Source organism: Bradyrhizobium sp. USDA 4449 (assembly GCF_054056275.1).
Map to the genome: position 1 here is coordinate 4,550,948 of NZ_JBSRYD010000001.1, position 57,671 is coordinate 4,608,618.

48 protein-coding genes and 1 pseudogene (2 of these 49 running past the window's edge) are annotated in these 57,671 nt (G+C 64.2%); 33 read left to right on the plus strand and 16 right to left on the minus strand.

The window, feature by feature from the left end:
• Together ACVIIW_RS21220 and ACVIIW_RS21225 are read right to left on the minus strand one after the other, a co-directional pair.
• Positions 1-267: the 5' portion of a VOC family protein gene (locus tag ACVIIW_RS21220; RefSeq protein WP_456702502.1), read on the minus strand. The gene continues 114 nt to the left of window position 1, outside the view; the window shows 267 of its 381 coding nt (coding positions 1-267); the start codon lies at positions 265-267; the stop codon falls past the left edge of the window.
• A gap of 32 nt (positions 268-299) precedes the next feature.
• On the minus strand, positions 300-1,079 hold the full coding sequence (locus ACVIIW_RS21225; RefSeq protein WP_456702503.1) for an SDR family NAD(P)-dependent oxidoreductase: 780 nt from the start codon (positions 1,077-1,079) through the stop codon (positions 300-302).
• Between the two features lie 180 nt (positions 1,080-1,259).
• Here ACVIIW_RS21225 and ACVIIW_RS21230 point away from each other — a divergent pair, with 180 nt between their 5' ends.
• Genes ACVIIW_RS21230 through ACVIIW_RS21240 form a run of 3 tightly spaced genes read left to right on the plus strand, consistent with a single transcriptional unit; the run spans position 1,260 to position 3,411 of the window.
• Positions 1,260-2,048, plus strand: coding sequence for an enoyl-CoA hydratase/isomerase (locus ACVIIW_RS21230; RefSeq protein WP_456702504.1), 789 nt, complete (start codon positions 1,260-1,262; stop codon positions 2,046-2,048).
• A complete protein-coding gene (locus tag ACVIIW_RS21235) occupies positions 2,045-3,031 on the plus strand; it encodes a phosphotransferase family protein (protein WP_456702505.1) in 987 nt (328 codons plus the stop codon). The genes ACVIIW_RS21230 and ACVIIW_RS21235 overlap by 4 nt, the downstream gene beginning before the upstream one ends.
• 2 nt (positions 3,032-3,033) lie before the next feature.
• The gene (locus ACVIIW_RS21240; RefSeq protein ID WP_456702506.1) at positions 3,034-3,411 is read left to right on the plus strand and encodes a DUF6285 domain-containing protein; all 378 of its coding nucleotides are present in this window, start codon (positions 3,034-3,036) and stop codon (positions 3,409-3,411) included.
• A 108-nt stretch (positions 3,412-3,519) separates the two neighbouring features.
• On the opposite strand, the gene ACVIIW_RS21245 is transcribed toward ACVIIW_RS21240, so the two are convergent.
• A complete protein-coding gene (locus tag ACVIIW_RS21245; RefSeq protein ID WP_456702507.1) occupies positions 3,520-4,299 on the minus strand; it encodes an enoyl-CoA hydratase-related protein in 780 nt (259 codons plus the stop codon).
• A 212-nt stretch (positions 4,300-4,511) separates the two neighbouring features.
• Here ACVIIW_RS21245 and ACVIIW_RS21250 point away from each other — a divergent pair, with 212 nt between their 5' ends.
• Positions 4,512-5,786 carry an acyl-CoA dehydrogenase family protein gene (locus ACVIIW_RS21250; RefSeq protein ID WP_456702508.1) on the plus strand — a complete coding sequence of 425 codons (1,275 nt, stop codon included), beginning with the start codon at positions 4,512-4,514 and terminating at the stop codon, positions 5,784-5,786.
• A gap of 119 nt (positions 5,787-5,905) precedes the next feature.
• Here the strand turns inward: ACVIIW_RS21250 and ACVIIW_RS21255 are convergent, their stop codons facing one another.
• Together ACVIIW_RS21255 and ACVIIW_RS21260 are read right to left on the minus strand one after the other, a co-directional pair.
• A complete protein-coding gene (locus ACVIIW_RS21255; protein WP_456702509.1) occupies positions 5,906-7,486 on the minus strand; it encodes a fatty acid--CoA ligase in 1,581 nt (526 codons plus the stop codon).
• A 114-nt stretch (positions 7,487-7,600) separates the two neighbouring features.
• A complete protein-coding gene (locus ACVIIW_RS21260; protein WP_456702510.1) occupies positions 7,601-8,473 on the minus strand; it encodes an SDR family oxidoreductase in 873 nt (290 codons plus the stop codon).
• Positions 8,474-8,577: 104 nt separating this feature from the next.
• Between ACVIIW_RS21260 and ACVIIW_RS21265 the strand changes: the two genes are divergently transcribed.
• The 3 genes from ACVIIW_RS21265 (at position 8,578) to ACVIIW_RS21275 (ending at position 11,560) form a co-directional block, all read left to right on the plus strand.
• Entirely contained in the window at positions 8,578-9,387 is an 810-nt protein-coding gene (locus tag ACVIIW_RS21265) for a crotonase/enoyl-CoA hydratase family protein (protein ID WP_456702511.1), read from the plus strand.
• A gap of 152 nt (positions 9,388-9,539) precedes the next feature.
• Complete coding sequence (locus ACVIIW_RS21270; protein WP_456702512.1) at positions 9,540-11,084, plus strand: acyl-CoA synthetase; 1,545 nt, start codon at positions 9,540-9,542, stop codon at positions 11,082-11,084.
• A 71-nt stretch (positions 11,085-11,155) separates the two neighbouring features.
• The gene (locus ACVIIW_RS21275; RefSeq protein ID WP_456702513.1) at positions 11,156-11,560 is read left to right on the plus strand and encodes a YccF domain-containing protein; all 405 of its coding nucleotides are present in this window, start codon (positions 11,156-11,158) and stop codon (positions 11,558-11,560) included.
• A 163-nt stretch (positions 11,561-11,723) separates the two neighbouring features.
• Here ACVIIW_RS21275 and ACVIIW_RS21280 read toward each other — a convergent pair whose 3' ends face one another.
• Complete coding sequence (locus ACVIIW_RS21280) at positions 11,724-12,248, minus strand: Spy/CpxP family protein refolding chaperone (RefSeq protein WP_456702514.1); 525 nt, start codon at positions 12,246-12,248, stop codon at positions 11,724-11,726.
• A gap of 805 nt (positions 12,249-13,053) precedes the next feature.
• Here ACVIIW_RS21280 and ppc point away from each other — a divergent pair.
• A complete protein-coding gene (ppc, locus tag ACVIIW_RS21285; RefSeq protein WP_456702515.1) occupies positions 13,054-15,846 on the plus strand; it encodes a phosphoenolpyruvate carboxylase in 2,793 nt (930 codons plus the stop codon).
• 71 nt (positions 15,847-15,917) lie between these two features.
• On the opposite strand, the gene ACVIIW_RS21290 is transcribed toward ppc, so the two are convergent.
• From ACVIIW_RS21290 to ACVIIW_RS21300, 3 genes are read right to left on the minus strand one after another with little or no spacing between them, the layout of a single operon-like run.
• Complete coding sequence (locus ACVIIW_RS21290) at positions 15,918-16,832, minus strand: SDR family oxidoreductase (RefSeq protein WP_456702516.1); 915 nt, start codon at positions 16,830-16,832, stop codon at positions 15,918-15,920.
• A gap of 6 nt (positions 16,833-16,838) precedes the next feature.
• The gene (locus tag ACVIIW_RS21295; RefSeq protein WP_456702517.1) at positions 16,839-17,978 is read right to left on the minus strand and encodes a thiolase C-terminal domain-containing protein; all 1,140 of its coding nucleotides are present in this window, start codon (positions 17,976-17,978) and stop codon (positions 16,839-16,841) included.
• A gap of 3 nt (positions 17,979-17,981) precedes the next feature.
• Positions 17,982-18,395, minus strand: coding sequence for a Zn-ribbon domain-containing OB-fold protein (locus ACVIIW_RS21300; protein WP_456702518.1), 414 nt, complete (start codon positions 18,393-18,395; stop codon positions 17,982-17,984).
• A gap of 207 nt (positions 18,396-18,602) precedes the next feature.
• Between ACVIIW_RS21300 and ACVIIW_RS21305 the strand changes: the two genes are divergently transcribed.
• The 9 genes from ACVIIW_RS21305 to alkB all read left to right on the plus strand — a co-directional run bounded on the left by ACVIIW_RS21305 (position 18,603) and on the right by alkB (position 26,817).
• A complete protein-coding gene (locus tag ACVIIW_RS21305) occupies positions 18,603-19,850 on the plus strand; it encodes an amino acid ABC transporter substrate-binding protein (RefSeq protein WP_456702519.1) in 1,248 nt (415 codons plus the stop codon).
• 40 nt (positions 19,851-19,890) lie between these two features.
• Positions 19,891-20,817 carry a branched-chain amino acid ABC transporter permease gene (locus ACVIIW_RS21310; protein ID WP_456702520.1) on the plus strand — a complete coding sequence of 309 codons (927 nt, stop codon included), beginning with the start codon at positions 19,891-19,893 and terminating at the stop codon, positions 20,815-20,817.
• A complete protein-coding gene (locus tag ACVIIW_RS21315) occupies positions 20,810-21,730 on the plus strand; it encodes a branched-chain amino acid ABC transporter permease (RefSeq protein WP_456702521.1) in 921 nt (306 codons plus the stop codon). The genes ACVIIW_RS21310 and ACVIIW_RS21315 overlap by 8 nt, the downstream gene beginning before the upstream one ends.
• A complete protein-coding gene (locus ACVIIW_RS21320) occupies positions 21,720-22,451 on the plus strand; it encodes an ABC transporter ATP-binding protein (protein WP_456702522.1) in 732 nt (243 codons plus the stop codon). The genes ACVIIW_RS21315 and ACVIIW_RS21320 overlap by 11 nt, the downstream gene beginning before the upstream one ends.
• On the plus strand, positions 22,441-23,160 hold the full coding sequence (locus ACVIIW_RS21325) for an ABC transporter ATP-binding protein (protein WP_456702523.1): 720 nt from the start codon (positions 22,441-22,443) through the stop codon (positions 23,158-23,160). Before ACVIIW_RS21320 ends, ACVIIW_RS21325 begins: the two co-directional genes overlap by 11 nt.
• Positions 23,161-23,202: 42 nt before the next feature.
• A complete protein-coding gene (locus ACVIIW_RS21330) occupies positions 23,203-24,552 on the plus strand; it encodes an amidase (RefSeq protein ID WP_456702524.1) in 1,350 nt (449 codons plus the stop codon).
• The gene (locus tag ACVIIW_RS21335) at positions 24,545-25,231 is read left to right on the plus strand and encodes a DUF2848 domain-containing protein (protein ID WP_456702525.1); all 687 of its coding nucleotides are present in this window, start codon (positions 24,545-24,547) and stop codon (positions 25,229-25,231) included. Before ACVIIW_RS21330 ends, ACVIIW_RS21335 begins: the two co-directional genes overlap by 8 nt.
• Before the next feature lie 176 nt (positions 25,232-25,407).
• Positions 25,408-26,154, plus strand: a complete 747-nt coding sequence (locus ACVIIW_RS21340) for a 2OG-Fe(II) oxygenase (RefSeq protein ID WP_456702526.1) — start codon at positions 25,408-25,410, stop codon at positions 26,152-26,154.
• 9 nt (positions 26,155-26,163) lie between these two features.
• Complete coding sequence (alkB, locus tag ACVIIW_RS21345; protein ID WP_456702527.1) at positions 26,164-26,817, plus strand: DNA oxidative demethylase AlkB; 654 nt, start codon at positions 26,164-26,166, stop codon at positions 26,815-26,817.
• A 55-nt stretch (positions 26,818-26,872) separates the two neighbouring features.
• Here the strand turns inward: alkB and ACVIIW_RS21350 are convergent, their stop codons facing one another.
• The 6 genes from ACVIIW_RS21350 to hpaH are packed head-to-tail and all read right to left on the minus strand — an operon-like array spanning position 26,873 to position 33,172.
• Positions 26,873-28,498 (minus strand): thiamine pyrophosphate-dependent enzyme, encoded by a 1,626-nt coding sequence (locus ACVIIW_RS21350; protein ID WP_456702528.1) that lies wholly within the window; start codon positions 28,496-28,498, stop codon positions 26,873-26,875.
• 19 nt (positions 28,499-28,517) lie between these two features.
• On the minus strand, positions 28,518-29,387 hold the full coding sequence (locus ACVIIW_RS21355; RefSeq protein WP_456702529.1) for a fumarylacetoacetate hydrolase family protein: 870 nt from the start codon (positions 29,385-29,387) through the stop codon (positions 28,518-28,520).
• A gap of 3 nt (positions 29,388-29,390) precedes the next feature.
• Complete coding sequence (gene hpaD, locus ACVIIW_RS21360; RefSeq protein WP_456702530.1) at positions 29,391-30,374, minus strand: 3,4-dihydroxyphenylacetate 2,3-dioxygenase; 984 nt, start codon at positions 30,372-30,374, stop codon at positions 29,391-29,393.
• A 27-nt stretch (positions 30,375-30,401) separates the two neighbouring features.
• Positions 30,402-31,940 (minus strand): 5-carboxymethyl-2-hydroxymuconate semialdehyde dehydrogenase, encoded by a 1,539-nt coding sequence (gene hpaE, locus ACVIIW_RS21365; protein ID WP_456702531.1) that lies wholly within the window; start codon positions 31,938-31,940, stop codon positions 30,402-30,404.
• On the minus strand, positions 31,933-32,331 hold the full coding sequence (locus ACVIIW_RS21370; protein WP_456702532.1) for a 5-carboxymethyl-2-hydroxymuconate isomerase: 399 nt from the start codon (positions 32,329-32,331) through the stop codon (positions 31,933-31,935). Before ACVIIW_RS21370 ends, hpaE begins: the two co-directional genes overlap by 8 nt.
• A gap of 34 nt (positions 32,332-32,365) precedes the next feature.
• Complete coding sequence (gene hpaH, locus ACVIIW_RS21375) at positions 32,366-33,172, minus strand: 2-oxo-hept-4-ene-1,7-dioate hydratase (protein ID WP_456702533.1); 807 nt, start codon at positions 33,170-33,172, stop codon at positions 32,366-32,368.
• Positions 33,173-33,285: 113 nt separating this feature from the next.
• Here hpaH and hpaR point away from each other — a divergent pair, with 113 nt between their 5' ends.
• From hpaR to ACVIIW_RS21445, 14 genes are all read left to right on the plus strand, one after another.
• The gene (gene hpaR, locus ACVIIW_RS21380; protein WP_456702534.1) at positions 33,286-33,801 is read left to right on the plus strand and encodes a homoprotocatechuate degradation operon regulator HpaR; all 516 of its coding nucleotides are present in this window, start codon (positions 33,286-33,288) and stop codon (positions 33,799-33,801) included.
• A 340-nt stretch (positions 33,802-34,141) separates the two neighbouring features.
• Positions 34,142-34,918 (plus strand): HpcH/HpaI aldolase family protein, encoded by a 777-nt coding sequence (locus ACVIIW_RS21385; protein ID WP_456702535.1) that lies wholly within the window; start codon positions 34,142-34,144, stop codon positions 34,916-34,918.
• A 94-nt stretch (positions 34,919-35,012) separates the two neighbouring features.
• Positions 35,013-36,536, plus strand: coding sequence for a UxaA family hydrolase (locus ACVIIW_RS21390; RefSeq protein ID WP_456702536.1), 1,524 nt, complete (start codon positions 35,013-35,015; stop codon positions 36,534-36,536).
• Positions 36,537-36,704: 168 nt separating this feature from the next.
• The gene (locus ACVIIW_RS21395; RefSeq protein ID WP_456702537.1) at positions 36,705-39,974 is read left to right on the plus strand and encodes a transglutaminase family protein; all 3,270 of its coding nucleotides are present in this window, start codon (positions 36,705-36,707) and stop codon (positions 39,972-39,974) included.
• A gap of 27 nt (positions 39,975-40,001) precedes the next feature.
• A complete protein-coding gene (locus tag ACVIIW_RS21400) occupies positions 40,002-42,524 on the plus strand; it encodes a circularly permuted type 2 ATP-grasp protein (protein ID WP_456702538.1) in 2,523 nt (840 codons plus the stop codon).
• Positions 42,521-43,399 carry a transglutaminase family protein gene (locus ACVIIW_RS21405; RefSeq protein ID WP_456702539.1) on the plus strand — a complete coding sequence of 293 codons (879 nt, stop codon included), beginning with the start codon at positions 42,521-42,523 and terminating at the stop codon, positions 43,397-43,399. The genes ACVIIW_RS21400 and ACVIIW_RS21405 overlap by 4 nt, the downstream gene beginning before the upstream one ends.
• A 160-nt stretch (positions 43,400-43,559) precedes the next feature.
• Positions 43,560-44,234, plus strand: a complete 675-nt coding sequence (locus ACVIIW_RS21410; protein ID WP_456702540.1) for a formyltransferase family protein — start codon at positions 43,560-43,562, stop codon at positions 44,232-44,234.
• Positions 44,231-45,865: a tetratricopeptide repeat protein gene (locus tag ACVIIW_RS21415; RefSeq protein ID WP_456702541.1), complete on the plus strand. Its 1,635-nt coding sequence runs from the start codon at positions 44,231-44,233 to the stop codon at positions 45,863-45,865. The genes ACVIIW_RS21410 and ACVIIW_RS21415 overlap by 4 nt, the downstream gene beginning before the upstream one ends.
• Before the next feature lie 308 nt (positions 45,866-46,173).
• The gene (locus tag ACVIIW_RS21420) at positions 46,174-47,001 is read left to right on the plus strand and encodes an HD domain-containing protein (RefSeq protein WP_456702542.1); all 828 of its coding nucleotides are present in this window, start codon (positions 46,174-46,176) and stop codon (positions 46,999-47,001) included.
• 39 nt (positions 47,002-47,040) lie between these two features.
• A complete protein-coding gene (locus ACVIIW_RS21425; RefSeq protein WP_456702543.1) occupies positions 47,041-47,937 on the plus strand; it encodes an alpha/beta fold hydrolase in 897 nt (298 codons plus the stop codon).
• 79 nt (positions 47,938-48,016) lie between these two features.
• Positions 48,017-49,534 carry an FAD-dependent oxidoreductase gene (locus ACVIIW_RS21430; RefSeq protein ID WP_456702544.1) on the plus strand — a complete coding sequence of 506 codons (1,518 nt, stop codon included), beginning with the start codon at positions 48,017-48,019 and terminating at the stop codon, positions 49,532-49,534.
• Between the two features lie 105 nt (positions 49,535-49,639).
• Positions 49,640-50,215: an HdeD family acid-resistance protein gene (locus tag ACVIIW_RS21435; RefSeq protein WP_456702545.1), complete on the plus strand. Its 576-nt coding sequence runs from the start codon at positions 49,640-49,642 to the stop codon at positions 50,213-50,215.
• 331 nt (positions 50,216-50,546) lie between these two features.
• Complete coding sequence (locus tag ACVIIW_RS21440) at positions 50,547-51,035, plus strand: septal ring lytic transglycosylase RlpA family protein (RefSeq protein WP_456702546.1); 489 nt, start codon at positions 50,547-50,549, stop codon at positions 51,033-51,035.
• Between the two features lie 920 nt (positions 51,036-51,955).
• Positions 51,956-53,389 (plus strand): hypothetical protein, encoded by a 1,434-nt coding sequence (locus ACVIIW_RS21445; protein WP_456702547.1) that lies wholly within the window; start codon positions 51,956-51,958, stop codon positions 53,387-53,389.
• 59 nt (positions 53,390-53,448) lie between these two features.
• Here the strand turns inward: ACVIIW_RS21445 and ACVIIW_RS21450 are convergent, their stop codons facing one another.
• On the minus strand, positions 53,449-55,179 hold the full coding sequence (locus ACVIIW_RS21450; protein ID WP_456702548.1) for a methyl-accepting chemotaxis protein: 1,731 nt from the start codon (positions 55,177-55,179) through the stop codon (positions 53,449-53,451).
• A gap of 219 nt (positions 55,180-55,398) precedes the next feature.
• Here ACVIIW_RS21450 and ACVIIW_RS21455 point away from each other — a divergent pair.
• Positions 55,399-56,782 (plus strand): annotated as a pseudogene (locus ACVIIW_RS21455) (ethanolamine ammonia-lyase subunit EutB).
• Positions 56,783-56,952: 170 nt separating this feature from the next.
• On the plus strand, positions 56,953-57,671 hold the beginning of the coding sequence (locus ACVIIW_RS21460) for a B12-binding domain-containing radical SAM protein (protein WP_456702549.1). Its footprint extends 868 nt past the window's final position; the window shows 719 of its 1,587 coding nt (coding positions 1-719); the start codon lies at positions 56,953-56,955; the stop codon falls past the right edge of the window.

Genomic DNA, 57,671 nt, shown 5'->3' on the forward strand with positions numbered 1-57,671 from the left:
CGTTCCGCCGGCTGCCACGCCGGCGGCGTGCCACCTGTCGACCTGCTCAGGCGAGTTGGCGGCAAAGCCGATCGTGCCGCCATTCGCGCATGTCGCCGGCTCGCCGTTGATCGGCTTGGTCACCGAGAATGTGCCGGTCTTGGTGAAGTAGAAGATGCGGTGGCCGTCAACCCGCGCCGGCCGCACTTCGAGCGTGCTGAGCAGGCTGTCGTAGAATGACTTGGCCTTGTCGAGGTCGTTGGTGCCGATCATGATGTGCGAGAACATGGTTCTTCCTCCCTCAATTCAGCTTTTGTGGTTCAAAACGCCGTATAGCCGCCGTCGATCACGAACGTATCCGCGGTGTGATACGATGACGCCTTGCTCATGAGATACACCGCGATGCCGCCGAAATCGCTGGCCTCGCCGAAACGGCGCATCGGGATCCGCGGCATCACATTGGCTACGAATTTTTCGTTGGCCATGATGCCGGCGGTCATGTCGCTCTTGATCCAGCCGGGCAGGATCGCGTTTGCGGTGACGCCGTGACGCGCCAGCTCGACGCCGAGCGCGCGAACCAACGCATTGATGGCGGCTTTGGTCGCGGCATAATGCTCGTTGCGCGCAGTGCCGAAGATCGAGGCGAGGCTCGATGTCGCGACCAGCCGGCCGAAGGGGTCGCCCGCATTGGCGCGGTCGGTCATGTGTTTTGCGGCGGCCTGGAACGCGTGGAACACGCCGTCGAGATTGGTCGCAAACATCGTGCGCCATTCTTCCTCTGTGCGCTCGATGAAGGAGCGCCTGCCACCACCACCGATACCGGCATTGGCGAAGCACCCGTCGACCCGACCGAAAATGTCGAGGGTCGCCTTCATCGCGGCATTGACCGACGCAGGATCGGTGACGTCGCAGATGCGGCTGTCGACCTTGCCCGATAGTCCTGCGAGGCTCGCGGCAGCAGCCTTGTTCTTGTCGGCATTGCGGCCCCAGATCGAGACGTTGCAGCCCTGGCCCGCCAGCGCCTGTGCGATGCCGAGCCCGATCCCGCCATTGCCGCCGGTGATCACGGCGACGCGTCCGGTAAGGTCGAAAAGGTTCATGGCGCGTTTCCTGTATTTGGCAAGACAACTGGGCATGCGGAGCATCAGCCGCTGCGCGCAAGATTGCTTGCCATGCTCCGATCACCATGGACAAGACCGCGCCAAAAATCAAATATGCACTCCGGCAAAACCAAATTCCGGTCTGCGAAACACGGCGCGGCCGCAACCGACGAGGAAACGATGCAGTTCAAACACGTCACGCTCGAATTCGATGGTTCGGTCGCGATCCTGAAGCTCGACCATCAGGAGGTGATGAACGCGGTCTCCATGGACATGCTGGGCGGTCTCGCCGAGGCGCTCGATACGATTGAAGAGAAGAAGGACGATGTGCGCTGCGTCGTGCTCACGGGCGCCGGCCGTGCGTTCTGCACCGGCGCGAATCTGCAAGGGCGCAACAACCAGTCGAAAAAGACCAAGGCCGGCCTGACGCTCGAGACCGGCTTTCATCCATTCCTGCGTCGCGTCCGCAACCTGCATTGCCCGATCGTGACGGCTGTCAACGGCCCGGCCGCCGGCGCCGGCATGAGCTTCGCGCTGCTCGGCGACATGGTCTTGTGCGCACGCTCGTCCTATTTCCTGCAGGCCTTCCGCCGCATCGGCCTCGTGCCGGATTGCGGTTCGACCTGGCTCTTGCCGCGCCTGATCGGCAGGGCGCGCTCGGTCGAGCTGTCGCTGATGGGCGAGCGCCTGCCGGCCGAGAAGGCGCTGGAATGGGGCCTCGTCAACCGCGTCTACGATGACGGTGTGCTGATGGAGGAGGCGATCAAGCTTGCGCGTGATCTCGCCAGTGGACCCACGGTGGCGCTGTCGCTGATCCGCAAGCTCTATTGGGACAGCCCGGAAAATTCCTTCGAGGACCAGCTCAATCTCGAATTCCAGTGCCAGCTGCGCGCCGGCGATACGCAGGACTTTCGCGAGGGCGTCGGCGCGTTCCTGGAAAAGCGGCCCGCGCAGTTCAAGGGCAAATGATCGAGGCGGAGCTTACCCGCAGCGTGCAGCGCTGGTGTCCCGGTGCGACCGGCGTCACCGACGCCGCAAGGCTGTCGGGCGGCGCCAGTCAGGAGACATGGCGCTTCGATATCGTGCATCCCGGCGGACCTATCGGCGCGATCCTGCGCCGCTCGCCCAAGGGATATGGCGCGGCGCCGACGCGCGCGGCTGGGCTCGCCGCCGAGGCCCAGTTGATGCAGCTGGCCTTCGAGGCGGGCGTGCCGTCGCCGCGCGTGATGCATGTGCTGGCGCCGGAGGAGGATCTCGGCACGGGTTTCATCATGCAGCGGGTCGAGGGTGAGACCATCGCACGCAAGATTCTTCGCGACGATGCGTTCGCGGCGGCGAGGCCGCTGCTGGCGCGGCAGATCGGTGGTGTGCTCGCTTGCCTGCACAAACTGCCACAGGACAAATTGCCCGAACTGCGCAGCCGGTCTGCGACCCAGGAAATCTCCGAGTTCGATCGCGACTATCGCAGCCTGAATTGGCCAAAGCCCGTGTTTGAGCTGGCGTTGCGCTGGCTGCGCGTCCACGATCCCGGCCCCTCGGCCGATACGACTTTGGTGCATGGCGATTTCCGCAACGGCAATCTCATCATCGGCGCCGAGGGGTTGCGCGCCGTGCTCGACTGGGAGCTTGCCCATCTCGGCGATCCCATGGAGGATCTCGGCTGGGTCTGCGTCAACTCCTGGCGTTTCGGCGAGATCGACAAGCCGGTTGGCGGCTTTGGCTCCCGCGAAGAGCTGTTCGCCGGCTACGAGGCGGCGGGCGGCAAGGTCGATCCGTCGCGTGTGAAATTCTGGGAAGTGATGGGCACGCTGCGCTGGGGCATCATGTGCGGCGGCATGATGCAGCGGTTTCGCGAAGGGCCCGACCATTCCATGGAGCGCGCCATGATCGGCCGCCGCGCGTCGGAGACCGAGATCGATCTGCTGCGGCTGCTCGCGCCGCGGGGAGGGTAGGGATGCAGGACGAACCGACACCGATCGAGCTGACCAAGGCGGTCGCCGATTTCCTCCGCAACGACATCACGCCGCTGATCTCGGGCCATCAGGCCTTCAAGCTGCGTGTTGCCATCAACATCCTCGACCTCGTGACGCGGCAGTTGACGCTGGAGGCGCAGAGCGACGCGAGGGAAGTGGAGCGCCTGCTCGCGCTGCTCGGCACAGAGGGTGCGGTGACAGAGCTCAATCGCACGCTTGCGGAGCGCATCGCCAAGGGCGAGCTTGATCTCGCGACGCCCGGACTCGCTGAGCATCTATGGGCAACGACGATGGACAAGCTCGCGGTCGACCAGCCGAACTACGCGTCGTACAAGCGGGAGCTGGGGCGAGGTGGATAGCTTTCCCCGTCATTGCGAGCGCAGCAACGCAATCCAGAGTCGTGTCCATGGAGGTGGTCTGGATTGCTTCGTCGCAAGGGCTCCTCGCAATGACGGTGGCGAGACCTTCTACTTCCCCACCCATTTCGGCGGCCGCTTTTCGGAGAACGCCTTCGGGCCTTCGATGTAGTCCTGCGAGGCCACCATCGCCTTCACTGCGGGATATTCCCGCTGCTCCTCGATCGCCTGCTCCAGCGACACGCCGAGCCCCTTCTGGATCGCCTGCTTGGATGCCCGGATCGACATGGGCGAGTTCCTGGTGATCATCTCGGCCCAGCGCATTGCGCCTGCGAGCGCCTCGCCCTGCGGCACCACCTCGTTGACGAAACCGAGCTCTTTTCCCTCCGCCGCGCTGACGTGGCGCGCGGTGAGGATCATGCCCATGGCGCGTTTCAGTCCGATCTGCCGCGGCAGCCGGTGCAGGCCGCCGGCGAGCGCGGCAAGGCCGACGCGCGGCTCGGGCAGCGCGAAGGTCGCATTCTCCGAGGCGATGATCAGGTCGCAGGCGAGCGCGATCTCGAAACCGCCGCCCATGGCGACGCCGTTCACCGCGGCGATGATCGGCTTGTCGCAGTCGAAGCGCGCAGTGAGGCCGGCGAAGCCGCCTTTGTCCCAGCCGCGCTTGCCGCCCGCCGCCTGCCACTTCAGATCGTTGCCGGCGCAGAACGCCTTGTCGCCGGCGCCGGTGACGACCGCGACCCATTGCGCAGGGTCCGCGGCGAAATCGTCGAACACCTTGTTGAGCTCGAAATGTGCGTCGATGTGCAGCGCGTTGTAGACCTCGGGTCGCGACAGCGTGACGATCGTGATCGGTCCCTTGCGTTCCACCTTCGAGAATTTCAGATCCATCGCGCGCTCCCGCAGCTTCTCGTGAAGGAATATCGGCGTGATACTAACGCCCGTCACCGCGGCAACACCATCGAATTGCGCGGGTGCGCCTTGCACCTGCTTCAGGCCTCGGCTTGCTTGACTTGAACGTGCTCTTCTCACCTTAATCGTGCGAAGCAAAATCGCGCCAGCGCCTTAACGCAAAACGACAAAATCAATCCGGGAGAGAACCTGTGGATTTCTCATTGCCTGCCGATCTCGTCGCCTATCTGGGAGAACTCGACCGTTTCATCGAACGCGAGATCAAGCCGCTGGAAGAGGCGGACGACAACATCCGCTTCTTCGACCATCGCCGCGAGTGGGCGCGCACCGATTTCGAGAATGGCGGTCTGCCGCGACATGAATGGGAAGCGCTGCTGCGCAAGGCCAAGGATCTTGCGGATACGGCCGGCCATCTTCGCTTTCCGGTGCCGAAGCAATATGGTGGCAGGGACGGCTCCAACCTCTGGATGGCGGTGATCCGCGAGCACTTTGCCGCGAAGGGCCTCGGCCTGCACAACGACCTCCAGAACGAGCACTCCATCGTCGGCAACTTCCCCGTCGTCACCATGCTGGACCGCTATGGAAGCGACGACCAGAAGGCGATGATCGACGGCTCGATCAAGGGCAAGTACCGCATCACCTTCGGCCTCACCGAGCCGCATCACGGCTCCGATGCCACCCACATGGAAACGCGCGCGGTGCCGGCTGTCAGAGACAACGTCAAGGGCTGGATCATCAACGGCGAGAAGATGTGGACGACAGGCATGCATGTCGCCACGCATTGCGCGCTGTTCGCACGCACGTCAGGCAATGACGGCGATGCCCGCGGCATCACCTGCTTCCTGGTGCCGGCCAAAAGCCACGGGGTGAAGGTCGAAGAGTATATGTGGACCTTCAACATGCCGACCGACCATCCGCGCGTGAGCTTTACGGATGTGTTCGTGCCCGAGGATGCGCAGTTCGGCGAAGTCGGCCGGGGCCTGTCACTGGCACAGTGTTTCGTCCACCAGAACCGCATCCGCCAGGCCGCGAGCTCGCTGGGCGCAGCGGTCTACTGCATCAACGAGAGCGTCAAGCACGCGCGCGAACGAAAGCCGTTCGGCAAAGCGCTCGCCGAGAACCAGGCAATCCAGTTCCCGCTGGTCGAACTCGCCACGCAAGCGGAGATGCTGCGCTTGTTGATCCGCAAGACCGCCTGGGAGATGGACCAGCTCAACGAGGAGCAGATCGAGCGCACGCTCTCCGACCGCGTCTCGATGTGCAATTACTGGGCAAACCGCCTCTGCTGCGAATCCGCCGACCGCGCCATGCAGGTTCACGGCGGCATGGGCTACTCACGCCACAAGCCGTTCGAGCACATTTATCGGCACCACCGCCGCTACCGGATCACGGAAGGCAGCGAAGAGATCCAGATGCGCAAGGTGGCGGGGTTCCTGTTCGGGTATATGGGGCCGGGGAAGCATTGAGGCGCGCACCGCTCTCGGAGGGTGGCATTAGCCGAAGGCGTAGTCCACCACTTCCGCGACCATCGAAAGAAAAGAGGTGGGTTACGCCTACGGCTAACCCACCCTACGGCACCGGCGTCTCAATTCACTCGTCGATCCTTCCCCGCCCAATACGGCTCACGCAACTGCCGCCGCAAGATCTTGCCTGACGGATTGCGCGGCAATGCCGGCAAGAACTCCACGCTCTTCGGCGTCTTGAACCCTGCAATACGTTCGCGGGTGAAGTTGATGATGTCGCTGGCGGCCGCCTCTTTGCCCGGCTTCATCACCACGACTGCCTTCACGGCTTCGCCCCATTTCTCGTCGGGGACGCCGATCACGGCGGCTTCGGCGATATCAGGGTGATCGCACAGCGCGCTCTCGACCTCGGCGGGATAGATGTTCTCGCCGCCGGAGATGATCATATCCTTGATGCGGTCGTGGATGTAGAGATAGCCGTCTTCGTCCATGTAACCGGCATCGCCCGTGCGCAGCCAGCCGTCGCTGCGGAGCGTCGAAGCGGTCGCCTCCGGCAGGTTCCAGTAGCCGGCCATGTTCGAGCCCGAGCGCGTCGCGATCTCGCCGACCTGGCGAGGCGGCAACGGCTTGCCGTCGGCATCGAGGATGGCGATCTCGACGCCCAGTAGCGCCTTGCCGGCCGAGCGCATCCGCTCCAGCCCCTCAACGTGATCCTCCGGCGGCAGCGCGACGATGGTGCCGGTGGTCTCGGTCATGCCGTACATCTGCACGAAGCCGCATTTGAAGACCTCGATGCATTCCTTCAGCAGCGCCGCCGGAATCGGTGAGGCGCCATACAGCATGTATTTCAGCCTGGAGAAATCGACGGTCTTGGCGCGCGGTTGCCGCACCACGAACTGCATCGCTGCCGGCACCATGAACAGTTTTGTGATGCCCGACTGCTCGAAGAAATCCAGTACCTTGGAGGGATCGAACTCGCGCGCGATCACGCCGCGGGCGCCGTGATAGAGTCCCATCACGCCCCAGCCGGAGCCGCCGATATGGAAGATCGGCATCGCCACCAGCGACACGTCGTCGGTCGACCACCGGTTCCACTCCGGCTTGTCCTCCGCATTGCCCGTCTGCACCAGGTTGAGGAAGTTCGCATGGCTCAGCATCGCGCCCTTCGGCTTGCCCGTCGTGCCCGACGTGTAGAGCTGGATCGCGATGTCCTTGGTGTCGATCGGCACCTTGGGATCCTTGCCGCTCTGTGCCTCGCGCCACGCGGTAAAATCCTGCCATTCCGCTGCGCCGCCTTCGGTGGTGATGACCGTGCGCACGCCCGGAAGCTGATCCCTGATCTGGCGAATTTGCGTGATGAACTCCGGCCCGACGAACAGCACAGGTGCGTTGCAATCGGCGACGATAAAGGCGACCTCGGGGCCTGCGAGCCGCCAGTTCACCGGCGCCATCACCACGCCCGCCTTCATCGCGCCCATCAGCAGCTCGAAATAGAGATCGCTGTTCTTGCCGAGATAGGCGATGCGGTCGCCCTTTTTCACGCCCGTCGCGAGAAGCGCGTTCGCGACCTTGTTGGTGTTGACGTCGAACTCGGCAAAGCTGGTGACGCGGCCCTCGAACTCGTAGGCGATGGCATCGCCGCGGCTCATCGCGCGCTCGCGCACCATGTCGGCGAGGTCAGCCAGTTTCGGTGATGCGGACATGTTTCTCCCATGGCGATTTGTTTTTAGGCTTGGGAGTGTGACGTCATCTGCAGGTGAAGACAAGGTGCGGAAGCTCTCTCAGCATGTCGTCCCGGCCTTCGCCGGACGACGTGGTCACCCGCGCTTCGCCCGGTCCTTCTCGTTCTGCGCCATGATGCTTTCGCGCGCGGTTTTCCAATCGTCGTCGCCCCAGTCGCGGAGCTGGTAGAAATTGCCGCCCATGGCGAGCGCCTGCGCGCCGTCCATGGCGATGGTCTCGCCATTGATCCAGTCGCAGCCGCCGGAGATCAGGAATGTAGCCAGGTTCTGCAGCTCCTCCATGCTGCCGACGCGGCCCATCGGATTCATCGCCTTGGTGCGCGCGCCGGCCTCGTCGCCGGGCTTGATCCGCTTGCTCATGCCTTCGGTCGGGATCTCGCCCGGCGCGATCGTGTTGAGCCGGATGCCGTAGCGGCCCCATTCGGTCGCGAGCGACATCGTCATGGCGTGGATCGCCGACTTGCTCATCGCCGACGGCACCACGTAAGGCGAGCCGTTGCGCACCCAGGTCACGGTGATCGACACCACGTTGCCGGGTTGCTTCAGCGCGATCCAGCGCTTGCCGACCGCATGCGTCACATAGAACGTGCCGTGCATGACGATGTTGGCGACCGCGTCGAAGCCGCGCGGCGAGAGCTCTTCCGTGCGCGAGATGAAATTGCCGGCGGCATTGTTGACGAGATCGGTCAGCGGCGCGTCGCGAAAGATGGTCTCGACCATCTCCTCGACCGCGAGCGCGTTGCGGATGTCGACGCCGTGGCTGGTGACGCGGCCGCCGTACTGATCCATCAGCTCGATTGCGGTCTCGTCGCAGACGATCTTGCGCCGGCCGCAGATGTGCACCTCTGCGCCGAGCTGGAGGAAGCGTGCCGCCATCGATTTGCCCAGGCCGGTCCCGCCGCCGGTCACGAGAATGCGCCGCCCAGCCAGAAGATTTTCCTTGAACATGGCTGTTTCTCCCGTACGGATTGTCAGTTAATTGGTCGATTGACTAAATCCGGCCGTCGGCTTTCTGTAAAGCGGCACCGAACAAGAACAGGGGAGATTCATCCATGGAAGAGCGCGTTTCGATCTCGATCTCGGAAGGCGTCGCCGACGTGCGCCTGGTGCGCGCGGACAAGATGAATGCGCTCGATCAGGCCATGTTTGAGGCTCTGGTTGCGGCAACCGAGCGGCTTTCGACGGAAAAAGGCCTGCGCGCCGTCGTGCTCTCGGGCGAGGGGCGCGCGTTCTGCGCCGGTCTCGACATGGGGCGTTTTGCCGCCATGAAGGAGAAGGGCGGCAACGGAATTCCGGGTGGCGAAAATCGCGATCTCACCAAGCGCACGCACGGCCAGGCGAACTTTCCGCAAGCCGCGGTATGGGGATGGCGCCAGCTTCCGGTTCCCGTGATCGCCGCCGTGCACGGCGTTGCCTTCGGCGGAGGCTTTCAGCTCTCGCTCGGCGCCGACATGCGTTTTGTCGCACCCGATGCGCGAATGTCGATCATGGAAATCAAATGGGGCCTCGTGCCTGACATGGCGGGCACGCCGATCCTGGCCTCGCTGGTGCGCGACGATATCCTGCGCGATCTCACCTACAGCGGTCGCATCTTCTCCGCGCAGGAGGCGATGAACTACGGCCTTGCTACGCGCATCTGCGATGACCCACGGGCTGTAGCCCTCGAGGTCGCGCGCGAGATCGCGGAAAAAAGCCCTGATGCAATCCGGGCGGCGAAGCGGCTGCTCAACAACCTGTCGGTGGATCCCGGTCCAGCGCTGCTCGCTGAATCCGTCGAGCAACAGAAGCTGATCGGCAGTGCGAACCAGACCGAAGCGGTGCGCTCCAATCTCGAGAAGCGCGCGGCGAAGTATGTGGATTAACCTCCCGTCATTCCGGGGCGATGCGCAGCATCGAGCCCGGAATCCATAATCACGATCGGGAGTATGGATTGCGGGCCTGCGCCCTCGCGCATCCCGGAATGACGAGCGTGGTAGTAACGACAGTTTAACCGACGAAAGATCGGACAACAAAAATGAGCGAAACGTCCAAATTCCTCGGCATCGTCTCCGGCGACCGCCGCCGTTCCCACGCCGAGGTCGCCGAACGCGCCGATCGGATCGCATCGGGTCTTGCCGAAATCGGCGTCAGCCAAGGCGATTGCGTCTGCATGCTGATGCGCAACGACATTGCGTTCCTGGAGGCCGCCTATGCCGCCATGCGGCTCGGTGCCTACGGCGTTCCGATCAACTGGCATTTCAAGCCGGAGGAGATCAACTACATCCTCAATGACACCGGCACGTCGGTGCTGATCGGACACGCCGACATGCTGCACGCCTTGCGCGATGCGATTCCGAAGGGCATGACCGTGCTCAGCGTGCCGACGCCGCTGGAGATCCTCTCCAGCTACAAGATCGATCCGGATCATTTGAAGACGCCAGATTTTGCGATCGAGTTTGAGACATGGCTCGCGCAATTCGACCCCTATGACGGCCCGGTCGTGGCGCAGCCCATGAACATGATCTATACGTCGGGGACGACAGGCCATCCCAAAGGCGTGCGTCGCAACGTACCGACGCCGGAGCAGCAGGCCGCCGGCGAGCGCATGCGCGCAATGATCTATGGGCTGAAGCCCGGCGCCCGTGCGATCCTGCCGGGCCCGCTCTATCATTCGGCGCCAAACTCGTTCGGCATTCGCGCAGGCAAGCTCGGCGGTGTCCTGGTCCTGATGCCGCGTTTCGAAGCCGAAGAGTTCCTGCAACTGATCGAGCGATACGCAATCGACACCATCTTCATGGTGCCGACCATGTTCATCCGCCTGATGAAGCTGCCGGAGGAGGTGCGCAAGGCATACGACGTCTCCTCACTCCGCCACATCATTCATGCCGCAGCGCCTTGTCCGGCCGACGTCAAGCGCGCCATGATCGAATGGTGGGGCCCGGTGATCTACGAATTCTACGGCTCGACCGAATCCAGCGCCGTCACCTTCGCAACCTCGGACGACGCGCTGAAGAAGCCGGGCACGGTCGGCAAGGTCTCTCCCGGTGCCGAGCTGCGCTTCATCGGCGATGACGGCCGCGTGCTCGGCGTCGGCGAAATCGGCGAGATCTATTCGCGAATGCCTGCCATGGCCGACTTCACCTATCACAACAAACCGGAGAAGCGCGCCGAGATCGACCGCGATGGCTTCATCACATCAGGCGACGTCGGCTATATCGACGAAGACGGCTACGTCTTCATCTGCGACCGCAAGCGCGACATGGTGATCTCGGGCGGCGTCAACATCTATCCGGCTGAGATCGAGTCCGTGCTGCATGCCATACCAGGCGTGCATGATTGCGCCGTGTTCGGCATCCCGGACGCCGAGTTCGGCGAAGCGCTGATGGCGGTGGTCGAGCCGCAACCAGGGGTCACGCTGGATGCCGCAGGGATCCGTGCGCGGCTGAAGAACTCGCTCGCCGACTACAAGGTGCCGAAGCATATCGAGATCCGCACCGGACTGCCGCGCGAAGACTCCGGAAAGATCTTCAAGCGCCGCCTGCGCGAACCCTATTGGGAGCAGGCGGGACGAAAAATTTGAGGACGTTCTCGTCTTCGCAGTGGCGGATTTCGCGGGTATATAGACGGGATCATTGACCTCCGGATGATCACATGTCCCCGGTTTCCATCCTGCTCAACATCATCTGGATTCTCGTTGGCGGTGCCTGGATGGCATTCGGCTGGCTGGTGGCGTCGGTCATCATGGCGATCACCATCATCGGCCTGCCCTGGGCGCGGGCGGCGTTCAACATCGCCATTTACACGCTGTTGCCGTTCGGCTCGCGGGCGGTCAACCGCGAGGAGGTCACCGGCATGAGCGATATCGGCACCGGTGCCCTCGGGGTGATCGGCAACATCATCTGGTTCGTGCTGGCCGGCTGGTGGCTGGCGCTCTGCCATCTCCTTACGGCCGTCCTCTTTGCGATCACCATTATCGGCCTTCCCTTCGCCTGGGCCCATCTGAAGCTCGCCGGCATCGCGCTCTGGCCGATCGGCAAGGTGATCGTGCCGGCGTGAGGCGCGGATCGGTGCACGTCGACCCAGGGCAGCGGAGCGGAAGTCGCGCGCGTCGGGTGCCTCGTCGGCTTGCGACCCCGAAGCTGACATCGCCCCGCTGCTGCATTCCCGTCGATGCACACGCGGCAAACTGAATTCGGTCTAGAAGAGAGACGGCTTTGCTTCAGTCCTCGTCCTCAGCGAGCGCACGACGCCGTTCCACGGCGTCGCTCATGTCGTGAAGTACAAGGACCGCGAGGGCCGCCATGCGCTGCCTCTGTTCGGAGTTGAACGTTTTGTAGAGCGGCTGCCACGCCTCGGCGAGTTTATCCAAATCGGCCGATCGTTGAGCCAATGCTTCCGATCGGCGCTGCAAAAAGGCGATGGGGTCACGGTTGCGCATCACTTCGACAGAATTTTGGTCGGCCCGCCTGCCCACTGTTTCTCCGATTTTTGCAAGACGTGCCTTCCGATCCTCCGACCTCGCACGAATGGCGCTCTCCACAGGGGGCCAAAGCTTTTCCTGGTCAGGTGTCAGTTGCAGCGCGGCCTTGACCAGATCAATCCTCATCTCCGCCAGGTTATTCCGATCTGCCGCATTCAACCGTTCCGGTGATGCGGGAGCAGAGGTCTGCGCGTTTTGCGCGAGGGCAATCGGGGATGCAGTGAGGAAAATTGCAGTTGTTCCAGCCACTACGATCTTCAACATCGATGATCTCCCTGGGTCAGTGGCCCCCAACAGCAAGCCGCAAAATGAGCACGTTCCGATCGGTTCACTTGATTCATGTCAAAGGATCGATAGAACTTTCCGGCGCATCTCCGACCCGCGCAAAGCAATCTGAGCGTTTCCGGCCCGCAAGTTCGTATGATCGGTTGAGCTCTTGCGAAACCCCTCACTCCATCCGCGATGACGAAGCTCGATGGCAGGGCGTAAGCGAACCATCAAACCCGCTGCCGATGACGAAGCACCATGGGTTTCGCAGGGCTCAACCCGTCCTGCGCGTTCCCGCGGCGGCGGAGGCCCGCAGCCCTGGGTGCACACCAAATCCCTCGCGTTGCCCGACAGGCAAAACACGCCCCATGGAGGTCAATGGACGGGCATGTAAATCTTCTGATTGATCGAAATCATCGTTTCGGTTAAATCGCAACCATTCCGGCACGTCAAAGGGATGTTTCGCGATCGTCGTGCAGCGCTCCCCGGGGAGAGCGCGGCATAGGCCGTAAAACCATTGCGCAGGGAAGGCCCGGATGTCCCGGCGTCACCTGTCGCCACCCCGCGTGCGTTCCTCGCGTGCGGACCCTGGGTGCCAGCCGGCGCCCGGCCTTCCCTGCGCCCCAGCAAAGCTTCGGGCGCGCGCCGCGAGAGCGATAACGTGTGTCTGCGCCGGTCGGCAATTGTCTCTTGACCGGCGAACGTTGCCGCGTCGCCCCCAACTTCATCTTGCACTGCGGTAGAAAAATATCGCACACTCCGGACCGAGGAGCCATTGGGAGCTCTAAAAGGGGAGCGAGCCTTGTCCCTCCAGACCGTGCCATCTGACGCCGCCGATGTACGACCGAACCGGCCTGAGGATGTTCAGGCGCTGGAGGCGGATGCCCGCCTGCGCGACGACATTCGCCTGCTCGGACGCATCCTGGGCGATACGGTGCGCGACCAGGAGGGGGCGGATGTGTTCGATTTGGTCGAGCGCATCCGACAGACCTCGATTCGGTTCCACCGCGACGAGGACCGGGTGGCCCGCCGCGAGCTCGAGCAGATACTCGACAGCATGTCGACGTCGGAGACGGTGCGGATCGTCCGCGCTTTCAGCTATTTTTCCCACCTCGCCAACATCGCCGAGGACCAGAACAACATCCGACAGATGCGTGCCCGCAGCGCCACCAACGGCTCCGGTGTCCTGGCGTCGACTTTAGCCAATGCCAAGGCCGCGGGTATCGGTGCGGATACGTTGCGCAGCTTCTTCAAGAGCGCGCTCGTCAGCCCGGTGCTGACCGCGCATCCGACCGAAGTCCGCCGCAAGAGCACGATGGACCGCGAGATGGAGATCGCCGCGTTGCTCGACCGCCGCGAGCGCGTCGCCTTGACTGCGGATGAGGCCGCCGCCAGCGACGAGCAGCTTCGCCGCGAGGTGCTGACGCTGTGGCAGACAAATCTGCTGCGCCGGACCAAGCTCACCGTGCTCGACGAGGTCGCCAATGGCCTGTCGTTCTACGATTATACCTTCCTTCGCGAGGTGCCGCGGCTGGTCAACGCGCTTGAAGACCGGCTGGAGGAGGGCGGCGAGCAGGCCGCGGGCGAGCTCGCCTCTTTCCTGCGCATGGGCAGCTGGATCGGCGGCGATCGCGACGGCAATCCCTTCGTTACCGCCGACGTGATGCGCGGCACGCTGCGGCTTCAGTCGAGCCGGGTGATGCAGTTTTATCTGAACGAGCTGCACGTGCTCGGCTCGGAACTGTCGATTGCGGCCCATCTCGCCGACGTCTCCGGGGAGCTGCGGAACCTGGCGGAGCGCTCGCCCGATACCTCGCCGCACCGGAGCGGCGAGCCCTATCGCCTCGCGGTATCAGGAATCTATGCGCGCCTGACCGCCACGGCCGAAAAGCTCGAGGTCGAGATCACCCGCCGCCCCGTCGGCAAGGGCGCGCCCTATGGCAGCGTCAAGGAGTTGCAGGCGGATCTGGATGTGCTGCACCGCTCGCTGATCTCGAACAACGCCCGCGTCATTGCGCGCGGCCGGCTGCGGTTGCTGCGCCGCGCGGTGGATTGTTTCGGCTTCCATCTGGCGCGGCTCGACATCCGCCAGAATTCGGCCGTGCACGAACGAACCATCGCCGAGCTGATTGACGCCGCCAATCCCGGCATGTCCTATCTTGCGCTCGGCGAGGATGCTCGCATCTCGCTGCTCACCAACGAACTGCGCTCGACGCGTGCGTTGGTCTCGCCGTTCGTCAAATACAGCGACGAGACCATGGGCGAGCTCAACGTCTTCCATGCCGCCGCGGAAGCGCATGCGATGTTCGGCTCGGATGCCATTCCCCAATGCATCATCTCGATGTGCAAGAGCATGTCGGACATGCTCGAAGTGGCGGTGCTGCTGAAGGAGGTCGGCCTCGTCCATCCCTCAGGGCGGAGCGCCATCAACATCGTGCCGCTGTTCGAGACCATCGAGGATTTGCAGGCGTCATCAGGCATCATGGACCGCATGCTGTCGCTGCATGATTACCGCCGCCTCGTCGACAGCCGCGGCAGCGTGCAGGAAGTCATGCTCGGCTATTCCGACTCGAACAAGGATGGCGGCTTCGTCACCTCGGGTTGGGAACTCTACAAGGCCGAGATCGGCCTCGTCGACGTGTTCGAGCGTCACCACGTGCGGCTGCGTCTTTTCCACGGCCGCGGCGGTTCGGTCGGCCGCGGCGGAGGGCCGAGCTACGATGCCATCGTCGCGCAGCCGGGCGGGGCGGTAAACGGCCAGATCCGAATCACCGAGCAGGGCGAGATCATCTCGTCGAAATATTCCAACGCGGAAGTCGGCCGCAACAATCTCGAAATCCTGGCGGCCGCGACACTGGATGCCAGTCTGCTCCAGCCGCGCCAGAGCGCGCCGCGTCGCGAATATCTGACGGCGATGGACGAGCTGTCGAACCTCGCTTTCAAGGCTTATCGCGGCCTCGTCTACGAGACCGACGGGTTTGTCGAATATTTCTGGGCTTCGACCGTGATCAACGAGATCGCGACGCTCAACATCGGCAGCCGTCCGGCCTCCCGCAAGAAGACGCGCGCGATCGAGGACCTTCGCGCGATCCCCTGGGTGTTCTCCTGGGCGCAGTGCCGCCTGATGCTGCCGGGCTGGTATGGCTTCGGCAGCGCGGTCGAGCAATGGATCGCGGAGCACCCGCAACAGGGCATGCCGTTCCTGAAAGAGCTCTACAAGGAATGGCCGTTCTTCCGCATGCTGCTGTCGAACATGGACATGGTGCTTGCGAAAAGCTCGATTGCGATCGCCTCGCGCTATGCCGAGCTGGTGCCGGACGAGGCGCTGCGCGAAAAGATCTTCGGCCGCATCCGCAGGGAATGGCATTCCTGCATCGAGACATTGCTCGACATCATGGGGCAGGACCGGCTGCTGCAGGGCAATCCGTTGCTCGAGCGCTCCGTGCGCCACCGTTTCCCCTATCTCGACCCGCTCAACCACGTGCAGGTCGAGCTCTTGCGGGAGCACCGCGCGCAGAACCCGGACGAGCAGGTGCTGCGCGGGATTCAGCTCACGATCAACGGCATATCGGCAGGCTTGCGGAATACGGGGTAAGGAGCGAGTTGCGAATGGCGAGCAGCGAATAGAACCCTGTTCGCCATTCGCTGCTCACTATTCGCGCAACCTCAAACCGGATCCCAGGGGAAGATATCCGCCGAGCGATCCAGCTTGTAGAACGAGCCCTTCAGCGCCGGCATACCATGTTCCGCGATCGTCTGCGGCGTCCAGCCTTCGCTACGATGCACCGAGCGCAGCGGACGGTTCTGGCTGAACAGGAACAGTTCGTTCATGCGCGCACCGAAGATCTGCCCGGAGACATCCTTGGCGGCATCGGAGAGCAGGTAGGCGCAGATCGGCGCGATCTTTTCGGGTCCCATCTGCTTGATCTTCTCGACCCGCGCCTTCTCCGCCTCGGTCTCGGTCGGGATGGTGCCGATCATACGGGTCCAGGCGAACGGCGAGACGCAGTTCGACCGCACGTTGAAGCGGCCCATGTCGAGCGCAATCGACTTGGACAGGCCGATGATGCCGAGCTTGGCGGCGGCGTAATTGGCCTGACCGAAATTGCCGATCAGACCGGAGGTCGAGGTGAAGTGCACGAAGGAGCCGCTCTCCTGCTCGCGGAAGATACGCGCGGCGGCATGGCTGACGTAGAACGAGCCCATCAGATGCACCTTGATGACGGCCTCGAACGCTTCCACGCTCATCTTGTGAAAGATCATGTCGCGCAGGATGCCGGCATTGTTGACGACGCCGTCGAGCCGGCCGAAATGATCGGTCGCGGTCTTCACGATCTTGCTGGCGGGCACGGCTTCCGCCACCGACTCGAAGTTGGGCACTGCGACGCCGCCGCGCTTCTTGATCTCCTCGACCACCTCCTCGGCAGGTGTCGCGCTCGAGCCGGCGCCGTCGGCGGCGCCCCCGGGATCGTTGACGACGACCTTGGCGCCCTCAGCCGCACAGAGCAGCGCGATCTCGCGGCCGATGCCCCGGCCTGCGCCGGTGACGATGATGACCTTGTCCTGCAGTGATTTGCTCATGTGGGGTTACCTCTCGTTCGTGAACACGATCGTGCCTGATGCGGCGAACATGCCGCCAACGCCGTGGCACACCGAAATCTTCGCGCCAGGGACCTGCGCCGGCGCGATGCCGCGCATCTGGCGCACGCTCTCCTGGAGCGCGTACATGCCGTACATGCCGGAATGCATGTAGCTCAATCCGCCGCCATTGGTGTTGAGCGGAAGCTCAGCTCCCGGCCGCGTGTTGCCATCCGCGATGAATCTGCCCGTCTCCTCGTATGGCATGAAGCCGAGATCGCCGAGGCCGAACAACGGCAGATGTGCAAAAGCGTCGTAGATCATGAGGTGATCGACGTCCCTGTGCGCGATGCCGGCCTCCTTGAAGGCGAGCGGCCCTGCAGTCTTGAACGCACGCGAGGAGTTGAACGTCTCCATCTGGCTCACCATCGGCGTTTCCACGCTCTCGCCGGTGCCCATGATGTAGACGGGCTTGCGAGGAAAATCCTTGGCACGGTCGGCCGAGGTCAGGATCAGCGCGCCGCCGCCGTCAGTGACGAGGCAGCACTGCAGCAGGCGGAACGGATAGGCGATCATGCGCGAGTTGAGGACGTCGGCGACCGTGATCGGGTCCTTCATCGTGGCGCGCGGATTTCTCGCGGCCCATTCACGCTGCACCACCGCGACCGAGGCAAGCTGCTCATGGGTGATGCCGTAGGTCTTCATGAAACGCAGCACGGGGATCGGGAACATGCTGGGCGGCCCGTAGACACCGTAGGGGGCCTCGAACTGGCCCTGCAGGCTGTCGGCCGGGATCGAGCGTGGCGCCTTGCCGATCATCGACTTGCCGCTCTCGGCATGCGTGATCAGCACGGTCTTGCACAGGCCGGCCTCGATCGCCGCAGCCGCATGGCGAACGTGCAGCATGAAGGAGCAGCCGCCGACAGAAGTGCCGTCCACCCAGGTCGGCTTGATGCCGAGATAGTGGCAGACCTGCTGCGGCGTCTCGACGGCTGTGGCGAAACCGTCGATGTCCGACAGCTTCAACCCGGCATCGGCGACGGCGTTGAGCGCCGCGTCCGCGTGAAGCTGGAGCTGCGACATGTTGGGGATCACGCCGAGCTCGGTGGTCTCGGCCGCACCGACGACGGCAACCTGGTTCTTGCGCATGATCTAGCCCTTCGCCGGACGGAACACGGGGAGCGTGATCTTGTCGTCGAGCGCCTCGAAGGCGACCTCGAGCTTCATGTCGAGCTCGAGTGCCTCAGGCGTCTGCGGACAGTCGATGATGTTGCTCATCATGCGCGGCCCCTCGGCGAGCTCGACCACGGCGATCGCGTAAGGCGGCGTGAAGCCGGGTGCGGCGGGGCGATGGTTGATCACGTAGCTGTAGAGGAAACCCTTGCCGCTGGCCTGGAAGACGGAGACCTTGCGCGAAGCGCAGGACGGGCAGAACGGACGCGGCGGGAAATAGACATGCGCGCAGGCGTCGCAGCGTTGCAGGCGCAATTCGCCGGCTTTCGTGCCCTCCCAGAAATGCTGGGTTTCCGGCGTCGGTTTCGGTCGCGCGCGCTGCGGTTCGGCCATCTCGGCAGCTCCTCCCAAAGGCGAAAGCCTGATGCTCGCCCCGTTTCAATCTTGATGCGCCAATTGACTGTCGCGCGTCAACGGTCCAGCACTGAGATCTGCAAGCCATGTATTCCACCATGCGCACAATTGCGGTTGGCATGCTTGTGTGTCAGTAGGGCCGCACGGTACATTGATGCCGAGACAAGAAGAGATCGGGAGGATTCCATGTTGAGAACACTGGGCGTTGCGCTGATTGCAGGTCTGACCTTCGCTGCGCCGGCCCTTGCTGCGGACGCGCCGGCCGAGATCAAGATCGGCACGCTTTACGCGTCGAGCGGGCGCTATGCCTCCATCTCGATGCCTGTTCACTACGGACTGAAGCTGTGGGCCGACCAGAAGAACGCCGAGGGCGGCGTGTTTGTGAAGGCGTTCGACAAGAAGATCCCGATCAAGCTCGTTGCCTATGACGACCAGAGCAACACGGCGACCGCGGCCACGTTGTATAATCAGCTGATCACACAGGATAAGGTTGATCTTCTGGTCGCCGATTCCGGCTCGGTGCTGACCGCGCCTGCGGTTGCGATTGCCCGCGACCACAAGATGTTCCTGTTCAATCAGACCGGCACCGGCGCCAGCTTCTTCTCCAAGGACAATCCGTACATCGCCTTGATGGCCGATCCGGTGTCGACCATCTGGCCGAAGCCCGTCGCCGATTTCGTTTCGCATGATGGGCCCGGCCTCGGCATCAAGAAGATCGCGATTCTCTACGCGACCAACGAGTTCACGGGCACGCAGGCGAATGCCTTCCGCAAATTCGTCAAGGACTCGGGCGCGCCGATCGAGATCGTCTACGATCAGGGCGTTCCGACCGAGACGACCAACTACACCGTCATCATCAACAACATCGCCAATACGAATCCGGATGCGGTGATTCACTTCGGCTATGCGCCGAACGACATCGCGTTCCTTCGCAACGTCCAGGACGTCGGCGTCAACTTCAAGATGCTGTTCTCTATCTATGCGGGTCTGGAGACGGAGCTGCTCGAAAAGAACGTCGGCGAGAAGGGCCTCGAGCACGTCTTCACCTACGTCCCGCCGCAGGAGCTGAAATATCCGGTGAACTTCGGGATGAACATGGACGAGTACAAGGCGGCCTGGGACAAGAAATATACCGACGGCAAGGTCGAGTTCGGCTTCAACTCGGTCGCCGGATATACGACGGCTCTGGTGATCGAAAAGACCCTGTCGGTCGCGACCAGCCTCGATCAGCTGGAGCTGCGCAAAGCCGCCTTCAGCCTGTCCAATCAGCTGAAGACGCTGGACGGGACCTTCGCGCTCGACGAGATGGGCGGCCAGATCGGCGAACTCACGCCGCTCGGCCAGCTCGAGCTTGGCGATCACGGCCACATCAAGTTCATCTCGATCTATCCTCACGAGACGGCGACCGGAAAGCCGGTCTATCCGCGGCCATGAGGGACAAACCTGCTGCGCGAAACCCGGGAGCCGGCTTGCGATGCTGACCTACGCGTTGGTCGCCGGCGTGCTGTTCGGGCTGTATTTCAGCCTGGTCGGTATGGGACTCAATCTCGTCTTCGGCGTCATGCGCATCGTCAATCTTGCGCATGGCGACGTGTTGATGCTCGGCGCCTTCGTGGCGCTGGGCGTCGTCACCCTGGCGGGGATAGACCCGCTGTTCGCGGTGCCGCTGGCATTCGTCTTGTTTCTGCTGGTCGGCACGCTGCTCTATTGGGTGCTGGTGCCGCGCCTGCAGGGATCCGCAAATCCGGAAATGCTGTCGATCATCCTGTTTTTCGGCCTCTCGCAGGTGGTCGAAGCCATCACCACGATCTTCGCAGGCACCAGCGAGCGCTCGATCCAGAGCCGGCTGCTCGGCACGGTTTTCTCGACCATCCAGGCGCAGCTGTTCGGCGGCAAGCCTGGGCCGAGCGGCCCCATTCGCATCCTCGGTCAGGGGTTTCCTGCGCCCTGGGTGATCGCGGCGGCAACCAGCCTGGTCGCGATCGGCCTTGTCTACGTTTATCTCTATCGCACGCGGCTCGGCACTTTGACGCGCGCCGTGATGTCGCGACGCGACGAGGCGCTGGCCTCGGGCATCGACGTCGATCGCGTCTCGGCCGCGGCCTTCGGAATCGGACTTGGGCTTGCTGCGGTTGCGGGCGTGTTTGCGCCGTTCATGTTCGGTTCGATCACGCCGGCTTTCGGTGCTGACGCGACCGTGACGTCGTTTGCGATCGTCGTGCTGGGCTCGCTCGGCAATCCGCTCGGCACTGCGCTTGGTGGCGTCGTCTACGGCGTCTGCTACATGATGGTGCAGACCTATCTCAGCTCGTGGGCCGACCTTCTGCCCTACGTGCTGCTGATTCTGATCCTCTTGCTACGTCCGAGCGGCCTGCTTGGAAGGCGGGTGCGCGTTGCCTAGTGCCGTCAAGCATGTGCTGCTCATCCTGGTGCCGTTGATCGCCGCGTTCGCGATCCTGCCGGGCCTCTACCAGAATCATCTGCTGCTGTTCAATTTCGTCACGTTCCTGATCCTCGCGCAGGGCGTCAACATCATCTACGGATTCACCGGCTATCTACCCTTCGGCTACGTCGGCTTCTTCGGGGCCGGTGCTTACGGATTTGCGGTGCTGGTGATGCACTACCAGTCGCCGGCGATCGTGGCGGTGCTGGCGTCGGGGCTGGTCGCCGTCCTGCTCGGCCTCTTGCTGACGCCATTGCTGCGGCTGTCCGGTGCCTATTTCGCCATTGCCAATCTCGCTGCGTCACTGGCCGTGCTGCATCTTGTCGCCAACCCCGCATTGGAGGGCATCACCAAGGGGCCGTACGGCGTGTCGCTGACGGGCACGTTCAACCCGACATACGCCTACTATGCGGCCCTGGTCGTGCTGGCGCTGACGGTGGGCGGCGTCGTCTTCCTGAAGAACTCGAGCTTCGGGCTGGCACTGCAGGCCGTCCGCGAAGACGCGGTGAGCGCGTCGATGTCCGGGGTCAACGTCGTCAAGATGCGTATCGCCGCATGGCTCGCGTCGGCCCTGGTGGCGGGGCTCGCGGGCGGCATTTATGCCTGGTACGTCTCCGTGTTTTATCCCGACAACGTCTTCAGCGGCGATTTCAGCATCTTCGCGATCGTCTTCGCGCTGTTCGGCGGTGTTGCGACGATCTCCGGTCCGATCATCGGCGTCTTGATCCTGTACGGCGTCTACAACCTGATCGGGTTCACGACCCCGCAATATTTCCAGCTCATCTACGGTCTCCTCATCATGGGGTTGGTGTTGTTCCTGCCGGCCGGCCTGGTCTCGCTGGCGACGCGGAGGGGCTGGAATGTCCCCTGATACGAAACCCATTCTCAGCGTCCGCAAGCTGGTGAAACGCTTTGGCGGCTTCGTCGCACTCGACGGCTTGAGCTTTCATGCCGCGCCAGGTGAAGTGTTGGGGCTGGTCGGTCCGAACGGGTCGGGAAAGACTACGGCCATCAACGTGATATCAGGCCTCTACGCACCTGATGGCGGAGACGTCGTGTTCGACGACGTCTCCATCGGCGGCACTGCGTCCCACAAACTTGTCCATCGCGGTATCAACCGGACTTTCCAGGTGCCGAAGCCGTTCATGTCGCTGACCGTACGCGAGAACGTCAGGGTGGCCTTGGCCTACGGGCACATCGGAGGAACGCCGCCGGGGCTCGACGCGCTGCTTGACGAATATCGTCTGGCCGCCGTCGCGGATCGTCCGGCCGCCGATCTCAACAGCGCGCAGCAGAAGATGCTGGATCTGGTTCGCGCGTTGGCCACGCGACCACGCCTGCTGCTGCTCGACGAGCTCGCAGCCGGGCTCAATCCCGCCGAGCTCGACTGGATTGCCGAGCGGATCAAGCAGCTTGCCGCAAGCGGCATGTCGATCATCGTCGTCGAGCATCTGATGGGGTTCATCGAGCACATCACCGATCGTGTCATCGTTCTCAATGCCGGCAAGGAGATCTTCGAAGGCAAGCTCGCTGCGGCCGTGAAGGAACCGCAGGTGATCGAGGTGTTTTTGGGAGGCGAGCATGCCGCCTGACGCAACGCCTCTTCTTCACGCAGAAGGCGTCGATGCGGGCTACGGCACCATGCAGGTGCTGTGGGGCGTCGATCTCGATGTCAAAGCGGGCGAGACGGTGCTGCTGCTCGGCGCCAATGGTGCCGGCAAGACCACGTTCCTGAAATCGCTGGTCGGCCTGGTCGAGGCCCGTCACGGCAGCATCGCGCTGGCCGGGCGGAATATCGCGCATATGCGCTCCAGTGACCGCATGAAGCTCGGCATGACCTACATGTCGGAGCTCGCGGTGTTTCCCGACCTGTCGATCGAGGAGAATATTCTGGTCGGGGCTCAGGCGCTGGGACATGCCAATCCCCGCCGGCGACTCGACGAGCTCTACGGTCTGTTTCCTGTGCTGCGCGACAAGCGCCGCGACGCGGCCTCCAGCCTGTCGGGCGGACAGCGCAAGATGCTCGGGATCGCCAAGGCGCTCGCGGCCGAGCCGAAGCTTCTCGTCATGGACGAGCCCTCGGCCGGGCTGTCGCCCCTGTTCGTCAAGGAGGTCATCCGCATTCTGAACGGCCTGCAGGGGCGCGGCATCGCGCTTTTGATCGCGGAGCAGAATATCGGTTTCCTTGAAGTGGCAACGCGCGTATTTGTTCTGGAAGGCGGGCGCATTCGCTTTTCCGGCAGCGTTGCCGAGATGACCGACAACGAGGCGCTGCGGCGCGCCTATTTTGGATTGAAATAGCGCGGCGACGTTGTGGCCGCGCCCGACGCAGGCGAACCAGACATGCCGAATGCCCCGACCCTCGCTACATTGGCCGACGACCTCGAAAGCGGCCGTACCACCTCGCGCAAGCTGGTCGAGGCCTGCATCGCCAGGATCGCCGATCCGGCCGGCGAGGGGCAGCGCACCTTCATCCGTGTCGACAAGGATGCTGCGCTCGCGACGGCCGATGCGATGGATGCCCTGCGCAAGGCCAAGGCCGCGCCGTCGCGCTATGCCGGTATCCCGGTCTCGATCAAGGATCTGTTCGACATCAAGGGCCAGGTGACCCGCGCCGGGTCCCGCGCGCTCGACGATTCCCCGCCGGCCGAGCAGGACGCCGCCACGGTGGCGCGGTTGCGCAAGGCCGGCTTCGTCGTGATCGGCCGCACCAACATGACCGAGTTCGCCTATTCCGGCATCGGCATCAATCCGCACTATGGCACACCCAAAGGCGCCTGGAACCGGGCCGAGGGCCACGTGCCCGGTGGCTCGTCCTCCGGCGCCGCCGTCTCCGTGCTGGATGGCATGGCGCACGGCGCGCTCGGCACCGACACCGGCGGCTCCTGCCGCATTCCCGCCGCCTATAACGGCATCGTCGGCTACAAGCCGACGCAGCGCCGCGTGCCGCTGGACGGTTCCGTGCCGCTGTCGTTCTCGCTCGACAGCATAGGACCCCTGGCGCGATCGGTCAGCTGCTGCGCCATTCTCGATGCGGTGCTCGCGAACGAGGCGATCACAGCGCTGAAGCCGCGCCCGGTGAAGGGAATGCGGCTGGCGGTGCCGACCACCATCGCGCTCGAGGATCTCGATTCAGCGGTTTCCGAGACGTTCGAGCGCGCGCTGAAGTCGCTCGCCGATCACGGCGCCATCATCGAGCGGATCGAGATGCCGGAGTTCCACGACATCGGCCCGATGAACGCCAAGGGCGGCTTTGCGGCGTCCGAAAGCTTCGCCTGGCATCGCTACCTCATCACCTCCAAGGGCGACGTCTACGACCCCCGCGTGTCCGTGCGCATCATGCGCGGCGAGGCGCAGAGCGCGGCCGACTACATCGATCTCCTCAACGAGCGCCGCTCGTTGATTGCGCGGGTCAACGCCCGCATCGCAGTCTTTGACGGGCTGGTGCTGCCGACCACCGCCAACACTCCGCCGAAGATCGCTGATCTCGCCGACGACAAGGCCTTCACCACCCAAAACATGCGCGCGCTGCGCAATTGCACCCTGATCAACATGATCGACGGCTGCGCCATCTCGCTGCCGGCGCATCGCGAGGGCGAGGTGCCGGTCGGCCTGATGCTTGCAGGCGCGGGTGGCTCCGATCGCCGCATCTTCGAGCTGGCTGCGGGCATGGAGGCCGTCATCCGTGTTTGACCTCACTTTCACCGTCGACGCGGAGGATACCACCACGCCGCTGACGCTGGCGATCGATCAGATGGTCATCGCCGGCTGGACCGGCCGCGATCCCGTTGCGCGCGACAAGCACATCGCCGAGCTGCAGGAGATGGGTATCGCCCCGCCGGCCTCCACCCCGATCTACTACCGCGCCTCGGCGCGGCGGCTGACCCAGGAAGACAGCATCGAATGCACCGGCGGAAATTCTTCCGGCGAAGTCGAGTTCGTGCTGATCGGCTGGCAGGGCCGTATCTTCGTCGGGTGCGGCTCCGACCACACCGACCGCAAGGTCGAGGCCTACAGCGTGACTGTCTCCAAGCAGATGTGCGACAAGCCGATCGCCTCCACGCTGTGGGAGCTCGAAGACGTCATCGGCCATTGGGACAAGCTGATCCTGCGCTCCTACGCCACGATCAACGGCGTGCGCGTGCTCTACCAGGAGGGCACGCTGGACGCGATGCTGCCGGTCGCCGACCTGATCGCGCGAGGCTTCGAGGGCGGAAAATTCCCCGACGGCTGCGCCATGTTCGGCGGCACCTTCGCCGCCAAGGGCGGCATCCGCCCGGCCGAGCGCTTCGATTTCGAGCTTGAGGATCCCGTGCTGAAGAGGACGATCAGGCATGGCTACCACGTGGTGACGCTGCCGGTGAGGGGCTGATCTCTCTCCGCCGTGGTGGCGCGCGCCGCAGCTCTCTCCTCCGTCATTGCGCGCGAAGCGATCCAGACCGGTTCCGCGGTGGGACTCCGGATTGCTTCGCTCCGCTCGCGATGACGGAGAGGGACTCATCGGAAATCGGGTGGCGGAGCGAACGTCCGGCTGCGAAGGTGATTGCCATGACAATGACCGCACGTAAATCAGCTCAACTTTCGCTTCCTGACCTCGCCTCCCATGTCGAGGCCCTCGACTGGCCCCAAATCGCCGCCGAACTCGATTCCCACGGCTGCGCCGTGTTGAAGGGCCTGCTCACGCCCGACCAGTGCCGCGCCATCTCCGCCCTCTATTCCGACGACGCGCACTTCCGCAGCCGCATCGTCATGGGGCGCCACGGTTTTGGCCGCGGAGAATACAAATACTTCTCCTATCCGCTGCCCGATATCATCGCCCAACTGCGCCCGGCGCTCTACGCACATCTGCAAGGCGTCGCTAACAGCTGGAATGAGGCAATGGGGATCGACATCCGCTATCCCACGGCGCATGCGACCTTCCTGAAGCGCTGCCACGAGGCGGGGCAGCCGCGGCCGACGCCGCTGCTGCTGCAATACGAGGCTGGCGACTACAATTGCCTGCATCAGGATCTCTATGGCGAGCACGTGTTCCCGCTTCAGGTCGCGATTCTCCTGTCCGAGCCCGGCCGCGATTTCACCGGCGGCGAGTTCGTGCTGACCGAGCAGCGCCCGCGCATGCAGTCGCGCGCCGAGGTGGTTCCGCTGGCACAGGGCGATGCGGTTGCTTTCGCTGTGCATCACCGTCCGGTGCAGGGGACGCGCGGCACATATCGCGTTAATCTGCGCCATGGCGTCAGCCGGATCAGGTCCGGTCAGCGCCACACGCTGGGTGTGATCTTTCACGATGCCAAATGAGCGCCGCGATTGACGGCTGATCTGTTCGATAGCGTTGCCGAGGCCCAGCCGTCGCGCGAGGAATTCGCCGTCGGCGCCGTGCTGCTGCGCGGCTTCGTCAGGCCGATCGAAAGCGAGCTGATCGAAGCAGTGCGCGCCATCGTGGCGCAGTCGCCGTTCCGCCGCATGACGACGCCCGGCGGCTACCAGATGTCGGTCGCCATGACCAATTGCGGCGAGCGCGGCTGGATCACCGATCACACCGGCTATCGCTATGATCCCATCGATCCGCGCACCGGCGCGCCGTGGCCGGCGATGCCGCAAGTGCTGCGCGATCTCGCCCGCCGCGCCGCGGAGCAGGGTGGCTTCCAAAGCTTTGCGCCCGATGCCTGCCTGGTCAATCGCTACGAGCCCGGCACGCGGCTGTCGCTGCATCAGGACAAGGACGAGCTGGATTTCTCGGCACCGATCGTCTCGGTCTCGCTCGGCCTGCCCGCGACCTTCCTGTTCGGCGGCCTGGCGCGCGCCGACAAGCCGCGCCGTTTTCGGCTTGTTCATGGTGACGTCGTGGTCTGGGGCGGGCCTAGCAGGCTCGCCTTTCACGGCGTGGCGCCGCTCGCGGCGGGCGAGCACCCGCTGCTCGGGCGCATCAGGATCAATCTGACGTTCCGCCGGACGCGCTGATTTCCGGCTCCCGCGAGGGGAGAAGGGAAGAGTCCCGGAAAGCCGATGTCTCCGTCTACGGCTTCGGCGGGTGAATGAACGCCCACGGGCTGACTTCCGAATCTCTCGTCACCTCGACCGAGATCAGATAGGGGCCGCCATGCGCGAGCGCCTTCTCCATCGCCGCCTTGAACTGATCCGGCGCGGTGACGCGCGCGGAGGCGACACCAAAGGATTCCGCCAACTTCACGAAGTCGGGATTGACCAGATCCGACGCCACCACGCGGCCGTCGAAGCGTTCGCGCTGGTCGCGGCGGACATTGCCATAGGCGTTGTTGTTGAACACCAGCGTCACCACGCCGATGTTGAACTGCACGGCGGTGGCGAGTTCCTGCACGCCGAACATGAAGCCGCCATCGCCGGTGATCGCCACCACGGGCTTGTCAGGATTGGCGACCTTGGCGCCGAGCGCGGTCGGGAAGCCCGAGCCGAGCGTGCCCTGATAGCCCGAGGTGATGAAGGTACGCGGCTGGTAGATCGGAAAGCCGTACCAGGAGGCGAAGCCGAACTGGGACAATTCGTCTGTGACGATTGCGCTCGCCGGCAGCACCTCACGCAAAATGTTGAGATAAGCCATCTGCGGCTGGACGCGCTGGATCTCTGCCAGCGCGGCCGCACTGGCCTCGCGGATCGCGGCGCGGCGGCTCGACGCCTTGCTGTAGCCCGCCTTGCTGACGGCGGCGGCGAGATCGGCGGTTGCGGCCTTGGCGTCAGCGACGATCGCGGTGTTCGACGGGTAGCGCCGCATCTCGACGGGATCGATGTCGATGCGGATGCTCTTGAGGCCGTCGGGCTGGTATGGCCAGCGCGACATGGTCGGCAACTCCAGCCGCGTGCCGATGCCGATCATCAGGTCCGTCTTCGGCCAAAGCTTGTAGGCGGCGGCCATGGTCAGGCCAAGCTCGTGCGCATTGGAGACGATGCCGCGGCCGCTGCGGAAGGCGACCACGGGTGCATCGATCATTTCGGCCAGCTCGAGGATTTCCTCGCGCGCCTCGATCGCGCCGCTGCCGACGAAGATCATCGGCGCCTTGCTGCCTTTGATGAGCGCGGCGGCCTGCTTGATCATGTCAGGGTCGGGTTGCGGCGCGGGCAGTGGCTCCAGCACCTGCGCTGCGGCGGTGTCGGCGCGCTGCGTAAAAATGTCCCAGGGCATCTCGACCGAGGCGGGGCCGCGCCGGCCTGAGGTCATCTCCTGGAAGGCTCGTGCCACGGTGGTCGGCGCGTTAGCCGGATGTTCGATACGGTCAGCCCATTTCACATAGCTGCGCAAGGTGGCGAGCTGATCCGGCATCTCGTGCAGATGGCCGCGCCCCTTGCCGAGAAATTGCGTCGGCACCTGGCCGGTGACGCACAGCACCGGCTCGTTGCAGCCGAAGGCGGTGAGCAGCGCCGCGCTCGCATTGAGCACGCCGGGGCCGGGCACCACGCTGAATACGCCTGGCTTGCCGCTCGAACGGGCATAGCCGAACGCCATGTAGCCGCAGGCCTGCTCGTGCCGCGCGCCGATGACCTTGAGCCGGGCTTGGTGGAAGGCGTCGAACAGGCCGTAGACCTGTGCGCCGGGCAGGCCGAACACGGTGTCGACACCGTGGGCGACGAGCCCGCTTACGATCGCTTCGCCGCCGGTGAGGGTGGTCATTGCATCATTCCAATCTTGTTCAGGCTTCGTCGACGACACCGTTGCGCAAGATGCCGATGCCTTCCGCTGCGACCTCGATCACATCTCCGGGCTTCAGATAGCGCGGCGGATCGAACCGCGCACCGGCGCCGGTCGGCGTGCCCGTGACGATGATGTCGCCGGGCACGAGCGTCGCGAAGGTCGAGATATAGCTGATGAGATAGCGGAACGGAAACATCAGCCGGCTGGTGCGGTCGTCCTGCCTCAGTTCGCCGTTGACATGCGTGGTCAGGCGGATATCGGCAAGCTGGGCTTCCCTGGTGTAAGGCACCAGCCATGGCCCGAGGCTGCCGCTGGAATCGAAATTCTTGCCCTGCGTGACGTTGAATTTGGCGTGGCGCAGCCAGTCGCGCACCGAGCCTTCGTTGCAGAGCGTCAGTGCGGCGATGTGATCGAGCGCGGCGCTTTCCTTGATGTGCCGGCCCTCCTTGCCGATCACCAGCACGATCTCGCCCTCGTAGTCGAGCTGCGCCGAAGCGTGCGGACGCACCAGTGGCGTGTCGTGGCCGACGAAGGAGCGTGGCCCCCGCATGAACATGCTCGGATATTTCGGCGCGTCCTGGCCGTCCTTGTACTCGGCATTGCGGTCAGGATAGTTGACGCCGATGCAGATGATCTTTTCCGGTGCGGGCACCGGCGGCAGCCAGGTGATCTCGCTGAGCGCGTGAACCGGCGTGCGGCCGGCGGCTTCCTCGGCAAGGCTCACCAGCTTGCCGGCCGCGATGATCTCGCGCAGCGTCGGATAGTCTTTCGCATAGCGCGCCGAGAGATCGACAATGCCGCCCTCCAAGACGGCGCCGTAACGGGTTTCACCCTTGACCGAGTAGGTGGCGAGGCGAGGGAGTTTCATGGCTCAATCCGCCACCAGCACGTCGGCCACGAATTTCGGCTCGCGCACGGCCTGGCCCGGGAACGGCGAGCCCTGCTCGAACCAGGAGCGCGGCGCCGGCGCGCCCCACAGCGTCTGGCGGCGCGGATCGCGCAGCGACCAGCGCAGCGGTTCGTGGTCGTGATCTCCGGTAAAGTAATCGCTGGTGTAGAGCTCCAGCCGATGTCCATCAGGATCGCGGACGTAAAGGAAGAATGCGTTCGAGATGCCGTGACGGCCGGGGCCGCGCTCGATGTTCTTGACGAAACCTGCGGAGGCCATGACGTCGCAGAGATGGATGATGTTCATCGCCGTCGGCGTCCAGTAGGCGAAATGATGCAGCCGCGGGCCCTTGCCGTTGGTGATCGCAAAATCGTGGACATTGCCCTTGCGATGCATCCAGGCCGCCGCGATGCGGCCATTCGGTCCGTCCTCTTCGGCGTATTCGGTGAGACGGAAGCCGAGCCGCGCGTAGAACTCGACGGTGTCCTGCACCTCGGCCGCAAACACGTTGAAATGATCGAGCCGCTGCGGGTGGCATCCCCGGTAGAGATCGAAGCGGCGCAGCAGATGCGGTCGGCGCTCCATCGCCGCATAGAGCTCGATCTCGAAGCCGAAGGGGTCGGTGAATTGCAGCGTGCGGCCCTGGAACGGCTGATCGACGAAAGCGTAGCCAAGACCGTTCTCGGAGAGAAACTTTGCCGCCTTCTCGAGATCGCCGTCATTGCCGACCTTGAAGCCGAGCCGGTTACAGGCCGGCACCGCCGCCTTGCGCAGCACCAGCGAGTGGTGCTGATGCTCTTCGGCCGCGCGCAGGTAAACGACATCATCGTCGGAATCCTCGACATGCAGGCCGACGACCGTCTCGTAGAACGCGCGGCTCAACTTCAGGTCGGTGACGCCGAGCACGACGTGGCTGGAGCGGATGATGTTGAACGGCGGCTCGAAGATATGTTGCGGTACGGGCATTTGCGTTTCCCCTCGGAGCGACGAGCGTCAGAGTCCCAGTTTCTGGATCTTGTGCGTGCCCCGCGCCAGCGAGACATGCTTGGTCTCCATGTAGAAGTCGAACGAGTAGTCGCCGCCGTCGCGGCCGATGCCCGAGGCCTTCATGCCGCCGAACGGCGTCGGCAGATGGCGGACGTTTTCCGAGTTCAGCCAGATCATGCCGGCCTCCAGCGCGTCGGCGACGCGCAGCGCGCGGCCGACATTGTCGGTCCAGACATAGCCGGTGAGACCATAACGGATGTCGTTGGCGATCTCGATCGCTTCTGCTTCGTCCTTGAAGGGCAGCACGGTCAGGAAGGGGCCGAACACCTCCTCCTGTGCCACGCGCATCTTGCCGTGCGCACCTGTGACCAGCGTCGGCTCGACATAGTGGCCGCCGCCCGGGCCGTCATAGGCCTTGCCGCCGACCGCGATCGTGGCGCCATCCTGGCGCGCGACGTCGAAGTAGGAGCAGACCTTTGCCAGATGCCTCTCGTGGATCAAGGGTCCGATCTCGGTCGCGGGATCCAGGGGATGGCCGACCTTCAGCGCCTTTACGCGCGCCGTCAGCTTCGCCACGAATTTTTCGGCGATGGTCTGCTGGACCAGCAGCCGGCTCGAGGAGGTGCAGCGCTCGCCATTGAGCGAGTAGATCATGAACACGACGGCATCGAGCGCGCGGTCGAGATCGGCATCGTCGAACACGATCACCGGGTTCTTGCCGCCGAGCTCGAAATGAACGCGTTTCAGGGTCGGCGCGCCCTGGACCATGATGGCGGAGCCCGTCGCGCTCTCGCCGACGAAGCCGATCGCCTTGATGGCGGGATGTTCGGTCAGCGCCTTGCCGGCTTCTTCGCCGAAGCCGTGCACGGTGTTGAGCACACCGTCGGGCACGCCGGCGTCCTTGGCGAGCTTTGCCAGAACAGCGGCCGTCACCGGCGACCATTCGGCCGGCTTGTGCACCACCGTGCAGCCGGCTGCGAGCGCGGGAGCGATCTTCCAGGTTGAGAGCATGAACGGCGTGTTCCAGGGCGTGATCACGCCGACCGGGCCGATCGGGACGCGCGTCGAGATGTTCCAATGCTCGTCGCTCGGCGTACTGAGGCCATCGCGCGCCTCGGCGCATTTGTCGGCGAAGAAGCGGAAATTCTCGGCCGCCCGAATCGCGGCCTTGGCCATGAAGCGATAGGCCTGCCCCGTGTCGATGCATTCGAGCACGGCGATGTCTTCGGCGTTGTCCTCGATCGCGTCCGCGACGCGATGCAGCAGCTTCTTCCGCATCGCGGGGCCCATGTCCCGCCAGGATCTGAACGCGAGCGCGGCGGCGGTGGCCGCGCGATCGATATCCTCGGCGTTGCCACGGGCGACGCTCGCGAGCGTTGCACCATCCACCGGCGATTTCGTCTCGAACCTCTCGCCCGAGATCGACGGGACGATCTTGCCGTCGATCATGTGATCGATCCCGTCCGCCTGCAGCTTCTTCAGCAGCGGCGCTGCGCGGTCGCGATTGGCCTGGAACATGTCGGCTTTGGGTGTTGGCTTATCCATGGGCTGTCTCCACTTTCAGGGCGTCGTGGATGTTGTTGCGCTTCCAGCTGGTGTCCTTGTCGTTGATCTGCATGTCGAACGACAGGGCGAACTTGCCGGCGGTGAAGACAGGATCAAGATGCTTCGAGAGCGCCTGGAAGACGTGCTCCCCCGCTTTCTGGCGGGTCGGAAGATCGCGCCCCTCGCCGATGCGCAGCACCATGTCCAGGAAACCGTAGTCCTGCCCGGCGTCGGCGATCGCATAATGCTCGCATTTGATGGCGCGGACGCGGATGCCGCCGAGCGGGAAGATGCCCGTCTCGACCGCGGCCTTGCGCACGACTTCGCAGACGGCGCCGATGTCGAGGCGGCTGTCGAGATTGGCCGAATATTCGATCGTGAAATGCGGCATGGCGGTTTCATTCCCCGTGTCGTCTTATTGCTTTCTAAGCGAAGTAGCAGCTGACCGAGCCGTAGGCGCCATAATCGGCTTGAATTGTGTCGCCCCTGCGGGTCTCGATCGGACGGATGAAGGAGCCGGCGAGCACGATCTGGCCGGGCTCCAGCGCAAGCCCGAGCGGCGCGATCTTGTTCGCGAGCCAGGCCACCGATGTGGCGGGATGGTTGAGCACGCCGGCCGCAAGGCCGGTCTCTTCCAGCTGACCGTTCTTGAAGCAGAGCGCACCGATCCAGCGCAGATCCGCCTGCAGCGGCCGGATCGGCCGGCCGCCGAGCACGATGCCGGCATTCGCGGCATTGTCTGCGATGGTATCATGGATCTTGCGCGTGGCTTTGGTGTTGGGGTCGACGCGCTCGATGCGCGTGTCCAGGATCTCGAGCGCCGGCACCACGAAGTCGGTGGCGTTGAGCACATCGAACATGGTGCAATCGGGTCCTTCGAGCCGCTTGCTCATGACGAAGGCAAGCTCAGCCTCGACGCGGGTGGCGATGAAGCGCTCGCTCGGGACGAGGCCGCCATCGGCGAAGAACATGTCGTCGAGCAGCACGCCGGAGTCAGGCTCGTTGATGTCAAGCGCGCTCTGCATCGCCTTCGAGGTCAGGCCGATCTTGTGGCCTTTGACGCGGCGTCCCTCGGCAACCTTGATATCGACCCACGCCTTCTGAATCGCGTAGGCATCGGCGATGGTGATGTAAGGGAAGTCCTGCGAGAGCTGCCGGATCTGCACGCGGGTCTTTTCCGCCTGGTGCAGACGGTTCGCCGAAGCCTGGATATCGTCTTTGGAAAGCGCCATTGATGATCGACCTATGTCGCGGTGCCGGGAGATGCTTAACATGTTAAGTGAATGGGTCAAACACAATTTGAACTTTGCTGCACTGCAAACGTTTCGCGGTCTGAAAGGGCGTCATGGTGAAAAGACCCGCTGACCCCGCCAACGGCGACGCATCTGCGGCGCGACAAGTGCCGATGCGCGATTTCTCGCGCTCGCTGCCGATGTCCTTGCTCAGGGCACGCGAAGCGGTGATGCGGCAATTTCGTCCCAATCTGCGCGAGCACGGTCTGACCGAGCAGCAGTGGCGCATCCTGCGCGCGCTCGCCGCCATCGAGGCCGCCGAGGTGACGGAACTTGCGCGTACCGCGTTTCTCCTCGGGCCGAGCCTGTCGCGGATCCTGCGCGATCTCGAGGCGCGCAATCTGATCGAGCGCAGGACGGCAAAGACGGATCAGCGCCGCAGCATGGTCTCGATCTCCAGGGAAGGCGTCAAGCTGATGGCGTCGGTCGCGCCGTCCTCCGAGGCGATCTATGCCGAAATCACGCAGCGTTTTGGCGCGCGCAAGCTCGCCGAGTTGCAGGAGATGCTTGGAGAGCTCGAAGAAAGTCTGGCGGGACTAGGCGGCGACGGGACTGGTGCCGAGGAGTGAAAGCGCATACGCGCGGCCGGGCGACGCCAGCCAAGGACATCGCCGGTGTTTTTCGGTCAAAGGCGCTGATTCCCCGCAATCCCGAGTAGAAAAAACCCCGATAGACCGCACCAGGGCAGCATTCTCTTGCCGGACGGCACCGGGGCGGCGATAGTGACCGCACCTCGCGAGGCCGTCAGCTAAAGCGCGACCGCATAGGTCTTGCGTCATTGCGAGCGTAGCGCGGCGGCCCGGTTCGCGGTAACAGCGAGATCGTGCTGTGGCGGCGCCCAGTGCGGGACGAAGGTCCAATAACACCGTCCAAGAACACGGTCCCAAACGAACGAAGAAGGAAGGCAACGTGGCGAATAAGGTCAAGGAAATCTGGAAGTCGGGCAAGGCCGTCGTCAATGCGTGGCTGGCTATACCCTCCGGCTTCTCGGCTGAGATGATCGCGCAATGCGGCTTCGACAGCGTCACGGTCGACATGCAGCATGGCGTGCAGGATTATTTGTCGATGGTGCAGTGCTTCCAGGCCATGGACAAGCATCCCGTGACCCCGATGGTCCGCGTGCCCTGGAACGAGCCCGGCATCATCGGCAAGGTTCTCGACGGCGGCGCCTATGGCGTGATCTGCCCGATGGTCAACACGGCCCAGGAAGCCAGGAACCTCGTTTCCTATTCCAAATATCCGCCGCAGGGCGTCCGCTCAAACGGCCCGATCCGCGCCGGCATGTACGGCACCGCAGGCTCTTATCAGAAGACCGCGAACGCCGACACCATCCTGCTGCCGATGATGGAGACGAAGACGGCTGTCGAGAACATGGAAGCGATCTTCGACGTCGAGGGCATCGACGGCGTCTATATCGGGCCGTCCGATCTCGGTTTCTCCTACGGCCTCGAGCCGAAGCTCGATCGCACCGAGCCCGAGATCCTCGCGATCTACGAGAAGATCATTAGGGAGTGCGGCAAGCGCGGCCTCAATGCGGGCATCCATTGCAGCGGCGCCGAAGGTGCTGCGCGAGCCATCAACATGGGTTTCAAGCTGGTGACGCTCTCAAACGAGGTTGGCCTGATGACCACCTACGCCAAGATGCAGGTCAACGCGACCCGCAAGGATTCGGCCGGCAAGGCCTAGGAAACTTGCGAATGGCGAATGGGGAGTAGCGAATAGCGCTACTCCCCTTTTCCATTCGGAACTCGCCACTCACTATTCGCCCAAGGAGACTCCCATGACCATCAGCCCCGTCATCCGCCTCCATCCCGATGATGGCGTGCTGATTGCGCGCGCGAGCCTGCCGCCGGGGACGGTCGTCGCCGACGGCGTGACCACTGTCGAGCGCATTCCCTCCGGCCACAAGGTTGCGATCAAGCCGTTCGCCGTCGGCGAGCCTGTCATCCGCTACGGCCAGATCATCGGCTTTGCGACCGCGCCCATCGCGCCGGGCCAGCACGTGCATGTGCAGAACATCGGCATGGGCGATTTCGCCAAGGACTATGCCTATTGCGCCGACGTCAAGCCGACGCCGAACTTCGACCTGCCGGCGACCTTCGAGGGCATCCGCCGTCCTGACGGCCGCGTCGCCACGCGCAATTACATCGGCATCCTCACCTCCGTGAATTGCAGCGCGCATGTCGCGGGCCTCGTCGCCGACGTCTTCAAGAAGAATCCCTTCACCGGCGACAATCCGCTGGCCGAATTCCCCAACGTCGACGGCGTGGTCGCGCTGACCCACAAGACCGGCTGCGGCATGACGCAGAACGAGCCGCTCGCGCTGCTCCGCCGCACGCTCGGCGGCTATGCGCGGCACGTCAATTTCTCCCACGTCATCGTGCTCGGCCTCGGTTGCGAGGTGAACCAGATCGGCGGGCTGATGGAAGAGCAGAAGCTCGCCGGCCGCCTGCGCGCGATGGACATCCAGGAGGTCGGCGGCACCCGCAAGACGGTGGAAGCCGGCATCGCCTTCGTGCGCGAGGCGCTCGCCGACTCCAATAAGGTGAAGCGCGAGCCCGTGCCGGTGAGCGAGCTCACCGTGGCGCTGCAATGCGGCGGTTCGGACGGTTATTCCGGCGTGTCGGCCAATCCGGCGCTGGGTGCGGCGAGCGATCTCATCGTGCGTCACGGCGGTACCGTCATTCTGTCGGAAACGCCGGAGACCTACGGCGCCGAGCATCTCTTGACGCGCCGCGCGGTCAGCCGCGAGGTCGGCGAGAAGCTCGTCGATCTGATGCGCTGGTGGGACGAATACACTGAGCGCGAAGGCGCCGAGATGAACGCCAATCCGAGCCCCGGCAACAAGGCCGGCGGTCTCACCACCATCCTGGAGAAGTCGCTCGGCGCGATGGCGAAGGCGGGCACCACCAATCTCGTCGACGTGCTGCGCTACGCCGAGCCGGTGACCAAGCGCGGCTTCGTGTTCATGGACACGCCCGGCTACGATCCGGTCGCCGCAACCGGCCAGGTCGCCGGCGGCGCCAATCTCGTCTGCTTCACCACCGGCCGCGGCAGCGTGTTCGGCTGCAAGCCGGCGCCCTCGATCAAGCTTGCCACCAACACGCCCATGTACAAGCGCATGGAAGAGGACATGGACGTCAATTGCGGCACCATCCTCGAGGGCGAGGAGACCGTCCAGGAGTGCGGCCAGCGCATCTTCGATCTCATCCTGAAGACCGCCTCGGGACAGCGGACCAAGAGCGAAAGCTTCGATTTCGGCGGCGCCGAGTTCGCGCCCTGGGTGTTAGGGGCGACCATGTGAGAGGGGCGAATGGCCAACAGGGAGTAGCGAATAGAGCAAGTCTTCGGCAATTCGCCGTGCGCTACTCACCACTCGCCCGTGCCGTAGGCACGCACTGCCCGTTGTTAGTGCTTGATCGAGGTCACATCAGGTGTTCTGCTCAAAAAAGCTGCTGGAGCACCGCACCCCGTGTCGATCTACGTCGCACTGCATCACGTCACGCACTACAAATACGACCGCCCGATCGATCTGGGACCGCAAACCATACGCCTGCGGCCGGCGCCGCACACGCGGACGCCAATCCTGAGCTATTCGCTCAAGGTCACGCCATCAAATCATTTCGTGAACTGGCAGCAGGATCCGCAAGGTAACTGGCTCGCCCGCTACGTCTTCCCGGAAAAGGCCACCGAGCTGAAATTCGAGGTCGACTTCACGGCGCAGATGACGACGGTCAATCCGTTCGATTTCTTCGTCGAGCCCTACGCCGACAGCTTTCCGTTCGAATATCCCCGGGATCTCAAGAGCGAGCTGGCGCCGTATCTCGAGACCATCAAGCCCGATCCAGCGTTCGCCAAATATCTGGCCTCGATTCCGCGCGAGGCGCCGAACACGGTCAACTTCCTGGTCGAGCTCAATCGCGAACTGCAGAAGAAGATCAACTACATCATCCGCATGGAGCCTGGCGTGCAGACGCCGGAGGAGACGCTGACCTCCTGCGCCGGATCATGCCGCGACTCCGCCTGGCTGTTGATCCAGACCTTCCGTCATCTCGGTCTCGCCGCCCGTTTCGTCTCCGGCTATCTGGTCCAGATCCGCCCCGACATCGACCCGATCGAGGGACCGCCCGAGGTCGAGAACGACTTCACCGATCTGCACGCCTGGGCCGAGGTTTACCTGCCGGGCGCGGGCTGGATCGGCTTCGATGCGACATCAGGCATGTTGGCAGGCGAGGGGCACATCCCCGTTGCCGCCACGCCGCATTATCGCTCTGCCGCGCCAATCTCCGGCGCTGCCAGTTTTGCCGAAGTCGAGTTCGCCTTCGACATGAGCGTGCGACGTATCCGCGAGGCGCCGCGCATCACAAAACCGTTCTCCGACGAGTCGTGGGCCCGACTCAACGATCTCGGCGAGCAGGTCGATGGCGATCTCGCGGCGCAAGACGTGCGGCTCACCATGGGCGGCGAGCCGACTTTCGTGTCCGTGGATGATCTCGAAGCGGCGGAATGGAACACGGAAGCTGTGGGCCCGACCAAGCGCGCCCTTGGCGACGAACTGATCCGCCGCCTGCGCACGCGCTTTGCGCCGGGCGGTCTGCTGCATTACGGGCAGGGCAAGTGGTATCCGGGCGAGAGCCTGCCGCGCTGGGCCTTCGGCCTCTACTGGCGCAAGGACGGCGCGCCGATCTGGAAGAATGCCGACCTGATCGCGAAGATCGAAAATCCCAGGCGGGCCCAGACCGAGGACGCCGAGGATTTCATGGAAGGTATGGCCGCGCGTCTGGGGCTCGATCCCGGCTACATCATCCCGGCCTACGAGGACACGGTCTACTGGCTTCAGAAGGAAGCCGAGCTTCCGCTCAATGTCGATCCCTCCAACTCGCAATTGTCCGATCCCGAAGCGCGTGCGCGCATGGCGCGGGTGTTCAATCAGGGCCTCCGCGCGCCACGCGGCTTCGTGCTGCCCGTGCAGCGCTGGAATGCGCCGCCGCGCTGGCGCAGCGAGCGCTGGCAACTCCGGCGCGGTCACCTGTTCCTGTCGCCGGGCGATTCCCCGCTCGGTCTGCGCCTGCCGATCGGCTCGCTCGGCTACGTGCCGCCCGATCAATATCCCTATGTCGTCGAGCAGGACCCGATGGAGGCGCGCGGCAAGCTTCCGGTGTTCACGCTCCCCGAGCGCCCGAAAGCGCCGCCGCGGGTCGCGCCCGAGCAGCTCAACACGTCGATTCCCGTCCGGACCGCGCTGTCCATCGAGGTTCGCGACGGCGTGATCTGCGCGTTCATGCCACCGGTCGAGCGCATCGAGGATTATCTCGAACTGGTCGCGGCGGTCGAGGCCACCGCCGAGGAGATGCGGCTCCAGGTCCATGTCGAAGGCTATGCCCCGCCATTCGATCCGCGCATCGAGGTGATCAAGGTGACGCCCGACCCTGGTGTCATCGAGGTCAACATCCAGCCGGCGCAGAGCTGGCGCGAGGCGGTCGAGATCACCTCCGGCCTCTACGAGGACGCCGGCAAGGTGCGTCTCGGCGCCAATCGCTTCCTCGTCGACGGCCGCCATACCGGCACCGGCGGCGGCAATCACGTCGTGATCGGCGGCTCGAGCCCGCAGGATTCGCCGTTCCTGCGCCGCCCCGATCTGCTGAAGAGCCTCGTGCTGTACTGGCAGCGGCATCCGTCGCTGTCCTATTTCTTCTCCGGCCTCTTCATCGGCCCGACCAGCCAGGCGCCGCGCATCGACGAAGCTCGCCATGACAGCATCTACGAGCTCGATATCGCGCTCTCGCATGTGCCGCCGCCGGGCTATCAGGCGCCGCTATGGCTGGTGGACCGGCTGTTCCGGCATCTGCTCGTCGACATCACCGGTAACACCCATCGCGCCGAGATCTGCATCGACAAGCTCTATTCGCCTGACGGTCCCACCGGGCGGCTCGGCCTCGTCGAATTCCGCGCGCTCGAAATGCCGCCGGACCCGCGCATGTCGCTGGCGCAGCAACTCTTGATCCGCGCGCTGATCGCAAAATTCTGGCGCGAGCCGCAACAAGGCAAGTTCGTGCGCTGGGGCACCGCGCTGCATGATCGCTTCATGTTGCCACATTTCATCTGGGAAGATTTCCAGAACGTGCTCTCCGAACTCAAGACATCAGGTTATCCGTTCGAGCCGGAATGGTATCTGGCCCAGCTCGAATTTCGCTTTCCCGCCTTTGGCCGCATCCACCATGGTGGCGTGACGCTGGAATTGCGCCAGGCCCTGGAGCCCTGGCATGTGCTCGGCGAGGAAGGGGCGGCCGGCGGCACCGTGCGCTACGTCGATAGCTCGGTCGAGCGGCTTCAGGCCAAGGCGGAGGGTTTTGTGGAGGGCCGCCACGTCGTGGCCTGCAACGGCCGCCGCCTGCCGATGACCTCGACCGGCCGCTCAGGCGAAGCCGTGGCGGGCGTCCGCTTCAAGGCCTGGCAGCCGGCCTCCGGCCTGCATCCGACCATCCCGGTCCACGCGCCCCTGACGTTCGACCTGATCGACACCTGGAACGGCCGCTCGCTCGGCGGCTGCGTCTACCACGTTGCCCATCCCGGCGGTCGCAACTACGACACCAAGCCCGTCAACACGTACGAGGCCGAGGCGCGGCGGCTGGCGCGCTTCCAGGACCACGGCCATACGCCCGGCCCGATGCAGCCGCCGCCCGAGGAACGCACAAATGAATTTCCGCTGACCCTCGACTTGCGGACACCGCTCCTGCAATGAGTATGGGGGTGGGGCAGGGAGAGGCGCATGGGCGAGGGCGCGGCCGAACAGGACAAGGCGGGTCAGGCACAAGGACAGCGTGAAGGCCAGCGCCGCCTCGCGCAGTGGGTCCGCGATTACAGCCGCCTGCCCGGCATTCCCGACGAATTTCTCGGGCCTGACGGCGCCCCGCGCGCGGTCTGGAGCCGGTTCTTCGATGCTTTCGGCACGCTCGCGCCCGACGAGGTCGAGCGGCGCTTCGGCATGGCCGATCGTCACCTGCGGGAGGCGGGCGTCACCTACCGCGCGCCAGGCGACAGCGCCGACCGGCCCTGGGCGATCAGCCATCTGCCCCTGCTGATTGACGAAGCCGACTGGACGCAGCTCTCTGCCGGCATCACCCAGCGTGCCGAGCTCTTGGAGCTCGTGCTGCGCGACATCTATGGAGAGGGGCGGCTGGTGGCGGAAGGCGCGCTGCCCGCGGGCGCGATCGCCGGCAGCCCTGAATTCCTCCGGCCCGTCTGCGGCGTGCCGCCGCCCGGCGGGCGTTATCTCTCGCTCTATGCCGCCGATGTCGGCCGCGGCCCTGATGGCCGCTGGTGGGTGCTCGGCGATCGCACGCAGGCGCCGTCAGGCGCGGGCTACGCGCTGGAGAACCGCCTGGTTCTCTCGCGCGCCTTCTCCGATCTCTACCAGTCGATGAACGTGCCGCGCGTCGCGCCGTTCTTCGAGGCGTTTCGCGATTCACTTCGCGCGCGCGCGGATCGCGACGAGCCGCGCATCGGCGTGCTCACGCCCGGCAGTTTCAGCGAGACCTATTTCGAGCATGCGACGTTGGCGCGCTATCTCGGCTTCCTGCTGGTTGAGGGTGACGATCTCGCCGTGAGCGACAATCGCATCCACATCCGTACCGTCGCAGGGTTGAAGCGGCTGGACGTCCTCCTTCGCCGCGTCGACTCCAATTCGCTCGATCCGCTCGAGCTCGATGCCTCCTCGCATCTCGGCGTGCCCGGCCTGATCGACGTGCTGCGCAAGGACGGCGTCGTCGTCGCCAACATGCCGGGCTCGGGCGTCCTGGAGGCGAGGGCGCTGCTCGGCTTCCTGCCGGCGCTCAGCCGTCGCCTGCTCGGCGAAGAGCTGAAGATGCCGCACATCGCGACCTGGTGGTGCGGCCAGAAATCGGCGCGCGACGAGGTGTTGTCCCGGCTCGACGAGGTCGCGATCGAAGGCGCTTATCGGCGCGGCGTGCCCGGCTTCGATACGAGCGGCCCGGTGCTGGCGAGCGAGCTCGACGCGGCCGGACACCGGCGCCTGATCGATGCCATCAGCGCGCGCGGTATGGATTATGTCGGCCAGGAGGTGGTGCGGCTCTCCACCATGCCGGTCTGGGAGCAGGGCCAGCTCACGCCACGCCCCTTCGTGCTGCGCGTGTTTGCCGCCGCGACGCCCGACGGCTGGGCGATCATGCCCGGCGGTTTCTGCCGGATCGCCGAGCGGCCGGATGCACGTGCGGTGTCGATGGGCGACGGCGCGCGCGCTGCCGACGTCTGGGTGGTCTCGGACAAGAAGGTGGCGACCGCGTCCCTGCTGCCGGCGACCGACAAGGTGCGCATCCGCCGGATCGCCGGCGTGTTGCCGAGCCGGGCCGCCGACAATCTGTTCTGGCTCGGCCGGTATCTCGAGCGTGCGGAGGCAACCTTGCGTCTCGTGCGCGCGCTGGGCTCGCCGAGCGGCCCCAACAAGGGCACCTCCGCCTCGCTGCAATCGGCCGAGCGCATCCAGCGCCTGCTGGTGACCTGGGGCGCGATCTCGCAGACCTCGCGCGCCGCACCGGGGCGGATCGTCGCCGAAGCGTTGCAGAGCGAGGCGCGGTTCGGCTCGGCACTGTCGCTGGTACGCGCGGCATTGCGCACGGCGACCTCCTTGCGCGAGCGGCTGTCGCCCGATGCCTGGCAGGTCATCACCGAGATGGCCGAGCGCCTTGCCTACGAGGTCGAGGACGACGACAGCGTGCTGAGCGCGGCCGAGTTGACCTTGCAGGAGCTTGCGAGCTTCGCGGGCCTCGCACAGGAGAACATGAACCGCGCCGCCGGTTGGCGCTTCCTCGATATCGGCCGCCGCACCGAGCGCGCCATCAACACCACGCGTTTTGCCCGGCAGTTTGCTTATGACGAGGCCTGCGACGAGGATCTCGACATCCTGCTGACACTGGTGGATTCCCAGATCACCTATCGCTCGCGCTATTTGCTGGCGCCCATCCTGGCGCCGGTTCGCGACCTCGCGGTGCTCGACAGCTACAATCCGCGCTCGGTCGCATTCCAGGTCGCGACCCTGAACGAGCACATCGCGGCATTGCCGAGCCTGAAGGAGCACGGTCTGATCGAAAAGCCGCAGCGGCTCGCGGTGGCGGTGCAGGCGATGCTGGCCACTGCCGAGGCCGAGAAGCTCGAGGCCAAGACGCTGTTCGCGCTGGAGCAGGATCTACTCAGCCTCGCCGAGGCGATCGGGCTGCATTATTTCCCGCACGGCCCGAATGCGAGCCGGCCGGAAAAGCTGACGGGGCTGGCGTGATCTACGACATCAGGCATGTCACCACTTACGAGTATGAGAGCCCGGTCAGCTTCGCGCGCTGCACGCTGCGGCTCGAGCCGAAGAGCGGTCACGGTCAGGACTTGATCTCGTACAAGCTCGAGATCCGTCCGCGTCCGTCCGAGCGCCATGTCCGCCGCGACTTCTTCGGCTCGCTGACGGAGAGCGTGGTGATCGAGGCTGCGCATCGCAATTTGCGCATCGATTCACGTTCTCGTGTCTGCGTCGCGCGCAAGCCGCCGGCACGCGATGCCGTCAGCCCGTCCTGGGAGAGCATTCGCGACGTCGCGTTTGAGGCGACCAGCCTCGGGCCGGCCTCGCCGGTCGGCTATGTCTTTGCGAGCCCGCTGGTGCCGGTGCTGCGCCCCGTCAGTGCCTATGCCGCCGAGAGCTTTGCGCCCGGTGTCGGCATCCTCGCCGGCGCCGTCGGTCTCATGCATCGGATCCGCACGGAGTTTCGCTACGACCCGAAGGCCACGGTGATCTCGACGCCGCTCCACGAAGTGTTCGACAAGCGTCACGGCGTCTGCCAGGATTTTGCGCACGTCATGATCGCAGGACTTCGCGGGCTTGGCCTGCCGGCGGCCTATGTCAGCGGCTATTTGCGCACCATTCCGCCGCCGGGCCAGCCGCGTTTGCAGGGCGCCGACGCGACCCATGCCTGGGTGTCGCTGTGGTGCGGCGCCGATCTCGGCTGGATCGATTTCGATCCGACCAACGATCTCCTGGTCGCCAATGACCACATCACGCTGGCGGTCGGCCGGGACTTCTCCGATGTGTCGCCGGTCGACGGCATCATCGTCGGCTCGCCCAAACAGAAGCTCGGCGTCGCCGTGGACGTGTTGCTGGTGGAGTGAACGTAGTTTCACCGCTCCCGTTTTGTGAACGAATGCGTACAGCTGAGGGAAATTTGTTTCTCCGTGTTTCCTGGATGTGCCGAACGCAGGTCCATTAACACGCTATTAACGCTGCCCCGCGACATATTGGCTCACTTTCAACGATGCTGAAGCCGAACCCATGGTCGAGGGACTTGCATTGCTGACGGACGCCGCCGAGCAGGTGGCACTGTCGCGGATCTTGCGCAGCTCCAGGCCGAACCTGACGATCTGGCCGGCCTCGAGCATCGCGGAGCTTCGCAAGATCGACGCCGCGGCCCTTCGCGATGCCCGATTGGTCGCCTTTGCTTCCGGCGTCATCGTGCCATCGGACCTGCTCGCGCGCTTCGGCCATGGCGCCTTCAATTTTCATCCGGGGCCGCCGAGCTATCCGGGCTGGGCCCCGGCACATTTCGCGCTCTATGACCGCGCAGACAGCTTCGGCGTGACCTTTCACGCCATGGCGGAGCGGGTCGATTCCGGTACGATCCTCGACGTCGTGTCGTTTCCGATTCCGCCGGCCAGCACCCTCATGGGGCTCGGCGAGCTCGCTTATGCGCACCTGCTGCAACTGTTCGAAATATGGGCCGAGCCGCTGGCGTGCGAGACCGCACTGACGCCGCGCTGTGCGCTGCCGTGGAGCGGCCGCACCAACACCCGCCGCAGCTACAAGGACGCCTGCGACATCCCGCTGGATATTTCCCGGGACGAATTGCAGCACCGCTTGCGCGCCTTCGGCGGCAATCATTACGGGATCGCGCCGGCGATCAATCTGCACGGTGTCATTTTCACGGCGTCATCTTCGGAGAGCGCATGACGTCAGTGTCGATGGCTCATGAGCTGCCGCCCACCGGCTCGCCGGGCATGGCCGAGCTGCTGCGCGCCGGGCGCGAGCACTACCGGCGCGGCGAGATCAAGCCCGCGATTGCTGCGTTTCAGGCCGGGCTCGCGCTGGCGGCGACGGTGTCGATCGGCGTCGCGGTCGACGGCGTCGCCGACTTGCATGCAGCACTCGCCAATGCCTTCATGCTCTGCGACGATATCGGCTCCGCCGCCGAGAACTGCAAGGCGGCCTTGCGCATCGCGCCGCATCTCGTTGCCTGCTGGTGCAACCTCGGCATCGTACACCAGCGCGGCGGCCGGACGCAGGACGCGATCTCGCTTTACCTGGAAGCGCTGCGGCGCAATCCAGGCCATCGCCCTTCGCGCACGAATCTGGTCCAGGCACTGGTGACGACGCGGCAGTTCGGAATCGCGAAAACGCTTCTGCTCGAATTGCTGGAAGAGACGCCCGAGGATGCCGATCTGCGCAGCCAGCTCGGCAAGCTCTGCTTCGAGCTCGGCGAGACCGGCGAGGCGGTGGCACAGTTCGAGCGAGCGGTCGCGCTCGCGCCCGAACAGGCCCAGAATTTCTACTGGGTCGGAGCGATCCGTCAGGCGCGCGGCGAGTTGGAGGCGGCACGGGCCGCTTACGCCCACGCCGCACACGTGCATCCGATCCTGCGCCGGCAAGCCACTCAATCGCCGCCGGCGTTTCGGGCGCTGGCCTTGTTTGCGCCCTTCGTCGGCAACACGCCGGTCGAATTTCTCTTCAAGGACTGCGCCTACCAGACCAATATCCTGTCGCTGTTATCAGGTAGCCAGCCGGATATCGCGCTGTTGGCGCGCGAGGCTGATGTCGTCATCAATCTCCTCTCCGACGCCGATCAGGGCGCTGAACTGCTTCCTCTCGCCATCACGATCGCGCGAAGCCTCGGAAAACCCGTCGTCAACGATCCCGCAAAAATCCAGAATACCACGCGCGATGCCACGGCGCTGGCACTCGCAGACGTCGCAGGCTGCCGCGTGCCACGCACCATCCGCGTCGCGGCCGGCAAGGAGCTTGCGGGCGGGCTCGAGCTCGTCTTCCCGGTGCTGGCGCGTCAGGCCGGCATGCATGGCGGCGACGTTTTCGAGAAGCTCGATGACGCCGCGGTGCTGACCGCGTTTCTCGCGGCTCATGCCGACCATGATCGCTACGTGATCGACTATATCGACTATCGCTCTGCCGACGGCTTCTTCCGCAAGTACAGGTTCTTGTTCGTCGGCAATGAGATCCTGCCCTATCATCTCGCCGTTGGAGACCACTGGAAGCTTCATCGGGATGCGACCGAGATGGGCCATCACACCTGGATGCAGGACGAGGAGGAGCAATTTCTTCGCGCGCCCGAGCAGATCTTCGGCCCGTCCCATTATCAGGCGTTGCGAGTCATTCGCGATTGCATCGGCCTCGATTATTTCGGCATCGATTGCGGGCTCGACACGAACGACCATCTCGTCGTGTTCGAGGTCAACGCCTCCATGCTCGTGCACGACCAGAATCCGGAATTTCCTTACAAGGACCGGTACATCCACAGGATCAAGCTCGCTTTCGACGGGATGCTCGCGCGCTTGGCGCGAGGGAATTGACGCTGTGGCCCGCTGCGCGGTGGCGGCGTCCTGGTCCGGCCGCGGCAGAGTCCCGGCTCTTCTCGCAAGGTGAACGGCCGGCCAATGGCCGGGCCGGGGAGGTCCTCGCATGGCATGGCCGTGGGGTGCGTCGGACTGTGTCCGCAACCGTGATGCTGCGCGGCGGGCAGGATCATATTTGCGTATTTTTGCTCGGGCATTTGGTCAGCCGCCCCAGATTGGGCTATGCTCGGCCTGCGTCGAAGGCGAGAATTGGACGAGAGGTCGGGAGTTGGCGTGGGACACCACCGACAGACGGGGCTGCATCCATGATGACGTTACCGAGACTGGCGGCTGAGACCCTGGAGAAGATGCTGGGTTCGTTCATGCGTCGCAGGTACGACGAATCCTCCGCCAGGGTGCTGGAAGGGTCGACGCGAACCGCGATGGAATGTATCGGCAACAGCGACGCGCTGTACCACAACATCGAACACACCATGCTGGTGACGCTAGCCGCTCAGGCCATTCTGACCGGACGCAATCTCCATGCCCACCTTGCGGCGGAGGATTACCTCCATATCCTCATCGCCTGCCTTGCTCACGATATCGGCTACGTCCGCGGTTTGTTTCCTGAGGATGACGAAGACGGCTTCATCATCGATGAGGCCGGGACCAAGGTGTCGCTGCCGCGGGGGGCCTCGGATGCGAGCCTGATGATGTATCACGTCGATCGCTCGAAGCTCTTTGTGCGGCGCCGGCTGCCGCCGATCGGCGGCATCGACTCCGAGCGCGTCGCCCGCGCCATCGAAGGGACGCGCTTCCCGGCGCGCCAGGGCCAGGAATACGACGACGAGGCCTCGATCCTGCGCGCCGCCGACTTCATCGGGCAGCTCGGCGATCCCAACTATCTGCGCAAGGCCAACGCACTCTATTACGAGTTCGAGGAGGTCGGCATGAACCGCCAACTCGGCTATGACTCGCCCGCGGACATCGTGAACCGCTATCCGCAATTCTACTGGAACAGCGTCGCACCGCACATCCAGACCGAGATCGGCTATCTCAACAAGACCGAGATCGGCCGGCAGTGGATCGCCAATCTCTACAGCAACGTCTTCCGCGCCGAGCGCCACATCACTTTGTCCGGTCCGCAGAAATAGCGGCGCTCTTGTGGCCCGCATGAGCGGGAGGTATCCGCCATGCAGCAGAAATCCATCACCACGGACATCCTCGATATCGCCTATCTCGATTACGGCGCACCGGATGGCTGGCCCTGCATCATGGGGCACGGCTTTCCCTATGACGTGAACGCCTATGCCGAGACGGCGCCGCTGATCGCGCAAGCCGGCGCGCGGGTGCTGGTGCCGTGGCTGCGCGGCTACGGCCCGACGCGCTTTCGCTTCGCGGAGACGCCGCGCTCAGGTGAGCAGGCGGCGCTTGGCGCCGATCTCCTGGCCTTCATGGATGCGCTTCGCATCGATCGTGCAGTTGTCGGCGGTTACGACTGGGGCGGGCGCGCGGCCTGCGTGATCTCGGTGCTGCATCCCGAGCGCGTCGTCGGGCTCGTTACCGGCAATTCCTACAACATCCAGAACATCGCCCGTTCGATGGAGCCGGCCTCGCCGACCGAGGAGGCGGCGCTGTGGTACCAATATCTGTTCCACAATGAGCGCGGCCGCCGCGCGCTGCAGCAAAATCGCCGCGGTTTCGCCCGCCAGCTCTGGGCGATGTGGTCGCCGACATGGCAATTCGACGACGCCACATTCGAGAAGAGCGCGGTGTCGTTCGACAATCCGGATTTCGTCGACGTCGTGATTCACTCCTATCGCCACCGCTATGCGCTGGTCGAAGGCGATCCCGCCTATGGGGCGATCGAGGCGAAGCTCGCTGCGCAGCCGCCGGTCCGCGTTCCCACGATCGCCATCGACGGCGACAGCGACGGCGTCAATCCCGGAACTGCGCATCACGCGCGCAAGTTTGAAGGCGTCTTCGAGCGGCGGGTCTTTGCAGGCGCCGGTCACAATCTGCCGCAGGAGCGGCCGGCCGAATGGGCGCAGGCCGTGCTGGATGTCCGGAAAGCCGCCGCCAGATCCTGATTTTCGCAATTGCGGGAACTTTTCGTCGCGGGCGCCGTCCAAATCCTGAGCTGCGTGTTGCGCTGCCGGGGAGATGACCATGACCGAGGACCAGAAGCCAAGCGGGCCGGACCTGACCAAGGGCGTTGGGCTTTCCGATTTCAAGGACGGCAAATTGCTTGGCCATGTCGGTGAGGAAGACGTCCTCCTGGTCCAAGCCGGCAGCGAGATCTTCGCGATCGAGCCGTCCTGCAGCCATTACCATGGACCGCTCGCCGAAGGGCTTGTGGTCGGCGACACCATCCGCTGTCCCTGGCATCACGCCTGCTTCTCCTTGCGGTCGGGCGAGGCCACGCGTCCGCCGGCGCTGAACGCGTTGGCAGTGTGGGACGTCACGCGCGATCACGACAGGATCATCGTCCAGCGCAAGCGTGCGGGGACGTCGACCGTTCATTGCGGCACGCCGACACCGGACAAATTCATCATCGTCGGCGGCGGCGCCGCCGGTTTCGCTGCAGCCGAAACGCTTCGTCGCGAGGGATTTGCCGGCGGCATCACCATGCTCAGCAATGATGGTGCGATGCCGGTCGACAGACCCAACCTTTCCAAGGACTATCTCGCCGGCAGCGCGCCGGAGGATTGGCTGCCGCTGCGTGGCGAGGAATATTATCAAGACGCAGGCATCGATCTCAGGCTGAACACGGAAGTCTCGGCGATCGATCCGAAAACGCGCAGCGTGAGGCTCGGCAACGGCGACAAGCTGCCGTTCGATCGGCTGCTGCTCGCAACCGGCGCAGAACCGGTGAAGCTCCGGATCCCCGGCGCAGACCAGCCGCATGTACATACCTTGCGTTCCGTCGCCGACAGCCGCGCCATCATCAAGGCCGCGAGCAACGCCACGCGCGTGCTGGTGATCGGCGCGAGTTTTATTGGCCTCGAGGTCGCTGCGTCGCTGCGGGCGCGCAAGATCGAGGTGCATGTGGTGGCGCCGGAAGAGCGGCCGATGCAGAAAGTGCTCGGTCCTGACATGGGCGACTTCGTGCGCGGGCTGCACGAGGAGAACGGCGTGATTTTCCACCTAAAGGACACCGTGAAAAAACTCGACGGCACCATCGCCACGCTGAAGAGCGGCGGCGTGATCGATGCCGATCTTGTCGTGGTCGGCATCGGCGTCAAGCCGCGCCTCGCGCTGGCCGAGCAGGCAGGCCTTGCGGCTGACCGCGGCGTCAGCGTCAGCGAATTTCTCGAAACCAGCGTCGCCGGAATCTTTGCGGCGGGCGACATCGCACGCTGGCCCGATCCGCATTCGCGGCAGACCATCCGGGTCGAGCACTGGGTCGTCGCCGAGCGGCAGGGCCAGACCGCGGCGCGCAACATGATGGGCAAGCGCGAGCGCTTCGATGCGGTGCCGTTCTTCTGGAGCCAGCATTACGACGTGCCGATCAACTATGTCGGCCATGCCGAGAGCTTTGACGACATCGCGATCGAGGGCAGCATCAAGGACCGGGATTGCCTGCTGAAATACCGCAAGGACGGCCGTGTGCTGGCGGTCGCCTCGATCTATCGCGATCTCGACAACCTCAAGGCCGAGCTCGACATGGAGCGGTCGGGCGCTTGATCTGCGTCAAGCGTGACGGTCGGCAGGGCTGCTCTGCTGGCCGTGGTCCCGGCGCTGTGCTATTCTGAGATGCGCTCTGGGGCTTCGCATGCAGGAGTAGCCGCCATGACAAGTGCGTCCGATACGTCTCATCCTTCAGGCCTCGGCTCCGGCATTGCAGCACTGCATGCCAAATGGGGCTGGATCGTTGCGCTTGGCGTCGTCTACCTCATCGCCGGCTTCGTAGCGCTCGGCAGCGTGGTGATGGCGACGGTGGCAAGCGTCATCGTGGTCGGCGCGATGATGATTGTCGCGGGTGCCGCCGAGATCATCGGCGCCTTCCAGATGAAGAGCTGGGGCAAGTTCCTGATCTGGGTATTGCTCGGCGTGCTCTATGTCGTCGCCGGCATTCTCACTTTCGACAACCCGCTGCTCGCGGCAGTTTTGCTGACGCTGTTCCTGGGCGCATCGCTGATCGCATCCGGCGCGATCAGGCTGTTTCTCGCCTTCAGCATGAAGCGCGAGAGCCCGTGGGTGTGGGTGGCCCTGTCGGGCGCCATCACGCTGCTGCTCGGTCTGTTGATCGTGGCGCGCTGGCCGGTCAACAGCGTCTACATCCTCGGCCTGTTCCTCGGCATCGATCTGATCATGGCGGGCGCGGGCTGGATCAGTCTCGGCTTCGCGTTGAAGCGCCGCGGCTAACCCGCAACGCAAAACAACCCGATGCAAATGTTCCGGAGTTCCGCGCCATCGCTGATTTCACGGACGTTACGCAATCAATCTCCCCGCTGAATGCGCGTAAGACTCCGGGGATCGAGAACCCACGACCTCCGAGGTCATGTTGCTGACGCAATCCCTGTTTTAGACGGCGACAACGAAAACAGAATGCGGGGACCGCTCAGGTTCTCGCAACGGTTCCGCCGCCAGGGGTTGGCGCGAAATCCGCAAGAGACTGGCGCAAGTCGAAAACGCTGATGCGTTCGCTTAGCCATGTTCTGCGGCATCGGGAACCGGACGAAAAATCAAAGGAGATATGATGGTGTTCCGCTCGAGCGCCGCGGTTTGCGGCGCCCTGGTCGTGCTTGTCAGTTACGTTACCCGTAGTGAAGCAAGTGGGGTTCATTCAAGCGCCGTCGTCGATGCAGCCTGCGGAAAGGTCATCGTTGGCGCAGCATCCACCTATAATCCATTCAAGCCCGGCAAGGAGGAGGGCGGTCCGAGAACCGCCTCGGGCGAACGCTACGATCCCTCGGTGTGGACCGCCGCGATCAAGACGAGCTTGCGCCGGAAATTTGGCGGCGTCCAATTCGGCGCGCGACCGAAATTTGCGCTCGTCGAGGCCGTCGGCAAGAAGGTCATCGTCAAGATCAACGATGTGGGGCCGCTCAAGCCCGGCCGCATCATCGATCTGAACGAGCGGACGATGCGCCATTTCGATCCGAGCATGGAGCGTGGGGTCATTCCCGACGTCGCGGTCACACCGCTGTCCGGCGACGAGTGGACTCCTGGGCCGGTTGGCTGAACGTTCGCGCCTGCCGAAATAGGCCGATGGGTTCGCCCTGGTCCTGACGCGGACGAACCCGCCGCGCCGCACAAATGGTTCAATGACCATTCTGGCACAAACTGCACAGACTCGCTGCCTATCATAAGTTAACTTCGGGCATGGGCAGCGAGTTGATCATACGCGTCGTTCTCGTCGCGGCCGGTGCTTTCACCGTAGCCGCTGCATCCCTGCTCATTCTCGGCTATTGATCTGGCTCAAACAATGCACCGCGCCGGGGCGTTTCCTGTCATGGGCAGGAGATGCGAAGGAGTGCAACGATGCGGCCATGGGCTTTGCATTCACTGGCGTGGGGGCTGACGGCGATCGGCTTGATTGCCGTCATCTCCGTGCTGCTCTGATTTCGTTAGCTTTGCGATTGATCCATTGCGACGCGATTGCGCGATTGGGCTCGCCCCAATCGCGACATCTTGCTGGCGCCAGGACTCCGTCATCATCTGTTCAAAATTCGCGGCTAGTCTTCCGCTCAACGATTGGTTCGCCGGATGTACGCGGACTGCATCGCGAGCCTCGGCCCTCGTGCCGGGGCTTTTCGTTGCCGACCATGCTCGAGCGGGCTACCCTTCTTCGCGCGGCAGCGGACTTCTGTGGGGATGCCGAAGCCTTTGACGGCGGCCTCCCCCCTCGGTGCTTTGAGGCCGTGTGTGAGGCGGTAAGCCCTGCGCCTTGGCGATGAAACGGCGCTTCAGATCATTGTAGTACAATAGTAACGACTATTGATTGAGAGTGGCAGGACCTGCATTCCTGCCGGTTTGGGCGAGCTGAAAGAGAGCAGGAGGCTTCCACCCGAGGAGAGAATTTTGCCGACGTCTGAGAGGGCCATCCCGCCCAGAGCTGGCCCGGAAGGCGGTGACGGCATAAATCAAACGCGTTGGATTCTCGTGGCCGCGATTCTCGTCTCGGCATTGCTTGTTCAGTGGCCGGCCATTCTCAACCCGGATTTGAGTTGCTTGCTGTCCGAGGGAGAGGAGATCCTGGATGGCCGCCATCCGGGCGTCGACCTCTTCGAACTGAATCCGCCGCTCTCGATCTATCTCTACACGCCGGCGGCTTTTCTCGGGCGATTGACGGGCATTGCACCTGAGATCATCGTGGCAGTTCTCGTGATCATCGAGATTGCCGGCGCGCTTGTCATCATCGACCGCGCCGCTGCGGCTGCAAAGCTGGAGGGTGGAGAGCGGAGCCTTTGGACGTGCTTGCTCGCTTTTCTGTTGGCAGTCCTTCCGACCGCCGTATTCGGACAGCGAGAGCACATTGCTGTCGTCGCACTGACCCCCTTTGTCGCCATCACGGCGATTCGCTGGCGCGGCCTTGCCCCCGGACCGGTTGCGATCCTGGCGGGCCTGAGTGCAGGGCTCGCGATGAGCATCAAGCCGCAGCTTGCTTTGGTGGTCGGCCTGCCGACTATCCTCGGCATCATCCACGGGCGTTCTCTCAGGCCGTTGTTCACGCCTGAAGCCTGTGCAGCCGCCGCGATCGTCGTCGGCTACGCCGGGGTGCTCGTCTTCGTCTTTCCCGGTTATCTGTTCGACTTTGCACCGATGGTCGCCGCCACCTATGTCACGATGAGGAGGGATTTGGCCGGCCTGCTTCCTTTCCCCGTCGTCGTGATCGTTGCTTCCATCGCGTTTCTGCGTCAGGTGGCTCCGCGGGATTTCAAGTTCGGCGGCGACGCAACCCCCTGGCTGGCGGCGGCCATTGGCGGAGCCGCGAGCTTCGTTCTTCAGGGCAAGGGCTGGACATACACGCTCTACGCACTTTGCGTGTTTGCGATTGCTGCGCCATTGCTGCATGTTCGCACGAGGACGTTGCCGATGTCCGTCAGGATCGGCGGCTTCGCCGGTGTTGCGCTCATCGGGTTCTGCCTGTGCCTGTCGCTGCCCGAGTTTCCGCCGCTGGAGCAGCGTATGCAGACGCTTGCAAAGCATCCCCGGCTGCTCACGTTGACTGATCACCTCGCCCTTGGGCATCCGCTCGTCCGCCAAATCCATGGCACATGGGTTGGCGGTTCGTGCGCACAGGTGCTGACGGCCGGCGCACTTTTGGCCCGGAGCAGCCCAGAGACGACGGCGGCAGAGCGATCGAAGCTGAACGACATCATGAACTTCGAGCGGCGGCAGGTGTTGGCGGACGTGCGGAACGGCCGCCCGGATGTCATTCTCGTGGACACCTTGCTGCAGAGTTCGGTCCCATTCGATTGGTTGGCCTGGGCCAAGTCCGACCCCGAACTCCAGACGGAGTTGCGCCGTTATCGTGAAGTCGAGGGCGTCGGCCGTGTCCGCATATTCGTCGACCAGCCGGGACTGGAGCGCTGAGCTGTCTCGCGCCGGTGTTTTGCCCGACGCGTCGCTTTGCCAGGCGGCGAACTGGAGGACTATCCTGCCCTGGCGATCCGGCTGTCCGAGCGCAGGTTCTGGAAGAATTTCTCCACTTCGCGCGACAGCGTATCCGCCGTTGCGGTCAGGCTGCTCGCCGCCGTCAGCACCGAAGTTGCCGCCGTGTCGGTCTCGCCGATGGCATCGCGCAGCGAGGTGATGTTGGCGACCAGCGTCTCGTTGCCTTGGGCTGCGCTTTGCGCGTTGGAGGAGATCTCGCGCGTGGCCTGGTCCTGCTGGCCGACGGCGCCTGCGATCGCCGAGGTGACCTCGTTGATCTCGCGCACCGCGCCGCCGATCTCGCGCACGGCATCGACGGCGTTGCGGGTGGAGGACTGGATCATCGCGACGTTCTCGCTGATGTCGGCGGTCGCCTTCGCCGTCTGTCCGGCCAGCGCCTTCACTTCGTGCGCGACGACGGCAAAGCCGCGGCCGGCATCGCCGGCGCGGGCGGCCTCGATGGTGGCGTTGAGCGCGAGCAGATTGGTCTGCTCGGCGATGGTCTGAATGAGGGTCAGCACGCCGTCGATGCGTTGCGTGGCAGCGGCAAGGCTCTCGATTTCGGCGATCGATTTCTCGGTGCGCTGGCCGGTCTGCTCGACGGCGCTCGCGCTCTGTCGGACCTGGCGGCCGATCTCCTCGACCGAGGCCGACAGCTCCTCGGCCGCGCCTGCCACGGCCGTGACGTTGTGGTAGGCCTGCTCGGTCGCGCTTGCGGCGGTGCCGGCGCGGCTGTTCGCGTCGGCCGTGACGCGCGTGATGGTCTGCGCGGTCTCGCGCATCACACCGGCATTGTCGCTGAGGCCGCGCATGATCGCGCCGATCGCGCCGCGAAATTCGTCGACGGATTGCTCGATGTGGCGCGCGCGCTCTTCGCGCGCCGCCGAATCCTGCGAGACCTGCGCGGCGAGGTTGCGGTTGCGGCCCATCGCGTCCTGGAACACTTCGATGGCGCGGGCCAGTGCGCCGATTTCGTCGGCGCGGCCGGAGTGCGGCACCACGACATTCTCGGCGCCGTCGGCGACCTGCTTGATGGTCGCGGTGATCGCAGCGAGCGGCCGGGCGATCGAGCGGGCGATGATGATGATGCCGATCACGACCAGCGCCAGCGCCACGCCGGCGAGGCAGGTCAACACGAAGGACAGCATGCGGTTGGTCTCGGTCTGAAGCGCGATCTGCCGGGCGCGCTCGGCATAGACCTTGGACAGCGCTTCGAGATCCTTGTTCAGTGCCGAGCGCACGGCGCGGTTGGCGTCGTTGTCGCCCCATTCGCGACCCGCGGCCGCATTGATCTCGACGGCGCGGCGCACCAGCTCCCTGCGGAATTCGACGAACTGCTCGATGCGCTTTTTGAAGGTGGCGAACTGCTCGGCGTCGTCCGCCCTGACGATGCTCTCCCAGCCTTTCACCACGCTCAAAATCCGCTCGTTGAACTTGAGCAGGCCGTCGCCGTATTTCTTCACGACGGCCGGCTCGGTCGACATGTAGACGCCGCGCGATTCCATCACGACCGCGTAGACCAGCGAATTGACGCGCTCGACGTTCAGCGCGGCCGCATTCGCCGTCTCGATCGCGCTGGTCAGCTCGGTGCTGCGGCGGCTGTTGTAGTCGGACAGCATCGCGATCGCGGCCGTGAGCAGGGCGAACAGCGCGAAGATCGCGTAGAGCTTGGTTGCGAGCGAGAGACGGCCTGTCAGGGCGGCGGCGTTCTCAGATCGGTCGTTTTGCATGATGTTCGGGGCTCGAATGGCCTGGAGCGGCCGGTGTGCGCGGTCGTCTAAAATTGATGCAAAACTATGCAGAATGAAGATGGACGCAGCGTTAACGCGACCATCGGCCCGTTTCGCCCTCGCTCAAAGGAAGGTAAGATATTTCAGCGTCTTGATCCGAAGGCATAGGCTCAGGATCGCCTGGATTCGGTCACTGGCCGACAGTACCCGGAGGGGCCTTTGGTCTATCGCCACGCCATCGACGCCACGACCTACACTTTCCCCGACCTCCGCGACCTCCTCGCCAAGGCGACGCCTCCGCGCTCCGGCGACCGGCTGGCCGGCATTGCCGCCGGCAGCGCCGAGCAGATGATCGCGGCGCGGATGGCGCTCGCGGACGTCCCCTTAAGTCAATTCCTCAACGAGGCCGTCATTCCCTATGAGACCGACGAGGTCACCCGGCTGGTGATCGACAGCCATGACAGCAAGGCGTTTGCGCAGGTCTCTTCGCTGACGGTCGGAGCCTTCCGCGACTGGCTGCTCTCGGACGCCGCCAGGCCGGAGACTTTGCGCAAGCTCGCGCCGGGCATCACGCCGGAGATGGCGGCTGCAGTGTCGAAACTGATGCGCAACCAGGACCTGATCCTGGCGGCGCGCAAATGCGAGGTCACGACGGCCTTCCGCAACACCATCGGCCTGAAAGGCCGGATGAGCACGCGGCTGCAGCCGAACCATCCGTTCGACGATGCGAGGGGCATCACCGCCTCGATCCTCGACGGCCTGCTGCTTGGCGCCGGCGATGCCTGCATCGGCATCAATCCGGCGAGCGACGATCCGGCGGGAATCGCGCGACTGCTGCGGCTGCTGGACGAGATCATCGCCCCGGCTGAAAATCCCGACGCAAGGATGCGTGCTGACCCATGTCACGACGACGATGTCGCTGATCGGGCAGGGCGTGCCGGTCGACCTCGTCTTCCAGTCGGTCGCCGGCACCGAGGCCGCCAACCGCAGCTTCGGCATCGGCCTCGCTTTGCTGAAGGAGGCGCACGAAGCCGGGCTGTCGCAGAAGCGCGGCACGGTCGGTGAGAACGTCATGTATTTCGAAACCGGCCAGGGCTCGGCATTGTCGGCCAATGCCCATCACGGCGTCGACCAGCAGACCTGCGAGGCGCGCGCCTATGCGGTGGCCCGCGCCTTTGCCCCGCTGCTGGTCAACAGCGTGGTCGGCTTCATCGGCCCCGAATATCTCTATGACGGCAAGGAGATCATCCGGGCGGGACTGGAGGATCATTTCTGCGGCAAGCTGCTCGGCCTGCCGTTGGGCGTCGACATCTGCTACACCAACCATGCCGAGGCGGACCAGGACGACATGGACAATCTCCTGACGCTGCTCGCTGCTGCCGGCGTCACCTTCATCATGGGCGTGCCCGGCGCCGACGACGTCATGCTGAACTACCAGTCGACCTCCTTCCACGATGCGCTCTACGTGCGCGACATCTTCGGTGCGGCACGTGCGCCGGAGTTCGACGACTGGCTGATTGAGACCGGCATTGCCGGGGCCGATTTCCGGCTTGCCGGTGACGCAGGCCTGTTGCCTGATTTTGCGTCACGGCTGATCGCCTAGCGTGAAAATCCGCGAAAACATCCTCCTGCCGGCGTGAACCGGAGAAACCATTGGCGCGTCTCACGAATTAGTTCGGTGCCACAATATTGAGGAATTCCGGCCGCAGCGTTACGCTCTGTTTCTGGAGACCTCGTCAGTACCGTTCGTAGAACGTGGTTGGGGGAAGTTCGATGCGCGCTGAAAGCAACGGAACAAGTCGGCATATTCTCTGTGTCTTTCCGCGTTACACCTCGTCATTCGGCACCTTCGAGCACGCCTATCCGCTGACCGACGGCGTCCGCGCCTTCATGCCGCCGCAGGGCCTGCTGCTGCTCGCGGCCTACCTGCCGAAGGAATGGCAAGTCAAATTCGTGGACGAAAATCTCCGCAGCGCGACCAAGGAAGAGTTCGAATGGGCGGAGGCCGTCTTCGTCAGCGGCATGCACATCCAGCGCCAGCAGATGAACGACATCTGTCGCCGCGCCCACGAGTTCGGCCTGCCCGTTGCGCTCGGCGGCCCGTCGGTCAGCGCCTGCCCGGACTATTATCCGTCGTTCGATTATCTCCATGTCGGCGAGCTCGGCGACGCCACCAACCAGCTCATCGAGATTTTGGCGCGCGACACGGCACGCCCCGAGCGCCAAGTGGTGCTGACGACCAGAGAGCGCGTGCCGATGACGGAGTTTCCGATCCCGGCCTACGAGCTCGCCGATGTGAAGCGCTACTTCCTCGGCAGCATCCAGTATTCCAGCGGCTGCCCGTATGAGTGCGAGTTCTGCGACATCCCCGGCCTCTATGGCCGCAACCCGCGCATCAAGACACCCGAACAGATCATCGCCGAGCTCAATCGCTTGCGCGAATGCGGCATGACCGACACTGTCTATTTCGTCGATGATAATTTCATCGGCAA

Bases quoted from the DNA above. Each gene is read 5' to 3' on its own strand.
- hpaE (WP_456702531.1), bottom strand. From the start codon at position 31,940: ATGGATAAGCCAACACCCAAAGCCGACATGTTCCAGGCCAATCGCGAC.
- ACVIIW_RS21430 (WP_456702544.1), top strand. From the start codon at position 48,017: ATGACCGAGGACCAGAAGCCAAGCGGGCCGGACCTGACCAAGGGCGTT.
- ACVIIW_RS21290 (WP_456702516.1), bottom strand. From the start codon at position 16,832: ATGAGCAAATCACTGCAGGACAAGGTCATCATCGTCACCGGCGCAGGC.
- ACVIIW_RS21440 (WP_456702546.1), top strand. From the start codon at position 50,547: ATGATGGTGTTCCGCTCGAGCGCCGCGGTTTGCGGCGCCCTGGTCGTG.
- ACVIIW_RS21325 (WP_456702523.1), top strand. From the start codon at position 22,441: ATGCCGCCTGACGCAACGCCTCTTCTTCACGCAGAAGGCGTCGATGCG.
- ACVIIW_RS21245 (WP_456702507.1), bottom strand. From the start codon at position 4,299: ATGGATCTGAAATTCTCGAAGGTGGAACGCAAGGGACCGATCACGATC.
- ACVIIW_RS21420 (WP_456702542.1), top strand. From the start codon at position 46,174: ATGATGACGTTACCGAGACTGGCGGCTGAGACCCTGGAGAAGATGCTG.
- ACVIIW_RS21320 (WP_456702522.1), top strand. From the start codon at position 21,720: ATGTCCCCTGATACGAAACCCATTCTCAGCGTCCGCAAGCTGGTGAAA.
- ACVIIW_RS21310 (WP_456702520.1), top strand. From the start codon at position 19,891: ATGCTGACCTACGCGTTGGTCGCCGGCGTGCTGTTCGGGCTGTATTTC.
- ACVIIW_RS21280 (WP_456702514.1), bottom strand. From the start codon at position 12,248: ATGTTGAAGATCGTAGTGGCTGGAACAACTGCAATTTTCCTCACTGCA.
- ACVIIW_RS21415 (WP_456702541.1), top strand. From the start codon at position 44,231: ATGACGTCAGTGTCGATGGCTCATGAGCTGCCGCCCACCGGCTCGCCG.
- ACVIIW_RS21340 (WP_456702526.1), top strand. From the start codon at position 25,408: ATGACAATGACCGCACGTAAATCAGCTCAACTTTCGCTTCCTGACCTC.
- ACVIIW_RS21400 (WP_456702538.1), top strand. From the start codon at position 40,002: ATGGGCGAGGGCGCGGCCGAACAGGACAAGGCGGGTCAGGCACAAGGA.
- ACVIIW_RS21275 (WP_456702513.1), top strand. From the start codon at position 11,156: ATGTCCCCGGTTTCCATCCTGCTCAACATCATCTGGATTCTCGTTGGC.
- hpaH (WP_456702533.1), bottom strand. From the start codon at position 33,172: ATGGCGCTTTCCAAAGACGATATCCAGGCTTCGGCGAACCGTCTGCAC.
- ACVIIW_RS21390 (WP_456702536.1), top strand. From the start codon at position 35,013: ATGACCATCAGCCCCGTCATCCGCCTCCATCCCGATGATGGCGTGCTG.
- ACVIIW_RS21305 (WP_456702519.1), top strand. From the start codon at position 18,603: ATGTTGAGAACACTGGGCGTTGCGCTGATTGCAGGTCTGACCTTCGCT.
- ACVIIW_RS21265 (WP_456702511.1), top strand. From the start codon at position 8,578: ATGGAAGAGCGCGTTTCGATCTCGATCTCGGAAGGCGTCGCCGACGTG.
- ACVIIW_RS21230 (WP_456702504.1), top strand. From the start codon at position 1,260: ATGCAGTTCAAACACGTCACGCTCGAATTCGATGGTTCGGTCGCGATC.
- hpaR (WP_456702534.1), top strand. From the start codon at position 33,286: ATGGTGAAAAGACCCGCTGACCCCGCCAACGGCGACGCATCTGCGGCG.
- ACVIIW_RS21225 (WP_456702503.1), bottom strand. From the start codon at position 1,079: ATGAACCTTTTCGACCTTACCGGACGCGTCGCCGTGATCACCGGCGGC.
- ACVIIW_RS21270 (WP_456702512.1), top strand. From the start codon at position 9,540: ATGAGCGAAACGTCCAAATTCCTCGGCATCGTCTCCGGCGACCGCCGC.
- ACVIIW_RS21355 (WP_456702529.1), bottom strand. From the start codon at position 29,387: ATGAAACTCCCTCGCCTCGCCACCTACTCGGTCAAGGGTGAAACCCGT.
- ACVIIW_RS21300 (WP_456702518.1), bottom strand. From the start codon at position 18,395: ATGGCCGAACCGCAGCGCGCGCGACCGAAACCGACGCCGGAAACCCAG.
- ACVIIW_RS21350 (WP_456702528.1), bottom strand. From the start codon at position 28,498: ATGACCACCCTCACCGGCGGCGAAGCGATCGTAAGCGGGCTCGTCGCC.
- ACVIIW_RS21425 (WP_456702543.1), top strand. From the start codon at position 47,041: ATGCAGCAGAAATCCATCACCACGGACATCCTCGATATCGCCTATCTC.
- hpaD (WP_456702530.1), bottom strand. From the start codon at position 30,374: ATGCCCGTACCGCAACATATCTTCGAGCCGCCGTTCAACATCATCCGC.
- ACVIIW_RS21410 (WP_456702540.1), top strand. From the start codon at position 43,560: ATGGTCGAGGGACTTGCATTGCTGACGGACGCCGCCGAGCAGGTGGCA.
- ACVIIW_RS21260 (WP_456702510.1), bottom strand. From the start codon at position 8,473: ATGTTCAAGGAAAATCTTCTGGCTGGGCGGCGCATTCTCGTGACCGGC.
- ACVIIW_RS21255 (WP_456702509.1), bottom strand. From the start codon at position 7,486: ATGTCCGCATCACCGAAACTGGCTGACCTCGCCGACATGGTGCGCGAG.
- ACVIIW_RS21450 (WP_456702548.1), bottom strand. From the start codon at position 55,179: ATGCAAAACGACCGATCTGAGAACGCCGCCGCCCTGACAGGCCGTCTC.
- ACVIIW_RS21435 (WP_456702545.1), top strand. From the start codon at position 49,640: ATGACAAGTGCGTCCGATACGTCTCATCCTTCAGGCCTCGGCTCCGGC.
- ACVIIW_RS21240 (WP_456702506.1), top strand. From the start codon at position 3,034: ATGCAGGACGAACCGACACCGATCGAGCTGACCAAGGCGGTCGCCGAT.
- ACVIIW_RS21330 (WP_456702524.1), top strand. From the start codon at position 23,203: ATGCCGAATGCCCCGACCCTCGCTACATTGGCCGACGACCTCGAAAGC.
- ACVIIW_RS21370 (WP_456702532.1), bottom strand. From the start codon at position 32,331: ATGCCGCATTTCACGATCGAATATTCGGCCAATCTCGACAGCCGCCTC.
- ACVIIW_RS21295 (WP_456702517.1), bottom strand. From the start codon at position 17,978: ATGCGCAAGAACCAGGTTGCCGTCGTCGGTGCGGCCGAGACCACCGAG.
- ACVIIW_RS21235 (WP_456702505.1), top strand. From the start codon at position 2,045: ATGATCGAGGCGGAGCTTACCCGCAGCGTGCAGCGCTGGTGTCCCGGT.